The following is a 57,671-nucleotide window of genomic DNA, read 5'->3' as shown; positions in this document are numbered from 1 at the left end:
GCCGGGGCGACCGATCGTCCACCCCGGAGGACCGCCGCCGGCCCGACGACTCCCGAGACCGGCGCTGCGGTGACCGTCCGGGGCGTCCTCCTCGCGGCGACGACCGTGCGCGCGGTGGACGCGCGGACGACCGCGGTCGCTCTTCGCGATGGGGCTCCGACCGGGCCGGCTACCGTGATCAGAACCCCCGTGGGCGCGACGGTGGCGGCCCGCGGGACGACCGGCGCTCCGGTGCCGGGCGTCCCTCCCAGGAGAGTGGTCGTGACCGTCAGCGGGACGACCGTCCACGCGTCGTCCCGAACGCCGGCTCGGACCGTCCCAAGGGAGACCGTGGACGCTCCGGAGGCGGGAGGCCCACGGACGATCGACGAGGCGGTCCGCGCCGCGACGACGATCGCGGTTCGGCCGACCGCGGCGGTCGGTCCGGTGCCGGTCGACCGTGGGAGGACCGTCGGGCGGGCGGCCCGGGCCGCGACCGGGGAGACGATCGACGGAGCGGATCCCGCGAGCGGTCCGAGGACTCCCGGAGCGGCACGCCCCGCGGCCGGGACGAGCGTCGTGGCGGTCCGGCTCCCGACCGGGGCGAGGACCGTCGGGGCGGACCCCGCCGTGACGCCGGTGGGCAGGGCGGTGAGCGCGGCCGCGGACCACGGCGAGACGACGCCGGGAGTTCGGGTCCGCGGCGGTCCGCAGGCTCCGGTGGGTCGCGCGAGGGTGGACCTCGCGGCGACGGAGGTCGCGGAGGCCCCCGGCGGGACGGCGACCGGCGCCAGGGACCACCCCGGGACCGTGACGGTCGGCCGCAGCGCGACCGTCGGGAGAGCGCGCCGCGCGCCGAGGGCCCTCGTCCGCAGCGGGCGGAGGACCGTCCGATCCGGCGGCACCAGGACGCCCAGCCGCGTCCGAGCGAGCCGGCGCTGCCCGACGAGGTGACGCCGGACCTGCTGGACTTCGAGGTCCGGCGGGACCTCCGTGGACTCCCGAAGGACCTGGCCGACAACGTGGCGCGCCACCTCGTGGCGGTCGGGGAGCTGCTCGACGACGACGTCGAGACCGCCCTCGCCCACGCCCGGTTCGCGCGGCACCGCGCGTCGCGGGTGGCGGTGGTGCGCGAGGCCTGCGGGCTGGCCGCGTACCACGCCGGTGAGTGGGCGGAAGCGCTGTCCGAGCTGCGAGCGAGCCGCCGCATGGGCGGGGCGCCGCACGTTCCGGTCATGGCGGACGCGGAGCGAGCCCTGGGCCGGCCGGAGCGCGCGCTCGAGATCGCCCGGAGCCCCGAGTCGGCCGACCTGCCGCGCGACGAGGCGATGGAGCTGCTCATCGTCAGCTCCGGCGCCCGCCGCGACCTCGGTGAGTTCGCCGCCGCCGTCGTCGGACTCCAGGTGCCGGAACTCGACGTGCGCCGTACCGACGACCCGTGGACGTGCCGGCTCTTCTACGCCTACGGCGAGGCGCTGCTCGGGGCCGGGCGTCGTGAGGAGGCCGTCCGCGCCTTCCTCGACGCCGCCCAGACCGACGCCGAGGGCGAGACCGACGCCGAGGAGCGGGCCGCGCTCGTCGCCGCGGGGGTCGACACCCCGCCCGGTGAGCTCGACGCCGAGGTGGCGGAGGAGGTGGCGACGGACGACGACGGCACCGACCAAGACGCCACCGACCACGCCGACGAGGACGCGATCGACTCCCCCGACGACCTGGCCGACGACGTCATCGACGACGCCGAGGCGCCGGCGGACGAGGCCGGCGCCTCGCCGGCCCGGGGCGACGAGGCGTGACCGGTCACCGGCACGACGCCCTGCTGGTCGACCTGGACGGGACGGTCTACGCCGGGCCCGCCGCCATCCCCGGTGCCGTCGAGGCGCTGGAGGCCGCGCGGGGGCGAGGGCTGACGGTCTCCTACGTCACGAACAACGCCTCCCGGGCTCCCGGCGCGGTCTCCGAGCATCTCGCCGAGCTCGGGCTGACCGTCACCGAGGAGGACGTGGTCACCAGCGCCCAGGCGGGCGCGGCGGTGCTGGCCGGACAGGTCGAGCCGGGCGCGCCCGTGCTGGTGCTCGGCACCGAGGCGCTCGCCGACGAGATCCGCGGCGTCGGGCTCACCCCGGTCCGGGCCGATGACGACGGCCCGGTCGCGGTCGTGCAGGGCCACTCCCCGGACACCGGGTGGCGCCAGCTCGCCGAGGCCGCCCTCACGCTGGCCCGCGGGGCGGTCTGGGTGGCGTGCAACGTCGACCCCACCCTGCCCTCCGAGCGCGGGCTGCTGCCCGGGAACGGGTCGATGGTCGCGGCACTGCGCCACGCGAGCCGTCGCGAACCCCAGGTCGCCGGCAAGCCCGCGACCCCGTTGCTGCGGCAGGCGATGGAGCGGGTCGGGTCGACGACGCCGCTGGTGGTCGGCGACCGCCTCGACACCGACATCGCGGGCGGGAACGCGGTCGGCGCCGAGTCCCTCCTCGTGCTGACCGGGGTCTCGACCGCCGCCGACCTGCTCGCCGCACCCTCCGACCAGCGGCCGACGTACGTCGCGGCCGACCTGGTCGCGCTCGCCGACGTCGAGGCCGTCCGGGTCGGTGCCGACGACGGGTGGACCGCGAAGGTCCACGACGACGGGTCGCTGGAGCTGGCGGCGTCGGCCGCCGGCGACGACGACCGGGAGGACCGCGTCGCCGCACTGCGGGCCCTGTGCACGGCGCACTGGGAGGCCGTCGGCGACGAGGGCGGGGCACCCGCGGTGCGCGGCGGCGACGACGCGGCCCGCCGGGTGCTCTCGTCGCTCGGCCTCGGTGCCGACCGGTGAGCTAGCGTGGCGGACGTGGATCACGGTGCGGACGGCGACGGGCTGACGCGGCTGCGCGAGGCCGCGGCCGCCGTCGCGACCCTCGACGCCACGTCGTCGGTGGACCCGATGGTGCACGCCGACCGGTTCGAGGCCCTCCACGAGGCCCTGGCGGCCGCCCTCGCCGACGTCGACACCCCGGACGCGGCGCCGCGGAGCTCGACCGTCGACCCCCACCGAACCTGAGCCCGTGGCCCGCACGACGAGCCGACGCCTGCGCCTGGACGCGGAGCTGGTGCGCCGCGGACTGGCCCGCTCGCGGGAGCAGGCGGCCGCCCTGATCGCGGACGGCCGGGTGACGGTCGGGGGCAGCGTCGCGACGAAGCCGGCGACGGCGGTCGAGACCGCCGCGGCCGTCGTCGTCACCCCGGAGCCGGACGGGACGGTCGACGACTGGGCCAGCCGCGGCGCCCACAAGCTGCTCGGCGCACTCGAGGCGTTCGACGTGGACCCGGACGGGCGGCGCTGTCTGGACGCCGGCGCGTCGACGGGCGGGTTCACCGACGTCCTGCTGCGCCGCGGGGCGCGGGAGATCGTGGCGGCCGACGTCGGGTACGGCCAGCTGGTGTGGTCCCTGCGCACCGACGAGCGGGTGACGGTGCTCGACCGCACCAACGTCCGGGCCCTCACCCCCGAGCAGATCGGGGGACCGGTCGACCTCGTGGTCGCGGACCTCTCGTTCATCTCGCTGCGCCTGGTGCTCGACGCGCTCGCGACGTGCACGGCGCCGGGCGGGGACCTGCTGCCGATGGTGAAGCCGCAGTTCGAGGTCGGGAAGGACCGGCTGGGCGCGGGCGGGGTGGTCCGGGACCCCGAGCTGCGGGTCGACGCGGTGCTGGGTGTGGTTGGCGCCGCACGCGAGCGGGGCCTCACGCTGGCCGGTGTGACGGCGAGCCCCCTGCCCGGACCGTCGGGGAACGTCGAGTACTTCCTGTGGCTGCGGCCCGGAACGGGTACGGGGGAAGAGGACGGCGCGTGGGTGCGCCGGGCGGTCGAGAACGGGCCGCAGTGACGTCATCGACGGGAGAGCGAGTGCGGGACGCGCTGATCGTGGTGCACACCGGGCGCGAGGCGACGCGGAAGGTCGCGTCGACGGTGGCGTCGCGGCTCTGCCGGGCGGGCTTCCAGCTGCGGGTGATGCCCGACGAGTTCTCCAGCGACGCGGGCCTGTTCGACGACCTCGACCCCGACGAACGGCCCCGGCGGATCGATCCCGACGACGACGCCGCCAACGGCGCGGAGATCGTCATCGTCCTCGGCGGCGACGGCACCCTGCTGCGCGCCGCGGAGCTGTGCCGGCAGGCGCGGGTGCCGCTGCTCGGGATCAACCTCGGCCACGTCGGATTCCTCGCCGAGGCCGACCTGGACGACCTGGACGAGGTGCTGGACGCGGTCGTCGCGCGGTCCTACCGCGTCGAGGAGCGGATGACCGTCGACGTGCAGGCCGCCCAGGACGGACAGGTGCTGGGCCGGACGTGGGCCCTGAACGAGGCCATCGTCGAGAAGACGAACTGGGCGAAGCTGCTCGACGTCGTGCTCGAGGTCGACGGCCGTCCGGTCTCCGAGTTCGCCTGCGACGGCGTCCTGTGCGCGACGCCCACCGGGTCCACGGCCTACGCCTACTCCGCGGGCGGGCCGGTGGTGTGGCCGGAGGTGCAGGCGATGCTGCTCGTGCCGTCGAACGCGCACGCCCTGTTCGCCCGCCCGCTGGTGGTGTCCCCGGAGTCGCGGGTGGCGCTCGAGGTCTCGCACCGGGGCGACGCCGGGGTCCTGGTGTGCGACGGGCGGCGGACGCTCGACCTGCCGCCGGGGTCGCGGGTGGAGATCGAACGGGGCGCGACCCCGGTCCTGCTCGCCCGGCTGCGGGTGCAGCCGTTCACCGATCGACTGGTGCGCAAGTTCGAACTGCCGGTCCAGGGCTGGCGCGGGCGCCGGTAGACGGCCCGCCTCCCACCGCGGTTCACCGACCGTTCGACCACCTGTTCGATTCGGATCGGCGTGTTCGGCCGTGGGTGTCGGACCCCGTCGTTACAGTGATCGCGTGCTCTCCGAGCTGAGAATCCAGGGCCTCGGCGTGATCGAGGACGCGACCCTGGAGCTGCATCCGGGGCTCACCGCGGTGACCGGCGAGACGGGCGCCGGCAAGACGATGGTGATCACCGGGCTGCACCTCCTGGGTGGCGGCCGCGCGGACTCCTCCCGCGTGCGGCGTGGGGCGTCGCGCGCGGTGGTGGAGGGTCGCTACGTGCTGCCCGTGGGGCCCGACACCCCCGAGGGGGATGGGGAGGAGGGTCCCGACGACGGGCCGCGGGACGCGGCGGGCATCGCCCGGGACGCCGACGCCGCCCTCGACGACGACGGGTCGCTCATCGCGGCCCGCACCGTCTCCGCCGACGGTCGGTCGCGGGCCCACCTCGGCGGCCGGTCGGTGCCGCTGACGGTGCTCTCCGACGTCGCCGACGCCTCGCTCGCCGTCCACGGCCAGCACGAGGCGCTGCGCCTGCTCCGCCCGGCCGAGCAGCGGGCGGTGCTCGACCGGTTCGCCGGCGCCTCGGCCACCGAGGCGCTGGCGCGCTACCGGTCGACGCGCACCCGGTGGCGCACGGCCGTCGCCGAGCTGGCCGACCGGCGGGAGCGGACCCGGGAGATGGCCCGCGAGGCCGACCTGCTGCGCCACGGGCTCACCGAGATCGAGGCGCTGGACCCGCGGTCCGGGGAGGACGACGAGCTGGTGGCGGAGGCCCGCCGGCTCGCCGACGTCGACGACCTGCGCTCGTCGGCGCTCACGGCGCTGGCCGCGGTCGCGGGCCCCCCGGACGGCACCGGCGACGAGCCGGACGCGACCGCGCTGGTCGCGGAGGCCCGGCGTGCGCTCGCCACCGACGACCCGCGGCTCACCGCGCTCGAGCCGCGCCTGGCCGAGGCGGCGACGCTGCTGACCGACGTCGCGGCCGAGCTCTCCGGCTACCTCGAGGGTCTCGAGGCCGACCCGGAGCGGCTGGCGTGGGTGCTCGAACGACAGGCTGCCCTCAAGGGGCTGACCCGCAAGTACGCGGCCGACGTCGACGGCGTGCTCGCGTGGGCCGACACGGCCCGCGAACGGCTCGAGTCGCTCGACGTGTCCGACGAGGCCATCGCGGCGCTCGCCGCGGAGGCCGAGCGGCTGGGCGCGGAGCTCACCGAGCAGGCCGTCGCGCTCACCGCCGTGCGCGCCGAGGCGGCCACGCGCCTGGCCGAGGCGGTCAGCTCGGAGCTCGACGGGCTCGCGATGGCCGCCGCCACGGTGCAGGTGCAGGTCGGCCACAAGGAGAGCGCCGGCGCGGACTCCCTCGAGATCGACGGCCGCCGGGTCGCCGCGGGCCCGGACGGCGTCGACGAGGTCGAACTGCTGCTCGCGCCGCACGCGGGCGCCCCGCCCCTGCCGATCGCCAAGGGCGCGTCCGGCGGTGAGCTCTCCCGGGTGATGCTGGCCGTCGAGGTGGTGCTGGCCGGCGCGGACACCGTGCCCACGCTCGTGTTCGACGAGGTCGATGCCGGGGTCGGGGGGCGTGCCGCGGTGGAGATCGGGCGGCGCCTCGCGCGGCTGGCCGAGACCCACCAGGTCGTCGTCGTCACCCACCTCGCGCAGGTCGCGGCCTACGCCGACCGCCAGCTCGTGGTCGACAAGGGTTCGGCCACCGAGGGCGTCACCCGCAGCTCGGTGCGCACCCTGGACGACTCGGAGCGGGTGGTCGAGCTGGCCCGGATGCTCGCGGGGACCGAGGAGACCGAGACCGGCCGGGCCCACGCGGAGGAGCTGTTGGCGGCCGCCGCGGAGGACCGGCGCGGCGTGCCCGACCCGACACCGATCACGAAGGGCACGAAGAGCGGGGGTCAGCGCAAGCCGAAGCGCCGGGCGGGCTGAGCGGGACGGGCTGAGCGGGACGGGCTGAGCCGGACGGGCGCCCGGGAGCGCCCGCTCGGCCGGTCTCCGTCCCTCCTGTGGTGTGTGGTGCGCCCGGGACGGGTGAGACGTGCGGGGTTCGTCGGCGTGGCGGCGTGTCCGGATCGTGATCGCGCGTCAGCATCGACGTCATGCGATGGCCTGGACGTGGGACCCGGACCCGGGAGGCGCCCCCCGGTGTGAGCGGCACGGCCCGCGTCGGACGTCGCGGCGCGTCCGGCGGGACGAACGACGCGGCGTACCTGCGCCGCCTCGGCCCCGGGGACGTCGCGGTCATCGACCAGGTCGACCTCGACCGCGCCACGGCGACGGCCCTGCTCGAGGCAGGCGTCGTCGGCGTGGTCAACGCGGCCCCGTCGATCTCCGGCCGGTACCCGAACCTCGGCCCGGAGATCCTGGTCGAGGCCGGGGTGACCCTGGTCGACGACTGCGGCCCGACCGTGTTCTCCGACCTCGCCGACGGCTCCACCGTGCGGCTGCACGACGGCGCCGTCCACGTCGGCGACCGGGAGGTGGTCCGCGGGTTCGCCCAGGACCGCGACACCGTCGCCGACCTGCTCGACGAGGCCCGCGGGGGCATGGCCGCGCAGCTCGAGGCCTTCTCCGCGAACACCAGCGAGTTCCTCGGCCGGGAGCGGTCGCTGCTCGTCGACGGGGTCGGGGTCCCGGCGATCTCGACGTCGATGCGCGACAAGCAGGTGGTCGTGGTCGCGGGCGGTCCCGGCACCGCCGAGGAGGTCCGCGCGCTCACCGGCTTCATCCGCGAGTACAAGCCCGTCCTCGTGGGCGTCGGCGACGGCGCGGACGCCCTGCGCGAGGCCGGGCACACGCCCGCCGTCGTCCTCGGCACGGTCGCGGAGCTCGACCCGTCGCTCGCCCGGAAGGCCCGCGACGTCGTCGTCCCCGCGGACCCGGACGGTTTCGTCGCCGGGTTGGCCCGCATGCAGGACCTCGGCGTCGACCCGATCGCCTTCCCGTCGTCGGCCAACCCCGAGGACATGGCGCTGCTGCTCGCGCACGCCCACGGCGCGGCCCTCGTCGTCGCGGTGGGCTTCGACGCCAGCCTCGGAGGATTCCTGGACCGCGGGCGCTCCGGCTCGATCCCGTCGACGTTCCTGACCCGGCTGCGCCTGGGCCCGACGCTGGTCGACGCGCCGGCCGTGCTCGCCCTGTACCGCAGCCGCGTGTCGATCCTGACCCTGGTGATGCTCGTCGTCGCCGTCCTCGCCGCCGCGGTCGTCGCCGCGCTCGCCCTGGGCGCCGGGCCGTCGCTGGTGCTGCTGCTCGAGACCGGGGGCCGCGCCGTGGCGCAGTGGGCGACGGCGGTCTACCGCGGGGTCGTCGGATGATCTCGTTCCGGTACCACGTCGTCTCGCTGTGCGCGGTCGTGCTGGCGCTCGCGCTCGGGGTCGTCCTGGGAGCCTCGTCGCTGTCCCAGACCATGCTCGGGGCGCTGTCCACGGACCGCGCGGACCTGTCCGGTCAGGTCGGCACGCTGACCGCCGAGCGGGACACCGCCCGTGCGGAGCAGGCCGCCGCCGACCGGGTGCTGGCCGGGGCCGCGCCGTCGCTGGTCGGCGGGACGCTGCCGGGCCGCACCGTCGTCGTGGTCGCCGCGCCCGGAGCCGACCCGGCGGACCTGGAAGCACTCACCGGACTCGTCGGGCAGGCCGGGGGCCGGGTCACCGGCTCTCTCACCCTGACCGACGCCGCGCTCGCCCCCGACCGCGCGGACGCCCTGCGCGGCCTGGTCACCCGCGTGCTGCCGGCGGGAGTCCAGCTCCCGTCGACCACCGACGCCGGCACCCTCACCGGGGCGCTGCTCGGGTCGCTCGTGACCTCCGGACGCGGGCCGACCAGCTCGCCCGCCGAGATCGGGACGGCGTTCACCGCCCTCGCCGACGGCGGATTCCTCGCACCCGGCGCGGCCCCGGCGCCCGCCCAGCTCGCGGTGGTCCTCGCGGGCGACGCGGCGAGCGGGCCCGACGCGGCCGGCCGCGCCACGACCCTCGCCCACCTCGCCGGCGGCGTGCGGGACGGGGGAGCGGGCACGGTGCTCGCGGCGCGCTCGGCGGACGGTGCCGTGGCGACGGCACGCCCCGACCAGGCCCTGCGTGGGCTCTCCACCGTCGACGGCGTCGGCACGACGGCGGGTCGGCTCGCCGTCGTGCTCGCCGCGGCGGAGCAGGCGGGCGGCCGCGCCGGGGCGTACGGCGCCTCGCCCGGCGTGTCGGCGCTCCCGCAGCGCACGCCGCCACCGGCCTGACCGACCGCCCCCGACGGGTGGTCGGCGCTGGTCACCCGGTCAGCGGTGTTAGGGTGAGGTTCCGTGCAGCACCCCCGGACCACCAAGCACGTGTTCGTCACCGGGGGCGTCGCGTCCTCGCTGGGCAAGGGCCTGACGGCATCGAGCCTCGGCCAGCTCCTCACCTCTCGCGGGCTGCGCGTGACGATGCAGAAGCTGGACCCGTACCTCAACGTCGATCCCGGGACGATGAACCCGTTCCAGCACGGCGAGGTCTTCGTGACCGAGGACGGGGCCGAGACCGACCTCGACATCGGGCACTACGAGCGGTTCCTCGACCGGGACCTCTCGGGCCGGGCCAACGTCACGACCGGGCAGGTCTACTCCGACGTCATCGCCAAGGAGCGCCGCGGCGAGTACCTCGGGGACACCGTCCAGGTCATCCCGCACATCACCGACGAGATCAAGTCGCGGGTGCTCGCGATGCGCGACGGCGGGGAGGGGCGGGGAGACGCAGCGCAGCGGAGCTCGACCGCGGCGGACAGCCCCGACGTCGTGATCACCGAGATCGGCGGGACGGTCGGCGACATCGAGTCGCTGCCGTTCCTCGAGGCCGCACGGCAGCTGCGGCACGAGGTCGGCCGCGACAACTGCTTCTTCCTGCACGTCTCGCTCGTGCCCTTCCTCGCGCCGAGCGGTGAGCTGAAGACCAAGCCGACGCAGCACTCGGTCGCGGCGCTGCGCAACATCGGCATCCAGCCCGACGGGCTCGTGCTGCGCGCCGACCGGCACATCCCCGAGGAGATGACCCGCAAGATCTCCCTGATGTGCGACGTGGACGAGGACGGCGTCGTCGCGTGCCCGGACGCGCCGTCGATCTACGACATCCCCCGCGTATTGCACTCCGAGGGCCTGGACGCCTACGTGGTGCGCCGGCTCGGGCTGCCGTTCCGCGACGTGGACTGGACGGTCTGGGGCGACCTGCTCGACCGGGTGCACAAGCCCTCGGAGACGGTGACGATCGCGATCGTCGGCAAGTACGTCGACCTCCCCGACGCCTACCTGTCGGTCACGGAGGCCGTGCGGGCGGGCGGGTTCGCCCACCGCGCGAAGGTCGCGATCCGCTGGGTGCCCAGCGACGACTGCGCGACCCCGTCGGGCGCGGAGAAGGCCCTGGCCGGGGTGCACGGCGTGCTGGTGCCGGGCGGGTTCGGCGTGCGCGGCATCGAGGGGAAGATCGGCGCGCTCGACCACGCCCGCCGCCACCACATCCCGGCGCTGGGGCTCTGCCTGGGCCTGCAGTGCATGGTCATCCACGCCGCCCGGGCCCTCGCCGGCATCGAGGACGCGAACTCCGCGGAGTTCGACCCCGACACGGCCGACCCGGTGATCTCGACGATGGCCGACCAGACCGACGTCGTCGCCGGCGACCGCGACATGGGCGGCACGATGCGCCTCGGCGCCTACCCCGCGGTGCTCGCGGCCGACACCGTCACGCGGGCCGCGTACGGCACCGGCCGGGTCTCCGAGCGCCACCGGCACCGCTACGAGGTCAACAACGCCTACCGGGAGCGGCTCGCCGCGGCCGGCCTGGTGTTCTCCGGGACCTCGCCCGAGGGCACCCTGGTCGAGTTCGTGGAGCTGCCCCGCGCGACGCACCCGTTCTTCGTCGGCACCCAGGCGCACCCCGAGCTGAAGTCCCGGCCGACCCGGGCGCACCCGCTGTTCGCGGCCTTCGTCGCCGCGGCGCTGCGGCACGACGCGTCGTCGCGGCTCTTCGGGGGCCAGGACACCGAGGACACGTCCGACGCCGCGGACCCGGCCGCGAGCGGCGGGGACGCGGTGGGCACCGATCCGTCGTCGGAGCCCGGCGACGTGCGCGTCCCCGAGTCGGCCACCCGGTGAGTGCGGTGGAGCCGCGCCGGCCGGAGACCCCGGACTCGCTGCGCGACCCGCACGGCGGTCACCCGCCGCACACGTTCGACGTCGTCGACTCCGACGTGCTCTACGAGGGTGCGATCTTCGCGCTGCGCGGCGACCGGGTGCGCATGCCCGGTGGGCGGATCGCGACGCGGGAGAAGGTCGAGCACTACGGGGCGGTCGCGATCGCCGCGCTGGACGACGAGGACCGACTCGTCATGATCTACCAGTACCGGCCGGCGATCGGGCGGCGGATCTGGGAGATGCCGGCCGGCCTGCTCGACGGCGGGTCGGAGGAGGCCCCCGTCGAGGCCGCGAAGCGGGAGCTGGTCGAGGAGGTCGGGATCGAGGCCGACGACTGGTCGACGCTGGTCGACGTCGTGGGCTGTCCCGGATTCGCCGACGAGTCCGTCCGCGTGTTCCTCGCCCGCGGGCTCCGCGAGGTCGACCGCCCGGCGAGCGGCGACGACGAGGAGGCCGACCTGGTGGTGCGCCGCGTACCGCTGGACGACCTGGTCACGGGCGCGATGTCCGGCGACGTCGTCAACGGGCCGTGCATCGCCGGGGTGTTCGCGGCGGCCGAGGTCGTCGCGGGACGGTTCACCCCGCGGCCGGTCGACGCACCGTGGCTCGACCGGCCGACGGAGTACGCCCGGCGCCGCGGCTGAGTCCGCGACGAGCGGTCCCGCATCGGGCTCGCAGCCGGGAGCGGAGCCCGATGAGGGACCTCTCGCGGCGCGGCACGGCCCGGGCGTCCGTGCCCGGCCGTACCGTCGGGACCCGTGGAGCCCGGGGACGTCGTGCAGACCTACCTGGACCATCTCGACGTCGAGCGCGGGATGTCCGTGCACACGCTGACGAACTACCGGCGCGACCTCACCCGCTACGTCGAGCACCTCACGGCCCGCGACCGCGGCGACCTCGCCGAGGTGACCGCGACCGACGTCGGGGCCTTCCTGACGGCGCTGCGGACCGGGGAGGACGGGCACCGTCCGCTGGCGACCGCCAGTGCCTCGCGGGCGGTGGTCGCGGTGCGCGGGCTGCACCGGTTCGCGCTCGCCGAGGGTGAGGTGGCGGTCGACGTCGCCGCCGAGGTCCACCCGCCCGCGCCGCCGCGCAAGCTGCCGAAGGCACTCGACGTGGACACGGTGACGCGGCTGCTCGAGGCGCCCCCGGAGGACGACCCGCGCGGCGTGCGGGACCGGGCGCTGCTCGAACTGCTCTACTCCACGGGCGCGCGGATCAGCGAGGTCGTGGGCCTCGACGTCGACGACGTGGACGCCGAGCAGCGCACCGTCGTGCTCTCGGGCAAGGGCGGCAAGCAGCGGCTGGTGCCGATCGGTCGCCCGGCGCTGGCGGCGCTGGAGGCCTACCGGGTGCGCTCGCGGCCGGGGTTCGCGATGCGGGGGCGGGGCACGCCGGCGCTGTTCCTCAACGCCCGGGGGGCACGGCTGTCGCGGCAGAGCGCGTGGAACGTGCTGCGCGAGACCGCCGAGTTCGCCGGGATCACCGCGGAGATCTCGCCGCACACCCTGCGGCACTCGTTCGCGACCCACCTGCTCGACGGCGGGGCCGACCTGCGCGTGGTGCAGGAGCTGCTGGGGCACGCGTCGGTGACCACGACGCAGATCTACACGATGGTCACGGTCGACCGGCTCCGGGAGGTCTACGCGACCTCGCACCCGCGGGCGCGAGCGGGTTAGCGTCCACCGTGGACTTCACCGAATCCGAGGACCACCGGCTGATCCGGGAGGCCGTGCGGGACCTCTGCGCCCGGTTCGACGACGACTACTGGGCGACCTGCGAGCGTGACCACGCCTTCCCCTGGGCGTTCTACGAGGCCATGGCCGCCGGAGGGTGGGTCGGGATCGCGATCCCGGAGGAGTACGGCGGCGGTGGCCAGGGGATCGCGGCCGCCGCGGTGGTCCTGGAGGAGGTCGCGGCCTCCGGGGCGTGCATGAACGGCGCGAGCGCGATCCACATGTCGGTGTTCGGCATGCACCCGGTGGTGCTGTACGGGTCCGAGGCCATGCGGGCCCGCTACCTGCCGCGGGTCGCCACCGGGGACCTGCACGTCGCATTCGGGGTCACCGAACCCGACGCGGGCCTGGACACCACCGCGATCACGACACGGGCGCAGCGCGACGGCGACGTCTACCGCGTCCACGGGCGCAAGGTGTGGACGTCGAAGGCGCTGGAGTCGGAGAAGGTGCTGCTGCTGGTGCGCACCACGCCCGACGGGAAGTGCGCCCGCCGGACGGACGGGATGTCGCTGCTGCTCGCCGACCTGCGCGATCCCGCCGTCACGATCACCCCGATCCCCAAGATGGGCCGCAACGCCGTCGCCTCGTGCGAGGTGGCCTACGACGGCCTCGAGGTGGCGGCCGAGGACCTCGTCGGCGAGGAGGGCCAGGGCTTCCGATACCTGCTCGACGGGCTCAACGCCGAGCGGGTGCTGATCGCCGCCGAGGCCCTCGGGACCGGGCGGGCGGCGCTGCGCCGGGCCGTGGCCTACGCGCAGGAGCGCCGGGTGTTCGGACGCTCGATCGGGGCCAACCAGGCCGTCGCGCACCCCCTGGCGGAGGCCCACGCCCGGCTGCACGCCGCGTCCCTGGTGGTGCGGGAGGCGGCGTGGACGGTCGACCGGGGCGAGCCTGCGGGGGAGGCGGCGAACACCGCGAAGTTCGTGGCCGCGGATGCCGGCTTCTTCGCCGCGGACACGGCGGTGCAGACCCACGGCGGGTTCGGCTACGCCGAGGAGTACCACGTCGAGCGCTACTTCCGGGAGGCGCGGCTGCAGCGCCTGGCCCCGCTGCCGCAGGCCATGGTGCTGAACTACCTGGCCCAGAGCGTGCTCGGGCTGGAGCGGTCGTACTAGCGCAGCGAGCAGACCACCACGAGCGGCTCCCGGCGCCCCGGCAGCCCGGGCACCACGTCGTCGAGGAGCGCGCCGAGCTCGGCGACGGTGCCCACCCGCCGGGCCTCGCAGCCGAGCCCGGTCGCGAGCGTCGCCACGTCCACCTCGCCGAAGCCCGGCCACGGCGCCTTGCCCCCGGCCTCCGTGGCCAGGCGGTCCATGATCGCGTAGCGGCCGTTGTCCATGACGAGGACGAGCACGCCGATCCGATAGTGGGCCGCGGTCCAGAGCGCCTGGACGCCGTAGAGGGTCGAGCCGTCCCCGACGACGGCCACCACCGGCCGGTCGGGCGCCCCGAGCTTCACCCCGATCGAGGCCGGCACCCCGAAGCCGAGCCCACCCTGCGCCGCGGAGAGGAACCCGAGCGGGGCGCGGGCCGGGACGAGCCGGTGCAGGTCCGGGCGCGAGGACGGCGTCTCCTCGACGACGACCGCGTCCGCCGGCAGGCGCCGGGCGAGCTCGACGAACACGGTCGGGGCGTCGAGCGGGCCGGATCCCGCCGCGTGAGGGGAACCCTCGGTCGCTCCAGTGGCCCGAGGGTTCCCCTCACGCGGGGTGGGGAGGGACGGCAGCGCGGCCGTCAGCGCGGAGACCGTCGCGGCCGGGTCGGCGAGCACGGCCAGGTCGGCGCGGCTGTGGTGGACGTCCTCGGCGTCGTCGGAGACCAGCGCGATCGTCGTGCCCGGTTCCACGAGCTCGCCGGGGGAGAACTGGTACTGCCGGAAGACCGGGGCGCCGACGACGAGCAGCAGGTCGTGGCCGGCGAGGGCCGACCGCAGCGCGGCGCGTTCCGGCGGCAGGTGCCCGGCGAAGAGCGGGTGGTCCTGCGGGAAGCCGGCGCGGGCGGCGAACGCCTCCTGCCGGACCGGAACCCCGAGCCGCTCGGCCAGCTCCACGAGCGCGGCCCAGGCGGCGGGGGTGTCGGCGTCGGCGCCGACGACGAGCGCCGGTGACCGGGCGCCGGCGACCAGGGCCGCCAGCTCCCGCACCGACCCCTCGTCGGGAAGGGATCCGCGGCGGACGAGGGCGGGGGAGGGCAGCGCGCGGGGGTCGGCCTCGGCGCCCCAGTCGTCGCTCGGGACCATCACGACGGCGGGTCCGCGGGCGGTCAGCGCCTCGTGGACGGCGCGGTCGATCGCGCCGGGGACGTCCTGCGGGCGCACCGGGGCCGACGTCCAGACCGGGTAGGAGCCGGCGAGCCCCTCGAGGTCGCCGGTGAGGAACGGCCGCGACGCGAGGTGGCGGCGGTCCTGCTGCCCGACCACGACGACGAGCGGGGTCCGGTTGACGCGGGCGGTCGCGAGCGCGCCGACCGCGTTGCCCAGCCCGGCAGTGGTGTGCAGGACGACGAGCGCGGGCCGGTCGGTGGCCGTCGCGTAGCCCGTGGCCAGCCCGACCACCGAGCCCTCGTGCAGGGCGAGCACGAAGTCGAGGTCGTCCGGGAGGTCGGTGAGGAGCGTGATCTCCGTGGAGCCCGGGTTGGCGAAGATCCGGTCGAGGCCGCGGCGGCGCAGGACGTCGAACGCGGCCTCGCGGACCGTGCTCAGGACGCCGCCCGGTCGGGCGCTGTGGCGGCGGCGGACGGGCCCTCGAGGTCACCGGCCGGCTCGGTGCGGCGGACGAACACCACCGCGACGGCGCCCAGGGCGGCGACCAGCGCGAAGAAGTAGAAGCCCCACGGGTAGGCGACGCCACCGGCGACGAGCGCCCCGGTGAACGCCGGCCCGGAGATCGCGCCGAGGCGGCCGACGCCACTGGCGGAGCCGAGCGCGGTCCCGCGGACGGCGGCGGGGTAGATGCGCCCGACCCAGGCGTAGACCAGCACCTGCGAGGAGAACACGAAGACGCCCGCGAGCAGGATCGCGACGTAGACCGTGGCGCCGGGCAGCGGGATCGAGAGCAGCGCGAGGAACACCGCGGCCACCGCGAACCAGGCGATCGTCGCGGGCCGGACCCCGACCCGGTCGGCGACACGGCCGCCGATCAGCAGGCCGATGACGGCGCCGACGTTGAGGGCGAGCAGCTGGAACAGTGCCTGCGTCAGCTCGTAGCCGGCCAGCCGCATGATCTCCGGCAGCCAGGTGTTGAGCCCGTAGACCAGCAGCAGGCCCATGAAGGACGCGACCCAGAAGGCGACCGTGGCCACCCCGAAGCCGCCGCGGAACAGGTCGCCGACCGGGTTCCGGCGGGCGGTGGGCCCGGACTCGCGGGCGACCGGGGCGGTGTCCGCGGGCAGTCGGCGCAGCATCAGCGGCACGAGCACGAGGGCGGGGACGGCGCCGACCACGAACATGAACTGCCAGCCCAGCGAGGTCACCAGCAGGGCGCCGAGCAGCGACGCGGCGACCGCGCCGACGTGATAGCCGGTCATGAGGACCGTGGTCGCGCTGTTCCCGCGCCGTGGCGGGGCGTGCTCGGCGGTCATGGCGAGCGCGACCGGGAGCACCCCGCCGAGCGGGACCCCGGCGAGGAAGCGCAGCACGCCCAGGCTGACCGGGCCGGTGGCCAGGGCGCACGCGGCCCCGAGGATCGAGAAGGCGAGGACGCAGACGACGACGGTGCGGCGCCGGCCCCACACGTCGGACACCGGCCCGACGGCGAGCGCGCCCACCATCACGCCGAGGAGCCCGACCGTGGTCACGGTGGTGAGGGCGGCCGCGCTCGCCCCGAACGACGGGTCGCGGCGCAGGACCGGGATGACGACGCCGAGGACGACCAGGTCGTAGCCCTCGAGCGCGACGGCCGACCAGGCGAGCCAGCGCACCCAGGTCGAGGACGGATTCGTCATCACGGTCACCTTCCTGGCCCGACACCCCTGTCGCGCCGTCGGCGGAGTATGGGTGGGGTCACGCGGCGTGGTCACCGGTCGCTCTCACTGAGCGGAAACGCACCGGGTCGTGCTCACGGGCGTCCGACGGAAACGGACATATCGTCCTGGTCGTGCGGTGGCTGCCGGTCGTGCTCGGTGCCGTCCTGCTCCTCGCGGTGTCGGCGTGCGGGAGCGCGCCGCCGTCCCGCGGCGAGGTCGAACACCGGGTGGCGACGGCCGTGGCCGACGCCGAGGGCGGGCCGGCGGTGACGGCGGTGACGGCGACGTGCGACGACCCGGTCGTCGACGAGCAGGTCTCCTGCCGGCTGGTCACGGCCGACGGGCGCCGCGGCTGGGCGGGCGTGACCGTGTCGGAGGCGTCCCGGGACCCGCTGACCGCCCGCGAACGCGCCGACCCGCTGTCCCTGCCCGACTCCCCGGGACACGTCCTGCGCTACCGGGGCGCGCTCGTGCTCGACGCCACGGGTGGATACGACCGCACCTTCCCCGCCCCGTTCGGGACCGACGCCCTCGCCGTGGGCCGGACGCTCACCCTGGAGGTCGGCCTGGCGCTGCGGTCGCTCGGGCGCGCGGGGGTGGTGCCGTTCTCCTGCCCGCAACCGGTGGTCGGGGGCACCGTGACCTGCACCGGACGCGACCCGGTCCGGTCCGCGGAGGTCGACCTCGTCGACGCCGGGACCCTGCGGGTGCGCTTCGCGGTGGTGTGAGCGCGCGTCAGGCGCGGTCCTGCGGGCGCACCCCGAGGCGCCGCGAGGCGGTCGCCGCGGCCACCTGGACGGCGGGGACGTACGGGGGCAGCGGGTCGGTCGCGGGCACCACGACGGCAAGGGCGGCGACCACGCGCCCGTCGGCGGCGGTGACCGGTGCCGCCACGGACGACACCCCGGCCGTCATCTCCTCGTGCGAGAGGCAGTGGCCGGTCCGCCGGATGTCGGCCAGCGCGGCCCGCAGGGTGGCCGGGTCGGTGATGGTGCCCGGCGCGAGGCGTGGCAGCCCGCGGCCGAGGATCTCCTCGACGAACGCGGCGGGCGAGTGCGCCAGCAGCACCTTCCCGGGCCCGCTCGCGTGCAGCGGCATGTCGCGTCCGACCCGCGAGCGCACCGTGTGGTCCTCCCGCCCGGCGAGCCGCTCGACGAACAGCGCCCGGTACCCGTCGAGGACCACGAGGTGCACGACGTGCCCGGTGACCGCCGCGAGGTCCTGCATCGGGGCGAGGGCCGCCTCGCGCAGGGTGCGGGCCGTCGGGGCGAGGGCCCCGATCCGCCACAGGCGCAGGCCGATCCGGTAGCGGCCGCGGCCGACGCGCTCCAGGGCGCCCCACGCCACGAGCTCGGCCACGATCCGGTGCGCCGTGGCCGGCGGCAGACCGGTGAGCGTGACGATGTCGGCGAGCGCGAGCTCCGGGGAGGCGTCGGTGAAGGCGGCGAGCACGGCCAGGGCACGACCGAGCACGGAGCGTGGCGCTTCGTCCGCTCCGCCGTCGTCCACCTCCGCCGACGTCATGACGCCGAGCATCCCCCTCGCACGCGTCCGCCACACCCCGGCGCGTCATGATGGCCCCGCTCGGGCCCCCCTCCTAGCCTGGGTGGCGGACGGGGGCCGTGTCCTTCCCCGCGTCACCCGGAGGGAGGATGATCGCGACCATGTCGGCACCTCTCTTCGATGCCGAGTCGCTCCGGATGGGGGAGCCGCCCCGTCCCGACGTCCCCGCCGTCACGCCCGCCGCCGAGCCGCCCGACCCGACGTCGCGACCCCGCCGGGAGATCCCCGAGCCCACGGCGCTGTCCGGACACGGTCCCGCGACCGTCCTCGCGATGTGCAACCAGAAGGGCGGGGTCGGCAAGACCACCTCGACGATCAACCTCGGTGCCGCGCTGGCCGAGTACGGACGCCGGGTGCTGCTGGTCGACTTCGACCCGCAGGGGGCGCTGTCGGTGGGGCTCGGGGTGCAGCCCCACGAGCTCGACACCACGATCTACAACCTGATCATGGAGCGGCGGGTGACGCTGGACGACGTCGTCCTGAAGACCGCTGTGGACGGCCTGGACCTGTTGCCGTCGAACATCGACCTCTCCGCGGCCGAGGTGCAGCTGGTCAGCGAGGTCGGTCGGGAGCAGACCCTGGGCCGGGTGCTGGCCCCCGCGCTGCCCCACTACGACTACGTGCTCGTCGACTGCCAGCCCTCGCTCGGCCTGCTGACGGTCAACGCGCTGGCCTGCGCGCACGGGGTGCTGATCCCGCTGGAGTGCGAGTACTTCTCGCTGCGCGGGGTGGCGCTGCTGATGGACACGATCGAGAAGGTGCAGGACCGCCTGAACCCGGATCTCGAGATCACCGGCATCCTGGCCACCATGTACGACCCGCGCACCCTGCACACCCGGGAGGTGATGGCCCGCGTGGTGGAGGCGTTCGGCGACCTCGTGTTCGACACCGTCATCAACCGGACGGTCCGCTTCCCGGAGACCACCGTGGCCGGCGAGCCGATCACGCGGTGGGCCTCCCGGTCGCAGGGGGCGGAGGCCTACCGGGCCCTGGCGCGCGAGGTCATCGCCCGGTGACCCTCACCCCGGAACGGACCGAGGAGCGGACCGGCTTCCAGGTCACCCTCGACAACTTCACCGGCCCGTTCGACCTGCTCCTGCAGCTCATCGGCCGCCACGAGCTCGACGTCACCGAGGTCGCGCTCTCCCGCGTGACCGACGACTTCATCGCCTACACCGCGGCGCTCGGCGGGTCGGCGGACCTGGAGGAGACGACGGGGTTCCTCGTCGTCGCGGCGACCCTGCTCGACCTCAAGGCGGCCCGCCTGCTGCCGGCCGCCGAGGTGGAGGACGAGGACGACCTTGCGCTGCTCGAGGCGCGGGACGTGCTCTTCGCCCGGCTGCTGCAGTACCGCGCCTACCAGCAGGTGGCGGCGCTGTTCCGGGAGCTGGAGGCGTCGGCGCGGCTGCGCTACCCGCGGGCGGTGTCCTTGTCCCCGGAACTCGCGGCGCTGCTGCCCCCGGTCGAGCTCGGGGTGGACGCGGCCGGGTTCGCCGAGGTCGCCGCGGCGGTGTTCCGGCCCTCCCCGCCGCCGACGGTCGGCCTGGACCACCTGCACGCGCCGAGCGTGTCGGTGCCCGAGCAGGTCACGATCATGAGCGGGCGGCTCGAGGAGGCGGGAGAGCTGACGTTCGCGCAGCTGTGCGCGGACTGCGAGCACGGGGCGGAGGTCGTCGGGCGGTTCCTGGGCGTCCTGGAGCTGTACCGCTCACGGCAGGTCGCGCTCGACCAGTCCGAGGCGTTCGCCGAACTGGCCGTCCGCTGGGCGCCGGACTCCGACGACCGCGGGACGGCGGCCCTGGACCCCGAGGCATGAGTCTTCCCGACGACGAGCTCCCCGGGCTCGGGACGGATGCTGACCTGGGTGCCGCGCTCGAGGCCGTGCTCATGGTCGTCGACGCGCCGGTGCCGGCCACGCAGCTCGCCGAGGTGCTCGAGGAGCCGGTCGCACGGGTGACGGCGGCGCTGGAGCGGTTGGCGGAGTCCTATCAGCAGCACGGGTTCGAGCTGCGCCGCACCGACGAGGGCTGGCGGTTCGCCTCCCGCGCCCGGTTCGCGCCGTACGTGGAGCGCTTCGTGCTCGACGGCCAGCGTGCCCGGCTGACCCGCGCCGCCCTGGAGACGCTCGCCGTCGTCGCCTACCGCCAGCCGGTGACCCGGGCGCGGGTGTCCGCGGTCCGCGGGGTCAACGTCGACGGCGTGATGCGCACGCTCAGCGCCCGCGGGCTGATCGTCGAGGCGGGCATGGACGGCGCGACGGGCGGGACGCTGTACCGGACGACGGAGCTGTTCCTGGAACGCCTCGGCCTGGGCTCGCTCGAAGAGCTGCCGCCGATCGCGCCGCTGCTGCCCGAGGTCGACGACATCGACGAACTGTGACCCGACCCGGGGCCATCGATGACGCAGGGTGACGCGCGTCCCGGACCATGTCGCAGAACCGGTGCCGGTGGAAGCGGTTCTGTGGTGCACATCCGCCAGGGACGAGCGTGGTCAGATGCCGGCCTTGCGGCGGGTCACCTCGAGTGGTTCGTCGTCAGGGGACGCAGCGCCGGTCGCCAGCTCGGCGGCGTAGCGGACCACGTGGCGGAAGCCGGCGGGGTCGCTCTGCAGGAGGGCCACCCGCCGCCATCGCTCGATGACCTCGTGGACGCCGGAGATGTCGAGTTCCCGGCGGGCACGCTCGAGGGCGTCGTCGTACTCGGCGACGAAGCCCGCGCGGTCCTCGGCGGTGGCCAGCCAGGTGTGGATGGTCGCCGGGGTCGCGCCGGGCAGCAGAGGGTGCGGGTGGGCCCGATCATCAGGGGCCCCGGGCGTCATGGTCCCGCACGGTAGTACTCCCTGGCGTCCTCGTGTGCTCACCCAGGAGATCCGGCACGGCTGCGGAGCAGTGCGGCCGGCACCGCGACGAGCGTCGCCGCCACCACGAGCGCGCCGCCCAGCGCGAGGGCGGGCCGCGCGTCGTCACCGCCGACCAGCAGCACGGCGAACGGCCCGACGACCTGGCCGAGCCCGTACAGCGCGGAGAACACGGCGACGACGGGGCCGGCGCTCCGGCCCGCGAGGGTCCGGGCCAGCGGCAGGGTCAGCATGACGATCGCGACGAACGTGCCGCCGAAGACGACCGCGGAGACGACCACGGCGACTGGGGACACGACGAACGCGGGGAGAGCCAGGCCCACGGCCTGCACGCCGAGGGCCGCGAGCAGCGCCGGGCCGCGCCCGCGCCGAGCGGCGACCCGGGCCCACAGCACGCACGACGGCACCGCGGCCAGGCCGGCGACCGTCCAGCTGCTCGCCGCGACCCACCCCGGCCCGATGTCGGTCGCGACGTCGACCAGGAACGTGCCGGTGATGATGTACCCGGCGCCCTCCAGGAAGTACGCCACGCCCAGCGCCACGAGCAGCTGCGTCCGGGGCGGGGGACCGTCCGGGCCGCCGTCGTCGTCCGGGGCCTCCGGCACGCGCGCGAGCCGCAGCGCGGGGATCGTCAGGACCAGCGCGAGCCCCGCGGCGACCCACCAGGTCGCGGTCCAGCCGCCGATCGCCGCGGCCGCCGGCGTCACGAGCCCGGAGAGCGCGATCCCGGCGCCCACGCCGCCGAACACCCAGCCAGAGAGGTCGTCGCGCGCGTGGCGACGCAGCAGCGTCAGGACGAGGTCGGCCGCCGTCACGAAGGCGAAGGCGCTCGCGACCCCGGAGACGCCGCGGGCGGCGGACCAGAGCGCGAACGATGCCGACAGCGGCATCGCGGCGAGCGTGAGGACCGTCAGCACCAGACCCGCCGTCAGGAACCCGCCGCGGTGCCGGCGGACGACGGGCGCCACGGCGAGGAGGCACCCGACCAGGTAGCCGACGTAGTTCACCGAGGCCAGCAGCCCGGCGTCGGTGGTCGAGAGACCGGCGCCGTCGCCCATCACCGGGATGATCGGGGTGAACACGAACCGGCCCACGCCCATCGCCGCGGCGAGGGCGGCCGCCCCCGCGGCGACCGCGACCCGGAGGCGCGGACGGGAGGCGACCGTCGTCGTCGACACGACCGCCGAGACTAGTGCGGCCACCGACTACCCTGGAGCCCCGTGACCGAGGGTGAGCAGGGAGTCCGCCTGCAGAAGGTGCTCGCGGAGGCCGGAGTGGCCTCGCGGCGGCAGGCCGAGATCCTGATGCGCCAGGGTCGGGTGGAGGTCGACGGCCAGGTCGTCAAGGAGATGGGCCGCCGGGTCGACCCGGAGACCAACGTGATCCACGTCGACGGCAGCCGGATCGTCACCGACGTCGAGACCGTGCACCTCGCGCTGAACAAGCCCGAGGGGATGCTGTCGACGATGTGGGACGAGCACGGCCGCCGCTGCGTCGGCGACGTCGTGCTGGAGAAGGCCGGGTCGACGAAGGGCCTGTTCCATGTCGGGCGCCTCGACGCCGCCACCGAGGGCCTGCTGCTGCTGACGAACGACGGCGAGCTGGCCAACCGACTGATGCACCCGTCCTACGAGGTGCCCAAGACCTACCTGGCGGAGATCCGCACGCCGGTCGCGAAGGACCTCGGGAAGGTCCTGCGCGCGGGCGTCGAGCTCGACGACGGGCCGGCGGCGGTGGACAGCTTCAAGGTGGTCGACCGGTCGGGCTCGCGGGTGATGGTCGAGGTCGTGCTGCACGAGGGGCGCAACCGGATCGTGCGCCGCATCTTCGAGGCGATCGACAAGCCCGTCGAGCGGCTGGTGCGCACCGCGGTCGGCGACGTGCGCCTCGGTGACCAGCGGCCGGGCACGCTGCGCAAGCTCGGCCGGGACGAGGTCGGAGCGTTGTACCACGCGGTGGGCCTGTAACTGCCGTCATCAGGCACAATGGACTCCCGGACGCACGTGTGGTCGACGTTCGGGAGGCGCTGGTCGTGGAGAAGGTCCTGCAGGGGGTCGTGGCGGTCGACGGACCGTCGGGCACCGGCAAGTCGACGACCGCCCGCGGCCTCGCGATGCGCCTCGGGGCGCGCTACCTCGACACCGGCGCGATGTACCGGGCGGCGACGCTCGCGGTGATGCGCTCCGGGGTGCCGCTGGACGCGACCGTCACCGACGCCGACGGGCACGACGACGCCGTCGCGGTGGCACTCGGCGCCGACCTCGGGATGTCCACCGACCCGGCCGAGCCGCGGGTGCGCCTCGGCGGCGAGGACGTCGGCGCGGAGATCCGCGGGGCCGACGTCACCCGCAACGTCTCGGCGATCTCGGCGCTGACCGAGGTCCGCCGACACCTGGTCGACGAGCAGCGGCGGATCATCGCGGCCGCGCACGACGACGGGTCGGGCATCGTCGTGGAGGGCCGGGACATCGGCACCGTCGTCGCCCCCGACGCCGACCTGAAGATCTACCTCGTGGCCTCGGACACCGTCCGGGCCGGCCGTCGCAGTGCCGAGGACACGTCCGCCGGGCGCGCCACCGACGCCACCGCGACCGGGGCCGACCTGGTCCGCCGTGACCGTCTCGACTCGTCCCGCGCGGCCTCCCCGCTGCGTGCCGCGGACGACGCGGTCGAGGTGGACACCTCGACGCTGGACATCGACGGCGTCCTGGACCGACTCGAGGAACTCGCCGCGGACCGCGGCATGCTGGTCCCCGCGCTGGCCGAGTCCAGCGCCAACGGAAGGTAAGACGTGACGCAGGAACTACCTGCGGATTTTGACCTGCCCGAGCACGACTCCGAGCGCCCGGCCCAGCCGGTGCTCGCGGTCGTCGGGCGTCCGAACGTCGGGAAGTCGACGCTGGTCAACCGCATCATCGGCCGCCGGGAGGCGGTCGTGCAGGACATCCCGGGCGTGACGCGCGACCGGGTCGCCTACGACGCCCTGTGGAACGGGCGCCGCTTCACCCTGGTCGACACCGGCGGCTGGACCCCTGACGCGAAGGGCATGCAGGCCGCGATCTCCGCGCAGGCCGAGACGGCGATGGCCACGGCCGACGCGATCCTGCTCGTGGTCGACGGGCAGGTCGGCGCCACCTCGGTGGACGAGGCCGTCGCCCGGACGCTGCGCCGCTCGGACCGGCCGGTGCTGCTGTGCGCGACGAAGGTCGACGACGAGCGCGCGCTCGGCGAGATCGCCGCGCTGTGGCGGCTCGGGCTCGGGGAGCCGCACCCGGTGTCGGGGCTGCACGGGCGCGGGTCGGGCGACCTGCTCGATGCCGTGCTGGAGGCGCTGCCGGAGTCCCCGCGCGACGACGTCGACCTCGAGGGCGGGCCGCGCCGGGTGGCCCTCGTCGGGAAGCCGAACGTCGGCAAGTCCTCGCTGCTCAACCAGTTGACCGGGGAGACCCGGTCGGTGGTCGACGCGACGGCCGGGACGACGACGGACCCGGTCGACTCGCTCGTCGAGATCGACGGCGAGACGTGGCAGCTCGTCGACACCGCCGGTCTGCGGCGTAAGGTCCACCAGGCCTCCGGCATGGAGTACTACGCGTCGCTGCGGACCAAGGCCGCGATCGAGGCCGCCGAGGTGACGGTGCTGCTCCTCGACGCGAGCGAGCCGATCAGCGAGCAGGACCTCCGCGTCGCCACGCAGGTCGCCGAGGCGGGCCGGGCGCTGGTGCTCGCGATGAACAAGTGGGACCTCGTCGACGACGACCGCCGCGACGCCATGAAGCGCGAGCTCGAGCGGGCGCTCGTCCGGTTCCCGTGGGTCGACCGGGTCAACATCTCGGCGCGGACCGGCCGAGCGGTGCAGAAGCTCGCCCCGGCGATGCGGACGGCCCTGGAGAACTGGGACCGCCGCATCCCGACCGGCCAGCTCAACCAGTGGCTCGCCGACATCGTCGCCGCCACCCCGCCGCCGGTGCGTGGCGGCAAGCAGCCGAAGATCCTCTACGCCACCCAGGCGCAGAACCGCCCACCGACGTTCGTGCTGTTCACCTCGGGGTTCCTCGAGGCCGGCTACCGGCGGTTCCTGGAGCGCAGGCTCCGCGAGACCTTCGACCTGCGCGGGACGCCGATCCAGATCAACGTGCGGGTGCGGGAGAAGCGCAAGAAGTCCTGAGTCCTACCCGCTCGCGGTGCTCGGGCGTCGGCGACGGCCGATCGACCCGTGGTCGACGAGCAGCCTCGGGACCGCGACGGGCGCGCGGTACGTCGGGGTCGGCTCGTCCTCGGGCGCCGGCCGGGGAGCCGGGACGGGCTCCGGGGCCGCGACGACCCGCCGTCGGGACAGGGCCTGGTCTACGAGGGCGCGGAGTCGTCCGAGTGCGTCGGCCACGACACCGACCCTCGTCGAGAGCGGATCTCCTGTCTGCCGTAGTGGACTACTGCACTACGGCGCGCGTCGGGACGTCGCGACGGCGACGAGGGCCGCCCGGTCGGGGAGGCCGAGCCGGGTGCAGGCCCGGTAGACGTGCGATTCCACGGTGCGCACCGAGACGTGCAGGCGCTCGGCGATCTGGCGGTTGGTGAGGCCCTCCCCGGCGAGCAGGGCGATCTCGCGCTCCCGTGCGGACAGCGGCACGGGTGCCTCGGCCTCGATCAGGGCGGGCGTCCGGGCACCCTCACCGACCGCCGCCAGCGCGTGGGCCCGCCCCTCGGCCTCGGCGGCCAGCACGAGCCGGCGGTCCGCCCGGGCCACCGCGGCGGCCTGCGCGGCGGCGTCCGCGGCCTCGAGGACCATCCCGGCCTCCTCGAGCTCCGCGGCGACCCCGAGGAGCCGATCGGGGTCCGCGGCGGTGAGGGCGGCGGCGTGGGCGTGGGCGAGCCGGGACCGGGCGGACCCGAGGGTGCGGTGCAGCTCGTCGAGCCGTTCGGCCTGGTCCCGGTCGCCGAGCCGGACGGCCGTCTGCCGGAGCAGGGCCTCGGCCGCGAGCGCGCCCTGCCCCCGGCAGGTCCGGGCCCCGCGACGGCAGGTCTCGATCGCCTCCCGCGGAGTGCCGGCGGCCGCGGCGGTCCAGGCGCGGGCGAGGTCGTACTCGAACCCCACCACCCCGATGTGCGGGTGACGACGGCGCTCGGCCTCCTCCAGCGCGAGGCGCGCCGCCCGGCCGTCGCCGAGCACCCCGTGGGACTGGGCGATCAGGGCCATGCCCCAGCCACCCCAGCCGCCCCCGTGCCCGGGGAACGACGGCAGGGCGGATTCCAGGGTGCGGATCGTGGCCCGGGGGCGACCGGTGCCGCGCGCGTACCGGGCCTCGTACTGAGCCGCGAACATCGGAGCCTGCGGGCCCGTGAGGCCACGCACCCAGTCGAGCCGGGCCCGGGCGCGCGGCGGCTCGCCGCGCAGGTCGGCGTCGAGCAGCTCCATGTAGCCGATGTTGGTGGCCACGGCGGCGCTGATCGCCGCGCTCGCGGCGTCGATGCCGCGGTCGATCACGGGGCCGAGCGCGTCGTGGTGACCGGACACGGCGCTCGTCAGACCGAGGACGAACACCGCGAGCGCCACGGTCTCCGCGGTCTGCGCATCGTCGGCGAGGAGCCGCTCCGCCGTCGCGATCGCGTCGTCCACGTACCCGGCCGACCCGGCGATCATCGCCCGGATCCCGTCGTAGGCGGGATCGCGGTGGCCGTCGGCGTGCCGGGCCTCGTCCTCGGCGAGCACGTCCTCGCCGGACCGCGGCGGGTCGAGCTGGAAGTGGTGCGACAGCGCGCGCAGGACGACGGCCTGGTGCCGCTCCTCGTCGGTCGCCTCGTCGGTCGCCTCCGCGAGCAGCGCGTCGGCCTCCTCCACCCGCATCCCGTAGTCGAGCAGGTGCGCCAGGCCGAGCTTCGCGGAGAAGCCGCCACCGGCGCCGATCGCGGCGCGCAGCAGGCGCTCCGCGAGCGCGAAGTCGCGCAGGCCCGAGGCCTGGATCGAGGCGCGGACGAGCTCGTCCGGGTCGAGCGGGCGGTCGCTGCCCAGGTCGAGGACCGCGCGCCGCAGCCCGTCGCCGGCCCGTCGTCCGCCGGTGCGCGACAGCGCCTGGGAGATCTCGCCGCGCATCCGGCGGGCCCGGGGCACGCTCAGGGTGGCGCGCACCGACTCGCCGTACAGCGGGTGCGCGAGCCGGACCTCCCAGCGCGCACCGTCCGGCAGGACCGTCACCAGGCCCCGCTCGGCGACGTCCTCGACGGCGGCCTCGCCGACCAGCGTCCCGAGCATCCCGAGGCCCAGCGGTTCGGCGACGGCGAGGAGCTCGAGCACCCGGCGCTGCGGCTCGGTCAGCGTGCCGATGCGCGCGTCGAGCAGGTCACGCAGGGCGGGGGAGAGGGCGACCTCGCCGGTCCACTTCCAGGTGGTGCCGTGGCGGGCGAGCCGTCCCGCGTCGCGCTCGCCCTCGACGAGGTGGCGCAGCCACAGGACGTTCCCGCCCGCGGTCCGGTGCAGCGAGCGGGCGGCGCGGGCCTCCGCCGGTCCGCCGAGGACCGCCGCCAGGACGGCCGTCGTCTGGTCGGGGGTGAACGGCTCGAGGTCGATCCGCGGGGCGTCCTCGTCCTTCCACAGCGCGGTGACGGCGTCCGAGGTCGGTTCGCCCGACCGGAGGGTCACCACCAGGCGGACGCGCCGCGACCGCGCCAGCTGGTGGATCACCGTCGCCGACACGTCGTCGAGCAGGTGGGCATCGTCGACGACGAGCACGCCGTCCGGGTCGGAGCCGAGCGCGTCGAGGGCGGCGCGCACGTGGTCGACGTCGGGGGACGCGGACTCGACCGCGGCCCGGGGGAGCACGTCGAGGAGCGCGCCCAGGGGGATCTCGTGGGCGGACGCCGTCGCCCGCACCGTCCCGACGACGGGTCCGGGGACCCGGGCGGCCAGCTCCCGGGCGACCCGGCTCTTCCCGACCCCGGCAGGTCCGCCCAGGATGACGGCGCCGTGCGCGCGCAGCGCGGCGGCCGCGACGGCGAGGACGTCGTCGCGCTCGGTGAACGGCCACGTGTCCATGGTTGCCGTGCTTCCCCTCGGAGCCTTTCCCCTCGCTGCCTTCCGTTCGGGCCAGAGTGTTCACCATTCGTGGGGAGCGTGGTGAAGGGCCTGTGAACTGTTCCGCGACCGGTCGCGGCGGTACGGTTCGCGGGCCCGAACAGCCGTGACTGGGGGTTCTGCGTGCACGATCTCGGACCGGCCACCGCCGCCACGGCCCGCGTGGTCGCCCTGGTGACCGACGAGGATCTCGACCGCCCGACGCCCTGCTCGGCGTGGCCGGTGCGCGATCTCGTCGAGCACCTCGCCGGCCTCGCCTGGCACTTCGCGGGGGTCGCGCGGGCGACGCCGCCCACGTCGCCGCCGCCCGCGTCGGATCTGCCGGAGGGGTGGCGGGAGCTGCTGGCCGAGGAGCTGGCCGAGCTCGCCGCCGCCTGGCGTGCGGACGAGGCCTGGGAGGGCTCCGACGAGGCCGGGGGCGTGACGATGCCGCGCGCGGCCCTGGGAGTCGTCGCGCTCGACGAGGTGGTCCTGCACGGATGGGACCTCGCCGCCGCGCTGGAGGTGCCGTACGCGGTCGCCGAGTCCGACGTCGAGGTGTGCCTGCCGTTCGTCGAGCAGGTCGCGGGGATGGAGGGCGGGCCCTTCGGCCACCCGCTGCCGGGCGCGGGGGAGTCGGCGGGGTTGGAGCGTCTGCTGCGACTGTCCGGGCGCGACCCGGCGGCGGGCCCGCCGTCGTTGTGAGAGCTCGACTCGTGACGCCTCGTGGTGGTTCGTTTCACGGAGCGTGACGCGCGGGCGCGCACTGTTCCGCGGATCCGCTTCCGCCGGACTCGGTTCTGCGGCAGGGGTGCCGGGCCCCGTGCGCCCGTTCATGATCACGAGTACATGAGGCACGTCGTCGGGTCCTGCTGCGTGCCCCATGTGCTTCTCGCGGAGCGCGGTCGTCACCCGCCCCGTCGACGGGGTGCATGAGGGCGGTGGGGTAGTGTTCACGACGCTGCAGCGGTCGGGCAGCGGTTCGGGACGTGGCGCAGCTTGGTAGCGCACTTGACTGGGGGTCAAGGGGTCGCAGGTTCAAATCCTGTCGTCCCGACAGAACCACGGAGCCCCGTTGACCACCGGTCGACGGGGCTCTCGTCCGTCCGGGGCCCTTGCCCCGCGCGGGTCCGAGGCCGACGATGACGCACCGTGAGCGGCGCCACGGAGGTGTCCGGCGTCGGCCGGTCGCTCCGCCCTGCCGTGATGCTCGCACCGGCGGCCGTCGCCGCCCTCGTGGTCGTGGCGGGCTGGGCGGCCCTGCGGGGAGCCGAACCGGGCGTCGGGTTCGGGATGCCCGACCCGCCGTCGTCGTGGATGGTCGTGGCCGCCCCGGTCCTGCGCCTCGTCGTGACGGAGGTCGGAGGAACGTGTCTCGGTCTGCTGGTCAGCGGAAGGCACGCGACCGACCGCGCCCTGAGCTGGACCGGCGTGCTCGCCGCGGCGTGGGCGGGGGCGGCGTTCCTGGGGTCGGTCCTGCTGGTCGTGCTCCAGCTCGGTCGGGGCGGGCTCGAGGTCCTGGGCCGGCCGACGGTCCTGCTGCACGCGATGGTCACCTTCGGCGAGCCCGCGGCGATGCTGCTGGCGGCGGCGATCGGCGCGGTCGTGACGGTCGTGGTCGGGTTGCGCGAGTCGGCGCCACCGGTGGGCGTCGCGGCCCTCGCGGCGGTGGGCGTGCTCGCCCCGGCGGTCACGGGCCCGACCACCCGCACCGGCACCGGGCACGACCTCGTCACCGACGCCGCCGTGTTCGCCACGCTGGCGGGGGCGGTCTGGCTCGGCGTCACGGTGCACGGGCTGATCGACGGCGCCGGATTCCCTGGCGCCGGGTGCACGCAGCGAGCCGTCACGGCGGGAGCCGTGACCCTCGCGGCCACGCTGCTGGGCGCCGCCGTCCTCGTGCAGGGAGAGTGGCTCGCGAGCCTGCACGGGAGATGGGCCGGGCTGCAGGTCGTCCTGCTCGGGTGCGCCCTGGTCCTCACCCTGCGCCGCGCCGGGCCCGCACCCGTCGTCGCGACCCTGCTCGCGGCGGCCGCTGCCGGTGCCGCTGCCGTGATCGAGCCCCCGCCCGCGCTGCTCCTGCCCGCGACGATGCAGCAGATGATGGTCGGTTTCGACGTCCCGGAGCGCCCGTCGGCCCTCGGCCTGGCGGCCCCGGGGCGGCTCGACCTGCTCTGGGCGGTCGTCGGCGTGACGCTCGCGGTGGGCTACGTGCTCCGGTGGCGTCGGGCGGGCGACCGGCGCCGGTCCCGGCTGGTCTGCTGGCTCGCCGGCTGCGCCCTGCTCGTCGTCACGACCAGCTCGACCCTCGGCGCGCTGTCGATGGCCGTCTTCAGCGCCCACATGGCCGTGCACATGGTGCTGGCGGTCCTGGTGCCGCTGTTCCTGGTCCTGGGCGGACCGCTCACGCTGGTCGACCGCGCGCCGCTCGACACCCCGGCGGTCCGGGTCCTCACCCATCCCGCGGTGTCCCTGACGGTGTTCGTCGGGTCGATGTTGGTCCTCTACAACACTCCACTGTTCGCGGCGATCCTGCCGTCACACTGGGCGCACCAGGTGCTCGCGGCCGTCGTCCTGGTGTCCGGGTACGCGTTCCTCTGGCCGATCGTCGGCGTCGACCCCGCCCCGCGCCCCCTGCCGCACGTGGCCCGGCTCGCCCTCCTGCTGGCCTCGATGCCGTTCCACGCGTTCTTCGGCGTCGCGCTGCTCGGCGCGACCGAGGTCATCGGCGCGACGTACTACGAGCGGCTCGAGGTGAGCTGGGTCGGCGACCTCCTGGCCGACCAGCGGCTCGGCGCGATGATCGCCTGGGGCGCGGCCGAGGCGTCGCTGCTGGGCGTGCTGGCGATCGTCCTCGTGCGGTGGGGCCGGGAGGACCGCCGTCCCGGGCACGCCGGGCCGTCGCCGTGGGACGCGATGGTCGCCGATCTCGCTCGTCGGCGCTGACCGCAACCGATCTTCATGAGGTCTTCACCCGAATGGCGGTCTCCGGAGGTACGCTGCGCAACGATTATGACCCGAGCCACAGGCGTCTCAGGACATTCGGGGGGCCAGGAGGTATGGAGCGGATCGGCCAGTACGAGCTCCTGTCGCTCATCGGGGAGGGCGGCATGGGCGAGGTCTGGCGTGCCCGCGATCTCCGGCACGACCGCGACGTCGCCCTCAAGCTGCTGCCGACCTCGCTGAGCGAGAGCACCGAGTACCAGCGCCGGTTCCGCCGCGAGTCGCACCTGCACGCGCGGCTCCGCGAGCCCCACCTGATCCCGATCCACGACTACGGCGAGATCGACGGCCGCCTCTTCATCGACATGCGGCTGGTCGAGGGCCGGAGCCTCCAGGACGTCCTGCGTGACGAGGGACCGCTCCCCGCCGGACGCACGGTCGCCCTCCTCGGACAGATCGCCGACGCCCTGGACGCCGCCCACGCCGACGACCTCGTCCACCGGGACGTCAAGCCGTCGAACGTCCTGGTCACCCGCAGCGACTTCGTCTACGTCGTCGACTTCGGCCTCGCCTTCAGCCTCGGCACGCCGCAGACGCAGCTGACCGGCACCGGCGTGGCGCTCGGGACGCTCGAGTACATGGCACCGGAGCGCTTCTCGCGGAGCCCCGTCGACGGTCGGACCGACGTCTACTCGCTGGCCTGCGTGCTCTTCGAGTGCCTGACGAAGGAGAAGCCCTTCCCCGGCGACCTCCCGACGCAGATGTTCGGCCACATCAACGTCGACCCCCCGCGCGCCAGTGAGCGGTACCCCGGTGCCCCGGCCGCCCTCGACGCCGTCATCGCGCGCGGCATGGCCAAGGACCCGGACGACCGCTTCCCGACGGCGGGTGCGCTCGTCACGGCCGCCCGCGCCGCCCTGCGCGCCGCGCCGACGAGCCCCGCCGCCCCGAAGCCGACGGCCGCCCCGACCCCGGTCGCCGCGGGCGCCCGGAGCGCGCCCCCGGCCGGGTCCGCCGGGCCGGGCGGGGTCACGACGGTGATCTCGCGGCCGCCGTCCGGACCTCCCCGCGACCCGCACCCGTCCGGTCCGATGCCCGGCGCACCGGAGCCCCCGCCGACCCCGCCGCGCCGACGCCGTGGACTCCTCTGGGGCGCGGTGGCCGTGGTCGTCGTCCTCGTCGCGGCCCTCGCGGTGTTCCTGACGACGGGTCTCGGCGGCGGGGCGCCCACGCGGCCCGCACCCGTGGCCAGCAGCCCCCGGCCGACGGTCGTCGGCACCGTCCCGGTCGGGGCGGCACCGGTCGACGTCCAGGTCGCACCGGACGGCCGCACCGCCTACGTCGCGAACCGCGACGCGGCCACGATCACCGTCCTCGACACCGCCCGCGGAGCCGCGGTCGGGACGATCCCGCTGCCCGGCGCACCCCAGGCGCTCGCGTTCGCCCCGGACGGTGCCCGTGCCTACGTCGGGCTGCTCGGCGACACCGCCGGGGAGGTCGCGGTCGTCGACACCGCGGACGGCTCCCTGGTCGGCCGCATCCCCACCGGCCCGCGTCCGCTGGCGCTCGCGGTGAGCGCCGACGGCGGGCGGGTGTTCGTGTCCGACCCGGACGCCGGGTCGGTGACCGTGATCGACACCGGCTCGGACACCGTCGTGGACCGGGTCGCCCTGCCCACCCCGCACGGGCTCGCTGTCTCGCCCGACGGCGCCCGCCTCGCCGTCGCGAACTACGACGCGAACACGATCAGCCTCGTCGGGACGGACGGCAGCGGCCCGGTCGCGACGACGCCGGTGGGTCGCAACCCGCACGCGGTCGCCTGGCACCCGACCCAGCCGTGGGTGTTCGACACCGACTTCGCGGGCAACAGCGTCTCGGTCACCGACGTCCGCACCGGCCGGGTGGTCGCGACGGTGCCCACCGCGGTCCACCCGCAGGCGGTCACGTCGAGCGCCGACGGCCGACACGTCTACGTCGCCGCCATCGACGCCAACGTCGTGCAGGTCGTGGACACGACGACGTTCGCGGTCACCGCGACGATCCCGACGGGCCGCGGACCCAGCAGCGTCGCCGTCACCCCCGACGGCCGGACCGCCTACGTCACCGACCTGCTCGACGGGACGCTGACCGTGCTGGCGATGGGAGCCTGATGGGGGTCTCGGAGGCCGTCGACCGCACCCGGACGATCCTGCTGGGCCCGACCCAGGACACGCTGCCGACCGACACCCACGACGGTCGCCTCGACCGGCTCGTGGAGCGCCGGTGCGACGCGTTCCGCCGGGTCGGACGAGCCCACCACGTCGCGGTGGAGATCGGGGGGTCGACGGTCGGGTCGCTGTCCTACGTCGACCTCGACACGGCGGCCACGCGCCTGGCCCGCTACCTCCTCCGCCGCCGCTTCGGCGCCGGGGACCGGGTCGCGGTGCTGCTCGAGCGCCCCGCGGACGCCCTCGCGGCGCAGCTCGCGGTCGCGAAGATCGGGGCGGCCTGGGTGCCGCTCGACCACGGCCTGCCCGACGCGGCCCTGGCGGCGGTCGTGCACGCCTCGGGCGCCGGCATCGTCCTCACCACCGCCGACCAGTCCGCGCGGCTCCGCGCCACCGACGTCGACGCGGTCTACCTCGACCGCGTCACCACCCACGTGGACGCCGAGGCCACCCACCGCCTGACCGCGACGGAGCGCGGGGAGGTCGGCGACACACCGGCGTACGTCACCGTGCACGCCGAGGGGACGGACGGCGGCCGGTCCGCGGACCGGGCGCCGGCGTTGCGGGCGCCGGCCGTCGACCACGCCGCCGCGACCCACCTGGTCGGTGTGCTCTCCGACCTGCTCGGCGTGACCACCACCGACCGCGTGTTCCACGACCCGCTCGCCGGGTCGGACCGCGCGCTCCTCGAGACCTGGGTCCCCTGGTCGCGGGGTGCCACCGTGGTCACGCCCGCCCCGGGCGAGAACCTCGCCGGCGCCGCCCTCGGCACCTTCCTGCGGACCACGCGGACCACGGTCCTGCTCGCCGAGCCCGCGACCCTGGCCGGGATCGACGGCGACCTTCCCGACCTGCGGCTGCTGGTGCTCCTCGGCCCCGACCGGCCGGCGGAGACCGTCGCCCGGTGGCAGGCGCCGAACCGGCGGCTGCTCGGGCTGCACGGTGCCCCGGAGGCGGGCGTCGTGTCGCTGTGGACCGAGCTCTCGCCCGGACGCGGCCCCACCCTCGGGCGGCCGCTGCCCGGGCACGACGTCGTCCTGCTCGACCCCGCCGACCCGCGCCGCGCGCTGCCGCCCGGGAAGGTCGGCGAGATCGGGATCACCGGCCCCGGGGTCGCCGGCGGCTACGTCGGGCGCACCGACCTCACCGACGAGGCGTTCGTCCCGATCCCGGGCCAGCCCGCGCGGCGGACGTTCCGCACCGGGGACCTCGGGCGGCTCACCGCCGACCGCGAGGTGGAGTGGGTCGGCCGGGTCGACGGGGCCGGCGGCCGCGGGCTGCGGGTGCGCCCGGTGCACGCGAGCGCGCCCCAGCTGGCGCGGCGGACGGGGATCCCGGGGCGCACGGCGGTCCTCCCGCTGCCCCCGGAACCGGAGCGGCCGCCCGCCGCGAAACCGGCGGCGCACCGCGCGGAGGACCGCCTCGACGCCCCGACCGTGGCGCAGCGCGGACCGGCCACGGCGGACCCGGACACCACGCAGGCGACCGACGCGTCCACCGTGGCGATGCCGCCGACCCCGGCCCGCGGGCGCCCCGCCGCACCACCGACCACACCACCGACCCGCGACCGCCGCGCGCCCCGGACCTTCCCGCCGCCCGTCCCGCCGGTCCCGCCGGTCCCGCCGGTCCGCCCCCGGCCCGACGGCGGCCGTCGTCCCTCCCAGCCGCTGCCGGCGCAGCCTCCCGGTCCGCCCCGCCCCGTCGGGCCGCCGACCCCGGCCCCCACGCCGACCCCGGTGCCGTCCCGGACCCCCGCCCCGGTCGGGCGTCCGTCCGCGCCGGTCCCGGCCGTGCCGGCACCGGTCGCGGCCGGCACCGCCGACGTCCGCGCGGGGCTCGCCGCCGTGCTGGCGGAGGTCCTCGGGCGGGACGACGTGCCGCCCGACGCCGACTTCTTCGCCGACCTCGGCGCGGACAGCCTGCTGATGGCGCGCTTCTGCGCCCGGGTCCGGAAGGACCCGGACCTGCCGTCGGCGGCGATGCAGGACATCTACCAGCACACCACCCTCGCCGGGCTCGCGGACGCGCTCGCCCCGGCCCCGAAGGCCCCCGACGTCGCCGGGGCGGCCCGCGTGCGCGACGGGCTCGCCGCGGTCCTGGCCGAGGTCCTGGGACGCTCCGACGTCCCCGCCGACGCGGACTTCTTCCGCGACCTCGGGGCGGACTCGCTGCTGATGGCGCGCTTCTGTGCCCGGCTCCGCAAGCACCCGGACCTGCCCTCGGTGGGCATGCCCGACATCTACCGGAACCCGACCCTCGTGGCCCTCGCCGCCTCCCTCGGCGCGACGGGTGCCTCCGCGGCCGAGGAGGCCGACCCGGGCGAGGCGGACACGGGCACCGACACCGGGGGCGCCGACCCGTCCCGGCCCCGCGCGAGCACCCCCGCCTTCGTCCTGTGCGGCGCGGCCCAGCTGCTCTGCTTCCTCGCCTACAGCTACCTCGCCGCGGTCTTCCTGACGTGGGCCGCGACCTGGGTGACCACCCCCGGCGTCGGGGTCCTCGCGACCTACGGGCGGGCCGTCCTCGCCTCCGCGGTCGGCCTGGCCGGCCTCGTCGCCCTGCCGATCGTGGCCAAGTGGGTGCTCGTCGGACGCTGGAAGCCGGGCTCGGTGGCGGTGTGGAGCCCGGCCTACCTGCGCTTCTGGGTGGTCAAGACCCTGGTGCGGACGAGCCCGGTGCAGCTGTTCGCCGGCACCCCGCTGCAGACCCTGTACCTGCGGGCGCTCGGGGCGCGGATCGGCAGGGGGGTCGTGTTCCTGACCCCGCAGATCCCCGCCTGCACCGACCTGTTCAGCGCCGGCGACGGAGCGCTGATCCGCAAGGACGCCGTCGTCGCCTGCTACCGGGCCCACGACGGGCGGGTCGAGATCGGCGGCGTCAGCCTCGGCGCGAACGTCGTCGTCGGGGAGTCGACCGTCCTCGACGTCCGCACCGCGATGGGCGACGGGGCGTCGCTCGCGCACAGCTCGTCGCTGCACGCCGGCCAGTCCGTCCCGGCGGGGGAGAACTGGCACGGCTCGCCCGCGCGCCGGGCCGACGCCGCGATGCCGCCGGTGCCGCCGGCGGCCACGGCCGCGCCCCGACGGACGCTGTACTCGCTCGTCTCCCTGGTGATCGCGCTCGGGCTGGTGCTCCCGGCGGGCCTCCTGGCGTTCGCCGTCCTGCGCGCGTGGGTGCCGCACTTCGCGGCCCTGTTCGAGCCGCCCGCCGGCGCCCTCGCCGACCCGTCGTTCTACCTCCGGACGTTCGTGCTCTCCGGGGTGCTGTACGTCGGCGCGATCGTGCTGGGCCTCGCGTTCGTCGCGACGGTGCCGCGCCTGCTCGCCCTCGGGCTGCGCCCGGACACGGTCCACCCGCTCTACGGCGTGCGCTACTGGCTGCACCGCGCCATCGGCACCCTGACCAACGTCAAGCCGTTCGTGGAGCTCTTCGGCGACGCCTCCGCGATCGCCCACTACCTCGCCGCGATCGGGTACCAGCTGCGACCCATCAGCCAGACCGGGTCGAACTTCGGGATGGCCGTCAAGCACGAGAACCCGTTCCTGACGGTGGTCGGCCCGGGCACCGTCGTGGCGGACGGACTGTCGGTGATGAACGCGGAGTACTCCGCCACGTCCTTCCGCGTCTCCGCGACCCGGATCGGGGCGAACAACTTCCTGGGCAACCGCATCGCGTACCCGCCGCAGGGCCGCACCGGGGACGACTGCCTGCTCGCGACGAAGGTCCAGGTCCCGCAGCACGGGCCGATCCGCCAGGGGGTCGGGCTCCTCGGGTCGCCCAGCTTCGAGATCCCGCGGACGGTCGCGCGCGACAGCGAGCTGGACGTGACCGACCCCGCCGAGCTCGCCGTCCTGCTGCGGCGCAAGAACCGGCACAACGCCGTCTCGATGGCGCTGCACGTGCTCGTGCGGTGGCTCTACACGTTCCTGCTCCTGGTCTCCGTCGCGGCGGTCGGGTCGCTGCCGATCGCGGCGGGCGCGGCGGAGGTCGTCGTCGTCGAGGTGGTCGGCCTCGTCCTCCTGGCCCTGTGGTGGGCACTCGTCGAGCGGTGCGTGCGGCCGCTGATGGCCCGCGCCCCCCAGGGGTGCTCGATCTACGACCGGACGTTCTCGCGGCACGAGCGCTACTGGAAGGTCCCCGCCCCGGACTGGGTGCAGATCGCCAACGGCACCCCGTTCAAGCCGTGGATCTGGCGCCTCCTCGGCGTCCACGTGGGTGCCCGGGTGTTCGACGACGGCGCCAACCTCACCGAGAAGTCGTTCACGACCATCGGGGACGACGCCACCCTCGGCGAGGGCACGGTGATCCAGTGCCACTCGCAGGAGGACGGCGGGTTCAAGTCCGACCACGTGGTCGTCGGTGCCCGCGTGACGCTCGGGGTCGGCTCGTTCGTGCACTACGGCACGGTCATCGGCGACGACGCGATCCTCGGCCCGGACACCTTCCTCATGAAGGGCGAGGAGGTGCCGGCGGGGGAGCACTGGAGCGGGAACCCCGCCCGGGCCACCCGCCGGACCCCCGCCCGCCGCGCGGAGGCCGCACCCGCCCCCCAGCACCCCGGCCCGGCCCCGCAACACCCCGTCCCCGGCCCCGTCGCGCCGAGCCGCCCGGCTCTCGACGGTCCCCGCGGGCCCATCCCCTCCGGCGCGGGTCGCGGACTCGTCGACGCCGCCGGAGCACGACCCCGAGAGGACCGACGGCAGCGATGACCACCGTTCAGGAGACCGACCCCACCCCGCAGGTCGACTGGCGCGCCGTGCTCGCGAGCGGCGCGACCGCCCTGGCGCGGTGGGCCGGAGGGTCCGCCGCGGCGGGCAGCGGCAGCCACGTCGAGCCGGTGCCCGCCGACCTCGCCGCCGTGGTGCGGCGGGTCGCCCACGACCACGGCGTCGGGGTCGGCGCCGTCGTCCTCGCCGCCCACGCCCGCGTCCTCGCGGCGCTCACCGGCGAGGCGGAGACCCTCACGGCCCTCGCCGCCGGCCCGGGCCACGAGCCGCGCCCGTGCCGCGTCGACACCGGGGTGGACACCGGCTCTGCGCTCGTCGCGGCCGCCCACGCCGCGCTGGTCCGGGCGGCCGCCGCGCCCGACCCCGAGGCGACCGACCGCGCCCTCGCCGACCTGCGGTCCGATCCGGCCGCCGGCCTGTGGCCGCCGACGGTGCTGAACACGACCGGCACCGAGGACCCCGGCCCGGACCCGGTCGACGACGCGGCGACCGTCCTGCGGGTGGTCTGGACCGGCACCGTCCTGCGGGTCGACCACCGCACCGACGTGCTCGACGAGGGCGCCGCCGCCCGGATCGCCGGGTACCACCTGACCGCGCTGCGGCAGCTGACCGCGGACCCGGCCGCGGCCCCGTCACGGGGGTGCCTGCTCGGGCCCGAGGAGCTCGCGTTCCAGGTCGACGGCCTCGCCGGCCCCGCCCGCGAGCTGCCGGACCGCCGACCGCACGACCTCGTCCGCGACCGCGCCGCCACCCACCCGGACGACGTCGCCGTCGTCCGCGGGGAGGAGGCCTGGACCTACCGCGACCTCGACGAGCGCTCCGACGCGATCGCCCGTGCCCTGCTCGCCCGGGGGCTCGGGGCCGAGGACGTCGTCGCCGTCGTCGCCGAGCGCACCCTCGGCTGGGCCTCCTGCGTCCTGGGCATCCTCAAGTCCGGCGGGGCCTACCTGCCGCTCGAGCCGCACTTCCCGGCCGACCGCATCGCCACCGTGCTCACCCGGGCGGGTGCCCGCTTCGTGCTCACCGAGCCCGGCGCGGCGACGACCCTCGACGAGGCCCTCGCCGGGCTCGGCACGGCGGCGCCGACCCGGCTGCTGGTCGCCGACGCCTGGGCCGAGGACCACGCGGGGGTCGACCCGCGGGTCGAGGTCGGCCCGGAGCGCCTGGCCTACCTGTACTTCACCTCGGGCTCCACCGGCGAGCCGAAGGGCGCCATGTGCGAGCAGGCCGGGATGCTCAACCACCTGCTCGCGAAGATCGAGGACATGGGGATCGACGAGCACTCCGTCGTCGCCCAGACCGCGCCGCAGTGCTTCGACATCTCGCTGTGGCAGCTCGTCGCGGGCTGGCTGGTCGGGGCGACGACGGTGCTGGTCGAGCAGGAGGTGGTGCTCGACGTCCCGCGCTTCGTCGACCTGCTCGCGCGCCGCCGGGTGAGCGTCGCGCAGCTCGTGCCGTCCTACCTCGACGTCGTCGTGTCCTACCTCGAGCAGACGCCGGTGGCCCTGCCCGACCTGCGCCGCGTGGCCGTGACCGGCGAGGCGGTGAAGAAGGAACTGGTCGTGCGCTGGTTCGCGGTGCGGCCCGACGTCCCGCTGGTCAACGCCTACGGGCTCACCGAGACCAGCGACGACACCAACCACGAGATCCTGTTCGCGGTCCCGGACCACGAGCGGATCCCGCTCGGACCGGCCGTGCGCAACGTCCGGGTCTACGTCGTCGACCCGGAACTGGCGCCGGTACCGCTCGGCGCGCCGGGCGAGATCGTGTTCTCCGGGGTCTGCGTGGGGCGCGGCTACGTCAACGACCCCGAGCGCACCCGCGCCGCGTTCGTCCCCGACCCGCTGCGCCCGGGGGAGCGGCTCTACCGCAGCGGCGACCACGGGCGCTGGCTGCCCGACGGGAAGCTGGACTTCCTCGGCCGCCGCGACCACCAGGTGAAGATCTCCGGCTTCCGCATCGAGATCGGCGAGATCGAGAACACCATGCTCCGCGGCCCCGGCGTGCGCGACGCCGCCGTCGTGGTCAGCGAGCGGCCGGGACGGGGCAAGCAGCTGGTCGGCTTCTACGGCGCGCCCGCGCCGATCGCCGACGACGAGCTCCGCGGGCTGCTGGCCGCGTCCCTCCCGCACTACATGGTCCCGCCCGTCCTCCACCACCGCGACGTCCTGCCGGTCACGGCGAACGGCAAGATCGACCGGAAGACGCTGACCGCCCTGGCGCTCGAGCTCGACGAGCCGACCGGCCCCGCCGGGTCCGGCGGCGGCGCCCCGCTGACGTCGACCGAGCGCCGGCTGGCCGGGGTGTGGGCGCCGCTGCTCGGGGTCGACGAGGACGCCCTCACCCCGGACACCCACTTCTTCGAGCGCGGCGGCTCGTCGCTGCTCGCGGTCAAGATGGCGGTGCGGCTGAAGAAGGCGGTCACGCTCCAGGAGATCGCCGCGCACCCCGTCCTCGCCGACCTCGCGGCCCTGCTCGACGAGCGGGCCGCCGCGTCCGACCCCGACCCCACCGCCGCCCCGTGACCGCCCAGGAGACGCCCACCATGTCCACAGCCGCCGACCTCGACGCGGTCCCCTCCTCGACCGGCGCGCCGACGTTCGCCGTCATCCCCGGCGCCCAGGTCGCCGCGGCCCTGGAGGGCCGCGAGCGCGAGATCGTCGACGTGATCGCGCGGACCTACCGGATGCACGGGGCGGGCGAGACCGGCAACCCGCCGTCGTACTTCCTGCGCTTCCCCGACAAGCCGAACTCCCGGATCATCGCGCTGCCGGCCTCGGTCGGCGGGGGCGTCGGGGTCGACGGGATCAAGTGGGTGTCCAGCTTCCCGGACAACGTGGCCGCGGGGATGCCGCGGGCCTCGGCGGTGCTGATCCTCAACGACCACCAGACGGGCTATCCCTTCGCCTGCCTCGAGGCCTCGATCATCAACGCGGTGCGCACCTCGGCGTCGGCCGCGCTGGCCGCGGACCAGCTCACCGCCGGGCGGACGCGGCCCCGCCGCGTCGGCTTCTTCGGGGTCGGCCTGATCGCGCGCTACCTGCACACCTACCTCGCGGCCACCGGGTGGGAGTTCGACGAGATCGGCGTGCACGACCTGAACCCGGAGAGCGCCGAGGGGTTCCGCGGCTACCTGCAGCGGGCCGACCCCGACGCCTCCGTGGTGATCCACGACGACGCGGAGTCGCTCATCCGCTCCTGCGACCTGATCGTGTTCGCGACGGTCGCGGGCGTGCCGCACGTCCACGACCCGGCGTGGTTCGACCACCACCCGCTGGTCCTGCACGTCTCGCTGCGCGACCTCGCGCCGGAGATCGTGCTCGGGGCGACCAACGTCGTCGACGACGTCGACCACTGCCTGCGCGCGAACACCTCGCTGCACCTGGCCGAGCAGCAGGTCGGGAACCGCGACTTCGTCCACGGCACGCTCGACGACGTCATGGCCGGGCGCGTGACCGCGACGCCGGACCGGACGACGGTGTTCTCGCCGTTCGGGCTCGGAATCCTGGACATCGCCGTGGGCAAGGAGGTCTACGACCAGGTCGGCCGCACGGGGGGCCTGCAGGTCGTCGACGGGTTCTTCCACGAGATGAGCCGTTACGGACGTGGTGCCGGTGGGGGCAACTGAGACCGAGATCCGAATTGTCGGTCACGGAGCGTGATTGTTCGTGGCGAAAGGCGCCAACCAGTTACCGCTCGGGCCCCGGGTAGGTCATGATGTCGCTCACAGAGGGTCCGTGTGAGGGGGGCGGGATCGTGAGCGAGGTCGATCGGGACGACAGCGGGGTGACGACGCGCATCCAGCTGCACGGCCTGGACGCGCAGACCGTGGCCGTGGCGCCGGGGACGACGGTGCGCGTGTCCTACGTCGGGGACGGGCGCGCGACGCTCGTCGCCCCCGACGGCCGCGCGGGTCGGCACGCGGCGCCCCCGGTGCGCGACGGTCGGCGCCCGGGGCCGCCGTCCGCGCCGCCCGCGCCGGCGCCGACCATCGTCTCGTCGCCGCAGCAGTTCAACACGCACGACCTGTTCGTCGACATGCGCTCGATCGTCGACCAGAAGCTGTTCTGCAAGGTCGAGGGCATGAACTTCGCCGGGTCGGTGAAGCTCAAGGCCGCCGCCGCGATGGTGGAGGCCGCCGAGACCGCGGGGCAGCTGAACCCGTGGTCGATCATCGTCGAGTCCTCCTCGGGGAACCTCGGCGTGGCCCTCGCGATGGTCAGCGCCAACCGCGGGTACCGGTTCATCTGCGTCACGGACGACCGCTGCAACCCGCAGACCCGCCGGCTCATGGAGACCTACGGCGCCGAGGTGCACGTGATCTCGGTGCCGAACCCGAAGACCGGCCTGCTCGGCGCCCGGCTCGACCACCTCAAGGCCCTCTGCGACCGCGACCCGGACACCGTCTGGCTCAACCAGTACGAGAACCCCGCGAACGCCGGCGCCCACTACGCGCAGACCGCTCCGTCGATCGCGCGGGCGATCCCCGGCATCGAGGTGCTCTTCGTCGGCGCCGGGACGACCGGCACGCTCATGGGCAACGCCCGCTGGTTCAAGCAGCACCGCCCGGACGTCAAGGTCGTCGCGATCGACGTCGAGGGCTCGGTGAGCTTCGGCGGCCCGGCGGCGCCGCGGCACATCCCGGGGCTCGGCATGGGCATGGTCCCCCCGGCCCTCGACCGGACGCTGGTCGACGACGTGGTGATCGTCCCGGAGACCGAGACCGTGCGGATGTGCCAGCGCCTGGCGATGCGCGGCTTCCTGTTCGGCGGGTCCACGGGCACCGTCGTGGCCGGGGCGGCGCGGTGGCTCGCCCGGCACGCCCACCCGACCACCACCGCCGTGACGCTCGCCCCCGACCAGGGGGAGCGCTACCTCGACACCGTGTACTCGCCGGGGTGGCGCGAGGAGCACTTCGGCACCGCCGGGAACCTGACCCGGCCGCACCCGTTGTCCGACCCGGCCCCCGCGGTCGACCCCTCGACCACGAAGGAGTGACCATGTCCGCGCCCGTCGGGCCGGCCGCCAACCTGGACCTGCGGGCCGGCCACCCCCCGATCCTCCACTCCGACGGCGGCGCCGACCCCGTCGGCTGGACCGCCCACCACCGCAACGAGGTGCGCCAGATCCTGGCGCGCTACGGCTCGGTGCTCGTGCGGGGCCTGGGCCTGCGCGACCACGCGCAGACCGCGGCGGTGATGAGCCGGCTGACGTCGAGCGGCCTGCTGCCCGAGCGGGAGCCGTTCGCCCCGCGCACCCAACTCGGCCAGGGGCTCCAGTCGGCCACGCCGTGGCCCGCGAGCCAGCAGATGTGCCTGCACAACGAGCTCAGCTACGTACCCGACCCGCCCGCGTTCATCATGTTCGCGTGCCTGACCCCGCCCGCGGGCGGCGGCGTGACCCCGGTCGGCGACGGATCGGCGGTCCTGCAGGCCCTGCCCCCGGCGCTGGTGTCCCGGTTCGAGCAGGAGGGCTGGCTGCTCGTCCGGCACTACAACGACGACATCGGAGCCTCCTGGGCGGAGGCGTTCGGCACCGGTGACCGGGGCGCCGTCGAGCACTACTGCCGCGGCGCGGGCATCGAGTTCACCTGGGACGCCGACGGCGGGCTGCGCACGCGGCAGCGGCGGCGCGCGGTCGTCCGGCACCCCGTCGACGGGCGCCCGTGCTGGTTCAACCAGGTGGCGTTCCTCAGCGAGTGGGCCCTCGACCCCGACGTGCGCGAGTACCTCGTCGAGATGAACGGGCCCGACGGGCTGCCCTTCACCACGCGCTTCGGCAACGGGGAACCCATTCCCGAGGACGTGGTGGCCGTCATCAACCAGGCCTACGACGCGCACACGCTCCGCGAGCCGTGGCAGGCGGGCGACCTCCTCGTCGTCGACAACGTCCGCACCGCCCACGGCCGCGACGCCTACGAGGGAGACCGCACGGTCGTCGTCGGCATGGGCGACCCGATCCGCCTGTAGGCACCCGGGCATGGCGGACGAGGCGACCGGGCAGGACCGCCGGTCGGTCCTGCTGGCCGGGGCCGTGTTCGCGTGCGGCGTCGCGGGCTGCGCCCCGGCGCCCGCCCCGCCCTCCTCCGCGGACGGTGACGGCGGGTTCGCCCCGGGCGCGCCGCCCGCCGGCGCCGGGGTGGCCGGGGGACCGGGCACCGTGCTCGGCCCCGCCGCGGTCGTCCCGGTGGGCGGCGGCGTGGTCTACCCGGCCTTCGCGGTCGTCGTCGTCCGGGCGACGGCGGAGGACTACCGCGGCTTCTCGGCGGTCTGCCCGCACGACGGCTGCCTGGTGAACGAGGTCGCCGACGGCTCGATCGTCTGCCCCTGCCACGGGAGCCGGTTCGCCCTCGACGGCGCCGTCACCCGTGGTCCGGCCGAAGATCCACTGTCCGTACGACCCGTCCGCGTCGACCGTGGCCAGGTTGTACTCGAATAGCGTAACGACGTGACCGTGAGTATCGACTAGGAAGGCGTCACACGTTGCGCCGAAGGGCGCCTTGGGGGAGAGATGAAGCTCTTCGGGCAGTACGAGATCGGCGAGCTGATCGGTCAGGGCGGGATGGGCGAGGTCCACCGGGCCTACGACACCCGCCGCAACCGGGACGTGGCCCTGAAGCTGCTGCCCGAGTCGACGAGCAAGGACCCGGCCTACCAGCGGCGGTTCCGGCAGGAGTCGTACGCGGTCGCGAAGCTGCGGGAGCCGCACGTCGTCCCGATCCACGACTACGGCGAGATCGACGGGCGCCTCTTCATCGACATGCGCCTCGTCGACGGCCAGCCCCTCGCCCAGCTCATCGCCGACACCGGCCCGCTCGGGGCGGAGCGGTCGGTCGCGCTCGTCAACCAGGTCGCCGACGCCCTCGACGCGGCGCACGGCGAGGGCCTGGTGCACCGGGACATCAAGCCGTCCAACATCCTGGTCACGCCGACCGACTTCGCGTACGTCGTCGACTTCGGGCTCGCGCACGCGGCCGGGAACACGCGCTCGTGGGCGACCGTCTCCGGTGCGACCCTCGGCACCCTCGACTACATGGCGCCGGAGCGCTTCGAGAACAAGGAGGTCGACGCCCGGACCGACGTCTACGCCCTCGCCTGCGTGCTCTTCGAGTGCCTGACGGCGGCCAAGCCGTTCCCCGGGTCGGACCTCCCGTCCCAGATGTACGCGCACGTCTACCTGAGCCCGCGCCGCCCGAGCGAGATCGTGCCCGGCATCGGTGCCCGGCTCGACGACGTCGTGGTCCGCGGCATGGCGAAGGACCCCGACCAGCGCTTCGCGACCGCCGGCGACCTCGCCGCGGCCGCCCGGGCGGCGCTCGCCGCGCAGCCGCCGGTCTCGACCGGGGCACTCCCGGTGGGCTCCGGCCCCGTCGAGGTGCCCGACTCCCCGGCCGCGCTGCTGGAGACGAGCGCGCCGACCACCACGGTGTCGCCCGTCGAGGCCCCGACGACGACCGTCGCGGCCGCGCAGGCCCCGACCACGACCGTGCTGGCGGGCGGTGTGCCGACCCAGACCGGGCCGTCGACGCCGCACCGCTTCGTCCCGCCGCCGTCGTCACCCACCCCGTCCACTCCACCCACTCCACCGACCCCGCCCACCGGTCCTCCGGCCGCCGGTCCGCCGTCGACGCCGCCCCCGTCCGCTCCCGCCGCAGCCGTCGGTGCGACGCCGCCGTCGCGCGGACGGCGCCGGACCGTGCTGATCGCCGCCCTCGTCATGGTGGTCGCGGTGGTCGCGGCCGTGACCGTGGGCGTCGTGGTCGGCCGGGAGAGCAGCGGCTCCGGTGACGGGTCCTTCGCCGGCGGCGCGGCCGCGGGCGGACCGGCCTCGCCGAGCAAACCCGTCGTCGCGAACAGCGTGGCGAAGCCGACCGTGGCGCAGACCGTGCCCGTCGGCCCGACACCGGGCTACATGGAGATCGCCCCCAGCGGCAAGTTCGGCTACATCGCGAACCGGCAGGCCGGGATGGTCACGGTCTTCGACACCACGAAGAACGTCGCGACCGGCACGATCCCGATCCCCGAGGGCGGACCGCAGTTCGTCAGCTTCTCCCCGGACGGGACGCGGGCCTGGGTCAGCGTGACCAACGCGGACTACTCCGTCAGCGAGGTCGTCGCGATCGACACCCGCACCGCGGCCGTCACCGCCCGCATCCCCACCGGCAAGCGGCCGTTCGCGCTGCGCGTGTCGCCCGACGGCTCCCGGGTCTACGTGCCGAACCACGACTCCAGCTCGATCACGGTGATCGACACCGCGACCGACGCCGTCATCAACACGATCATCGTCGCGCCGAACCCGCACTGGGTCGACATCTCGCCCGACGGCACCCGGCTCTACGCGGCCAACCACGAGTCGAACCTGCTGACCACGATCGACACGGCCACGGACGCCGTCCTGGGGACGACCCCGGTCGGCAAGAGCCCGCACTCGATCGTCCGCATGCCGAACAAGCCGCTGCTGCTCAACGCGAACTACGACGACGACACCCTCTCGGTGACCGACACCGACACCGGGCGCGTCGTCGCCACGATCCCGACCCAGGACCACCCGCAGGACATCACGCTCAGCGCGGACAACAAGCACGCCTACATCGCGCCCGTCGACGCCAACTCGATCCAGGTGCTCGACACGTCGACCATGCAGATCACCGCGACCGTCCCGACCGGCCGCGGCCCGACGAGCGTGGCCGTGGGTCCCGAGGGACGCCAGGCCTACGTCACCAACCTGCTGGACGGCACGGTCACGATCATGAACATCGCGAGCACGGCGTAGGGCCGCGCTCGCCCTGTCGCGGGGAACATCCCGCCGTCGGTCAGCTTGTCGCTGTGAATCCCAGCGACAAGCTGAGCGCAGGGGCGCGGGAGCCCGCGACAGGGTCACACCTCCGTCTTGAGGATGCAGATCGCGAGGTGTGCGTCCTCGACGGCCTGGCGGGCGGCGCCCGTCAGGCCGGTGTCCGCGAGGGCGGCCGCCCGGGCGCTGTCCGCGGCCTGCTCGAGCTCGATGACGGCGTCCCGCGCGGCGTCCCCGGACGCCGTCGTCGCCTTGGTGGCCTTGTCGTCGAACTCGCGCACCACCGCGACGAGCACGGTGGAGGCGCCGGCGTCGTCCGTCACGGCGGCGAGCGCCGAGGTGGTCCCGCGCTTGACCTCGTCGAGGCGGGCCGGGATGTCGATCACGGCCGCACCTCGTAGACGTCGTTGAAGGGGGTGGACGTGGCGCGGCGGAAGCGGGTGAAGCCGGCCAGCCGGACGACCTCCCCGAGGGCCGTCTCGCCGGCCTGGGCACCCAGGCTCCACTCACCGCTCTGGGCCAGGGCGTTCGGGACGCACAGCAGCGTCGAGAACCCGTAGTAGAGCCGGCCGACCGGGTTGTGGTTGTCCGCGGGGGTGTTGCCGGCGGCCGGTTCGACGAGCAGCCACGTCCCGTCCGGAACGAGGGCCTCGCGGACCCGCCGGGCGGCGCTGACCGGGTCGCCCATGTCGTGCAGGCAGTCGAACGTGGTCACGAGGTCGTAGTCGGTCCCGGAGAAGGTCTGCGCGGAGGCGACCTCGAAGCTCACGCGGTCCGCGACCCCCGCCACGGTCGCGCGCTCGCGGGCGAGGGCGATCGACCCGTCGTGGTAGTCCGAGCCCTGCACCGTGATCGCCGGGTAGGCCTGCGCCATGATCGTGCTGGAGGCGCCGAGCCCGCAGCCGACGTCGGCCACCCGCCCTCCCGCGGCCAGGCGGTCGGCCACGCCGTCCAGGGCCGGGATCCAGCTGGTGGTCAGGTTGGCGGCGTATCCGGGTCGGAAGAAGGCCTCGCAGCCGAGGAACACGTTCTCGTCGTGCTCGTGCCACCCCATGCCGGTCCCGGTACGGAAGGCGTCCGCGATGCGCTGCTCGGCGCGCAGGGCTCCCAGGGCGAGCTGGAAGGCGGCCGGGAGGTAGACCGGCCCGTCGGGGTCCGTGAGGCACATGGCCTGCGCCGGCTCCAGGTGGTGGCGCCCGGTCGCCGGGTCGTAGGTCGCGTACCCGCCCGCCGCCTGGGTGTTGAGCCACTCGGCGACGGGGCGGGCGTGCGTGTTCGTGCGGGCGGCCAGCTCGTCCGCGGTGGCCGGGCCCTCGCCGAGGGCGCGGTACAGGCCGAGACGATGGCCGATCACGACGCCGGCGGCCGCGGCCGTCGCGCCGAGGTCGGAGACGAACTGCCCCAGGAACGCGTCGAGCGCCTCCTGGTCCGGCATCGGTGGCGGTGTCGTCGGCGGGTCGACGGTGGTGGACATCGGGCCTCCCGGAGGTCGGTGGACGAGGGCCTCCGACGCTAGGAACCGCGCCCCCCTCCGGGCATCGGGCGATCGCGCCGACCGGGTGTCCCGAACACCCCATGCTCTCCGACCTACAGCCAGCCCCGCTCCGCGGCGAGGCGCGCCGCCTGGGCCCGGGTGTGCACCTCGAGCTTGGTGAAGATGTTCGACACGTGGCGGCCGGCGGTCTTCTCGCTGACGTACAGGCGGGCACCGATGTCGCGGTTGGACAGCCCGTCGGCGAGCAGCGCGAGCACCTCGCGCTCCCGGGGGCTGAGCGAGCAGTCGTCGGTCGCGTCGCACCCGTCGTCGGGAGGGGCGACGTCGAGGTCGGTGTCGACGAGCCGTGCGAGCCACCCGTCGACGCTCTGCGGTCCGAAGTCCAGCCAGACCGGCTGGTAGGTCGTCCCCTCGATCCCGACGCCGGGTCCGGCCGGCGCGAATCCGAGCGGCAGGAAGATCGGCCCGAGCCGCGGGAGGTCGACGACGGTCGAGTACAGCCGCCGCAGCCGGGGCCGCCACTGCATGTAGGTGCGCTTGACGTCGAGCCAGCACGCGGACACCGCGGGGGAGCGCAGCTCGCCGCTCTCGCGCCCGAGCCAGCGTCGCATCAGCAGCACCCGCTCCTCGGGGGCCGGCGGGTTCTCGCGCAGGTGCTCGAGCCAGGGCCGCGCGACGGGGTCGGACCCCAGGAGGTCCGGGTCGACCGTGCCCAGCTCGGCGATCTGCACGAACGCGGCCACCGCCCCGTCCGGGTCCCGGGCGACGGCGAAGGTCTCCGGGTGGCTCGCCCACCAGCGGGCGAGCGCCTCGGCGACCGGGGCCGGTTCGTGGGCGAGCGCGATCTCCGCGATCGCGGTCGCGTCCTCGCGCCGGGCCGGCTCGACGACGTGGGTGGGTCGGGCGCTGGGGAAGCAGGCGTCGCGGACGACCGGGTTCTCGATGAGGAACATGAGGTCCGCGGTGCGCTGCCACAGGTCGTCGCGCGACGGCGGCCGGCCGGCGAGGAAGCTCGCGGCGCGTCGCCGGTACCGGCGCCGGCGCTCGGGGTCGCGGACGGCGAGGTCGTGCCCGACCGTGTCCCGCACGACGTCGTGGAGCACCAGCCCGTCGGTCGTCGCGTCGACGAACGGCAGGCGACGGAGCCCGTCGTACGCGGCCCGGGCCTCGTGGTCCCCCCGGTCGAGCACCGCGGCCAGCAGCGGCTCGGTGACCCACCGCGTCGTCGACGCCGCCTCGAGCGCGGTCGTGGCCTCGGGGGAGAGGCCGTCGACGAAGCAGTCCAGGAGTCCCCCGGGAACGGGGCCGCCCGCGGTGGCCGGCGACGTCGCCGCGCCCGGGCGCCCGCGGCTCGTGGCTGCGGCCAGCTCCAGCGCGAGGGGGTGCCCGTGGGCGAAGTCGTCCGCCCGCCGGGCCTCGGCCTCGTCGAGACCCCGGGCCCGCAGCAGCTCCCGGGCGGGGCCGGGCGGGAGCGGGCCGACGCACAGTTCGACCACCGAGCCCGCCCACCCGGGAGCGGTGTGCCAGGCGCTCGCGGGTCGGTCGCGGCCGACCAGCACGGTGAAGACCGACGTCGGCAGCATCGGGAGGAACGTCGTCCGCGTCCAGGTGTCGGCGAGCCCGAGCACCTCGTAGGTGTCGATGGCGAGCACGTGCCGGGGCGCGGTACCGAGGGCGGTCACGACGTCCGGGGTGCCGAGCGCCCGTTCCAGGGCCCGCAGCACGCCCTCGGGGGTCGGCTCGACGTCCCGGCCGTCCAGGACCGTGACGGCGGTGTCGACCGGCAGCTCACCGAGGACCGCCCGGAGCAGCCGCGTCTTGCCGATCCCGCCCGGGCCGTGCACCAGGGCGACCACCCGGTCCGGGTCGAGGACGGCCGAGCGCAGCACCGCGAGCTCCGCCTCGCGGCCGACGAACGTCCGGGCAGCGTTCTCGCTGATCCGGTCGGAGATCGTGCGGGTCATCCGCGCCCCCCGCGGTGGTCACGACGTGTTTGTCCGTTGCGTGCCATGGTGGCGCGGGTCGTCGGCGTACGGCGGGGTAACACCCGGACGGAGCAGTGGTGCGAGCACGCACCGTGCTAGTGGGATCACTGCCTATCCTGGGCGACCGTGACCACGCGCCGTTGTCCGTGCGGACTGCCCGAGACGTTCGACGCCTGCTGCGGCCGCTACCTCGGTCCGGACGGCGCTGCACCGCCGACCGCGGAGGCACTCATGCGGTCGCGCTACACCGCGTTCGTGCACCACGACGTCGAGCACCTGCTGCGGACATGGCACCCGCGCACGCGACCGTCGACGCTGGACCTCGACCCGACGACGCGGTGGCGCGGACTGGAGGTCGTCGACCGGGTCGGTGGCGGGCTGCTCGACACCGAGGGCGTCGTGGAGTTCCGCGCCCACCACCGCGACGGGGTGCAGCACGAGCGCAGCCGGTTCGCCCGCGAGGCCGGACGGTGGGTCTACGTGGACGGTGCGCTCGGACCGGCCTGATCGGCCCGCACCGACCCGGCGTCAGGACAGGGTCGGTGTGCGCGACTCCAGCGCACTGGTGAGCAGCGCGACCAGGGTGGCGTGCTGGGCGTCGGCGGAGGCGATCTCCTCCTCGGACCCGTCCAGCGCGACCGCGGCCAGCCCGGCCTTGTCGTCGATCAGCTCGGCGATCCGGGCGTCGATCGTCTGCGCGGCGAGGATGCGCCACGCGGTGACCGGCATCGACTGGCCGATGCGGTGGCACCGGTCGATCGCCTGGGTCTGCTCGGCGGCGGTCCACGGCAGCTCGGCGAGCACGATGTTCGACGCGACCTGCAGGTTGATCCCGACGCCCGCTGCGGTGAGCGAGCAGACGATGACCTGGACCTCCGGGTCCTCGACGAAGGCGTCGATGTTCTTCTGCCGGGCGGTGCGCGACTGGTCGCCCCGGATCGCGGACCACCGCACGCCCTGCTTGTCGAACGTCGCCTGCGCGGCGTCCATGACGTCGACGTGCTTGGCGAAGAAGACGACCTTGCCGGCGCTGCGTGCGAGCTGCGCGGCGTAGTCCGCGGCCAGTTCGGCCTTCGCCTGCCCGATCCGGCGCATCATGGTGAACACGTTGTCGCCGTTGGGGGAGTTCTCGGCGTCCTTCTGCTCCCACGTCGCGACCAGGCGCACCAGGTCGTGGTCGATGCCCTCGACCTCCCGTTCCTGACGGCGGGTCGCGAGCGCCTCGTCGTAGCGCGCGACCATCCGCGCAGCGAGGTCGCGCTCCGCGGCGCGGATCGAGCGGCCGGTGGGGCCGTCGAGCTCCACCGGGAGGTCGGCGATGCGCCGCTCCGGGATGTCGGCGGCGACGTCGACCTTGCGGCGCCGCACGATCCCCATGTCGACCACGGCCTGCCGCGCGTCCCGGTAGAAGCCGGGGTCGGCGGGCGTCAGGCCGGTCTCGGTCAGGAGGTCCATGAGGTCGCCGAGCGGCTTCTTGTCGTCGATCCAGCCGAGGAACTCCCAGATGGCGAGGAAGTCCTCGATGTCGTTGATCAGCGGCGTTCCGGTCAGCGCCATGAGCAGTGGCCGCCCGGCGAACGACCGGACCTTCTCCGAGAGCGCCAGCACGTGCTGGGAGCGCTGCGAGCCCTTGTTCTTGATGAAGTGCGCCTCGTCGACGACCATCCCGCGGAACCCGAAGTCGCCCAGCCAGCCGACGTGCCGGTCGAGGACGTCGTAGTTGACGACGACGATGTCGGCGAACCCGTCCACGGAGTCCCCGTTGCCGTGCACCGCGGTGACGCGGCGACGCGGGCACCACAGCCCGGCCTCGCGGACCCAGTTCGTCTTCACGACGTTCGGGACGACGACGAGCAGCGGATAGGCCTGCGCGGCCTCCGCGGCGAGCAGCGCCTGCGCGGTCTTGCCCAGACCCGGCTCGTCGGCGAGCAGGAAGGTCCGGTGGCCCTCGGCGACCGCCTCGACCACCTCGCCCTGGTGCGGCATGAGGTCCTGCCCGCCCCGGGTGTGCAGGGAGCCGGGCTCGGGGAGGTCCATGCAGGCCGGCGCCCCGGCGCCCGCGCGCTCGAAGGAGCGCAGCAGCGGCTCCAGGAGCTCCCAGCTCGCGAGGCGGGAGGGCCGGGGCGCGGTCGGGCGCTGGATCGAGTAGTCCGGCTCCATGAACGGGTTCGCGAGCTGGCGCGAGATCACCGACTGCGGGACGACGCCGCTGCGCACCGGCGCGACCGGCTCCTCCTCGGGCTCGGGTTCCGGCTCCTCGGCGACCTCGACGCCGGCCTTGCGCAGCATGTCGCGCTCGAGCGAGCGGGCCTCGTCGGAGACCACGGCGTCGTCGGACAGGAGGGCCATGAGGCGGGAGTCGCGCACGGCGCTCATCGCGAGCGAGGTCGCCACGTCGTCGAGGCGTTTGAGCTGCTCGGACCGCTTGGTCTCGCCGATCGACTCGTCGGCCCGGACCCGGGTGCGTTCGTCGCGCAGCATCAGCGCGACCGCCTGGAACTTGGTGCGCACCGACGGGGTCACCCGGCCGTTGCCCAGCGCGGTCTTGACCTCCCGGACGGCGCGCTGCAGCACCGACATCACGTCGTCGCCGCCCCGACGACCACGTCGCCGGTCGTTGGCGGCGCCACGGCGAGCCCGTGTGGGCTGGCCTCCTCGAGCCACGTACTCCTCCTCCGTGCACGGCCAGGGTGCGCCGTGCTGGCCTGTCGCGCGACAGTGCGGCCGGTGGAGCGTCATCCGTACCGACGTCGGGAGGGACCCCGATCCACCGCTGCCCCCGAGGACCACCGCCGCAGGACAGGACCGTCCTGCGAAGAACCGGCGCATCACGCGAGAGCCGTCGCAGCAACGCTCGTGTCGCGCTCCTGCTTCCCTCACCATACGCCGACGACCCGCCGTCGGCGGAAGGGGACACGCCGCGTGAGCGGCTCAGGACGCGGCGACGGCCTTCGACTGCTCGACGGCGAGGCGGTCGACGAGGTCGTTCATCTCGTCACCGGAGTGCCCCTTGGTCCAGCGGAAGGAGATGTCGCCGCGCTCGTTGACGGTCGTGATCAACGGCTCCCACAGGTCCCGGCTGACGACGGGCTTCTTCGCGCTGGTGACCCACCCGCGCGCGATCCAGCCCTTCCACCAGCCGTCGCGGAAGCAGTTCACGACGTAGGTGGAGTCGCTGACGACCACCAGCGGGCCGTCGAGCGCTCGGACCGCCTCGAGCGCGGCCCGGATCTCCATGCGCTGGTTCGTGGTCGCGGCCTCGCCGCCGCTGCCCTGCCGACCGTCCTTCGTCGCCCACGCCCAGCCCCCCGGGCCGGGGTTGCCGGAGCACGCGCCGTCGGTCCACACCTCGAGCGCACCCTCGGCGGCGGGCATGTCCGGACGCTTCGGCTTCGCGGCCTTCGTCGCGGCCTTCGTCGGCTTCGCCGACGCCGTGGTGCCCGCGTCGGCGCACGCCACGTGCGCCCAGCGTTGTCCGGCCTTCGCGATCTCCTCGCCCGGCGAGACGGGGGAGGCGCAGACCCCGCAGGTGGTCGCGTACTTGGCGGTCATCGGCACCGGGCCAGGGTAGGTCGCGCCGGCCGGTGATCACGCCCGGGCGCGCCCGTGACGGAGCGCGACGCCCGGGTCCGGACCACGTCGTAGAACCGCTTCCGCGGGCAGCGGTTCCCGGGCACGGTGCGGGCTCGGACATCACCGCCTGCAGGCGCTCGGTGACGGAGCGCGACGTCCGGGTCCGGACCGTGCCGCAGAACCGCTTCCGCGGGCAGCGGTTCCCGGGCACGGGGCGGGGCCCGACGTCACCGGCCGTGCACGACCCGGTGACCCGGCGTGCACGGCCGATCCGGTCGCTCGTCGAGAAGCACACCACGCACCGTCGGGCGCCCGACGAGGTGCCTCACGTGCTTCTCGCGATCGGGTCGGCGCCGCCGGCCTACGACGAGCGCCGCCCCGCACTCCAGGCGTAGGGCAGCTCGGATCCGTTGAGCACGTGGTCGCCGACCGTCTGCAGCTTGTAGATCAACGGGTTGTGCACCGAGATCGTGCGGGCGTTGCGCCAGTGCCGGTCGAGGCGCAGCGACTCCGAGGTGATCGACGCCCCGCCGACCTCGAACAGCTGCGTCGTCGCGTCCAGGACCGACGGGATGACGGTGGCCTGGGCCCGGGCGACGTCGAACTCGACGCCGTCGAGCAGGTCGGCGTCCTCGCTGTCGCCGGCCAGGATGCGGTCGAGCTGGTCGGCGACGTCGAGCACGATGGTCCGGGCGGCGTACGCGGCGGAGGACAGCCGGCCGATGACCTGCTGCACCAGCGGGTCGTGGCGCGGGAGGTCGGCGGCGGCGTGGGTGTAGCTGCGGGTGCGGTCGCGCACCCAGCCGGACACGTCGTCCGTGGCCCGCTGGGCGATGCCCGCCAGCACGGCGAGCTGGACGAGCTGCAGGTAGGAGGTGCCGTAGGTACGACCGGGCACCCCGTAGCCCGGCCCGAGGATCCGGTCGGCGGGCACGAACACGTCGTGGAACTCGGTGGTGCCGCTCGCCGTGAGGCGCTGGCCGAAGCCGTCCCAGTCGTCGTGCTGGGTGACGCCCGCCGCGTCGGCGTCCACCAGCACCGCCACGCGCTCGCCTTCCCGGTCGGCCGCGACGATGATGTGGTCGGCGTAGAGGCTGCCGGTGCTGTAGTACTTCGTCCCGTTCAACCGCAGGCCGCCGGGCGTCGAGCCGTCGGGCATCAGGCGGGTCTGGTAGCGGTCGATCGCCCCGACGCCGGGCTCGGAGATCGCGTTCCCGACGAGCGTCCCGTCGGCCGCCGCGCGGAGCCAGCGGTCCCGTTCGGGCCCGGGCGCGGCGAGCAGCTGCTCCTCGACGAACCACCAGTGCACGCGCAGTGCCTGGGGCAGGTTCGACTCGGCGGCGCCCAGGAGGATCAGCTGCCGGAACAGCTGACGCACCGAGGCGCCGTAGCCGCCGAGCTCGACGGGGACCCGCAGCGCGCCGAACCGCGCCTCCTGCAGGGCCCGGACCTCATCGTGGGCCAGCGTGCGGTCGTGCTCGTGCTGCAGGGACGCCTCGGCGATGCGGGCGTGGATCGGGGTGAAGATCGCGTCGAGCTCGGCGTCGGTGGTCGTGGCGGTGGAGACGGTCGCGGTCATGAAAAACCTCCGGGAGGCGTGGGGACACGCGGGTCCGGGCCACGGCGGCACGTCCGGCCGCCGGGCACGACGGGACCCGGTGAGGGAAGGAGAGGAGCGGCGACGAGAGGTCAGCCGCGACACAGCGCGGAGGCGACACGCGCGAGGTCGATGTGCCCCCGCGTGGTCAGCAGCACCGCCGCGATCATGGAGCGACCCTAACCCGTCGTCGGGAAGGATCCGAGGAGCTGTGACGAGGCCGGGCAGGATGGGGCCATGCCCGCCGTGCACGTGTCCGACGAGGTCCACGAGGCGGTCGCCGCCGGGCGGCCGGTCGTCGCGCTGGAGACGACGATCATCACCCATGGCCTGCCGCGGCCGCGCAACTCCGAGGCCGCGCACGAGGCCGAGCGGCAGCTGCGGGGCGCCGGGATCACCCCGGCCACGGTGGGCGTCGTCGACGGCCGTCCGACCGTCGGCCTGAGCGGCGTGGAGATCGACCGCCTCGGCACCACCGACGACGTGTCCAAGATCGGGAGCCGGGATCTGCCCGTCGCGGTCGCGCAGGGGTGGTCGGGCGGGACGACCGTCTCGGCGACCGCCTGGCTCGCGCACCGGGCCGGGGTCCGCGTCTTCGCCACGGGCGGGCTCGGCGGGGTGCACCGCGGGGCCTCGGCCACCTTCGACGAGTCGGCCGACCTCGTCGCCCTGGCCGGCGTCCCGATCCTCGTCGTCTCGGCCGGGGTGAAGTCGATCCTCGACGTCGGGGCGACCCTCGAGCGGCTGGAGACCCTGCAGGTCACCGTGCTCGGCTACCGGACGACCGCCTTCCCCGGCTTCTACGTCCGGGACTCCGGCTTCACGCTGACCGACCGGGTCGAGACGGCGTCCGAGGTCGCCGCGGTGGTGCGCGCCCGCGACGACCTCGGGCTCCGGTCTGCGGTGCTGCTCGCGAACCCGGTGGCCGAGGCCGAGGAACTCGACGACGCCCTGCACCACGCGGTGCTCGAGGGGGCGCTCGCCGACGCCGAGGCCCACGGGGTCCGCGGCAAGGACACGACGCCGCACCTGCTCGACCACCTCCACCGCGCGAGCGAGGGCCGCAGCCTGGAGGTGAACCTCGCGCTGTACCGGGCCAACGTCGCACTCGGCGGGGAGGTCGCCGCCGCGCTGTCAGCCCTCGACGACGGCCGCGAGGTGCTCCAGTGACGAGGCGATCCCGCCCTCGTGGTCCTGCTGGTCGATGCCGGGCGGCACGTCGTCCGCGGTGACCGTGACCTGCGTGCCCGCCCCGGTGGGGGTGAGCTGCCACGTCATGGTCATGGTCCCCGCGAACGAGGGGTCGTCCGCGACGAAGTCCGCCCGCTGCACCACCCGCTGGTCGGGGACGAGCTCGGCGAACCCGACCTCGACGACGTCGGTGGCGTCGCCCGACTTGCCCGGCGACCCCGTCGGGTCGAGGTAGGTCAGGACCATCCGGAACCCGCCCCCCGGGCGCGGGTCCCAGTGCTCGATCCGCCCGCGCATCCCTTCGGGCGGCAGCCAGGACTCGACCGCGGCCCGGTCGACGAGTGCCGCGTACACGGCGGCGGGCGAGGCGGCGATCGCCCGGGCGGCACGGTCGGTTCTCCCCATGCCGCCCATCCTGGTGGGCCGGTCAGAGGCCGGCCAACCCCTGCGGCGCCGGCAGCGCCGCCAGCCGGAAGCGTGGCGGCTCCGTGCCGTGCAGGTGGCGCACGAAGTAGTCCCACGTCCGACGCACGACGTGGTGTGACCGCCCGACCAGCGAGTGGTCGACGCCGGGGACGATGAACATGTCGACGTCGACGTCCGCCTCGACGAACGAATCGACCAGACGCAACGTCTGGTACGGGTGCACGTTGTCGTCGAGCTCGCCGTGGATCAGCAGCAGCTTCCCGCGCAGGTTCCCGGCCAGCTCGGACGTCGCGAGGTCGAGCGGGTCGCCGTCACCGTGGTACTGCTCGGCCCACATCGTCACGTAGACCCGGGCGTCGTGGCTGCCCGACGTCGCCACCCCGACGGAGTAGAACTCCGGGTGCGAGACCAGCGCCCGGGCCGTCGCGAACCCGCCGCCGGAGTGGCCGGTGATCCCGACCCGCTCGGTGTCCAGCCACGGGTACCGCAGCCCGAGCTCGCGGATCGCGGCCACGTGGTCGTCGAGCGCCCCGGCGTCCCCGAGGTGCCGGTAGGAATGGTCGTGGAAGGCCTTGCTGCGCCCCGCGGTGCCGCGGCCGTCGA

47 protein-coding genes and 1 tRNA gene (1 of these 48 only partly in view) are annotated in these 57,671 nt (G+C 75.1%); 32 read left to right on the top strand and 16 right to left on the bottom strand.

Going from position 1 to position 57,671, the window contains the following annotated elements; genetic code table 11:
- Nucleotides 1–929: 929 nt before the first annotated feature.
- From QRT03_RS20655 to QRT03_RS20600, 12 genes are all read left to right on the top strand, one after another.
- Nucleotides 930–1,772 (top strand): hypothetical protein, encoded by an 843-nt coding sequence (locus QRT03_RS20655; protein ID WP_286054912.1) that lies wholly within the window; start codon nt 930–932, stop codon nt 1,770–1,772.
- Nucleotides 1,769–2,794: an HAD-IIA family hydrolase gene (locus QRT03_RS20650; RefSeq protein ID WP_286054911.1), complete on the top strand. Its 1,026-nt coding sequence runs from the start codon at nt 1,769–1,771 to the stop codon at nt 2,792–2,794. The genes QRT03_RS20655 and QRT03_RS20650 overlap by 4 nt, the downstream gene beginning before the upstream one ends.
- A gap of 15 nt (nt 2,795–2,809) precedes the next feature.
- On the top strand, nt 2,810–3,019 hold the full coding sequence (locus QRT03_RS20645) for a hypothetical protein (protein ID WP_286054910.1): 210 nt from the start codon (nt 2,810–2,812) through the stop codon (nt 3,017–3,019).
- A 4-nt stretch (nt 3,020–3,023) separates the two neighbouring features.
- Complete coding sequence (locus QRT03_RS20640) at nt 3,024–3,845, top strand: TlyA family RNA methyltransferase (protein ID WP_286054908.1); 822 nt, start codon at nt 3,024–3,026, stop codon at nt 3,843–3,845.
- A gap of 20 nt (nt 3,846–3,865) precedes the next feature.
- Nucleotides 3,866–4,771 (top strand): NAD kinase, encoded by a 906-nt coding sequence (locus QRT03_RS20635; RefSeq protein ID WP_286054907.1) that lies wholly within the window; start codon nt 3,866–3,868, stop codon nt 4,769–4,771.
- 103 nt (nt 4,772–4,874) lie between these two features.
- Nucleotides 4,875–6,737, top strand: coding sequence for a DNA repair protein RecN (recN, locus tag QRT03_RS20630; protein WP_286054906.1), 1,863 nt, complete (start codon nt 4,875–4,877; stop codon nt 6,735–6,737).
- Between the two features lie 170 nt (nt 6,738–6,907).
- Complete coding sequence (steA, locus tag QRT03_RS20625) at nt 6,908–8,125, top strand: putative cytokinetic ring protein SteA (RefSeq protein WP_425604871.1); 1,218 nt, start codon at nt 6,908–6,910, stop codon at nt 8,123–8,125.
- Nucleotides 8,122–9,042, top strand: a complete 921-nt coding sequence (locus tag QRT03_RS20620) for a copper transporter (protein ID WP_286054904.1) — start codon at nt 8,122–8,124, stop codon at nt 9,040–9,042. The genes steA and QRT03_RS20620 overlap by 4 nt, the downstream gene beginning before the upstream one ends.
- 63 nt (nt 9,043–9,105) lie before the next feature.
- Nucleotides 9,106–10,926, top strand: coding sequence for a CTP synthase (gene pyrG, locus QRT03_RS20615; RefSeq protein ID WP_286054903.1), 1,821 nt, complete (start codon nt 9,106–9,108; stop codon nt 10,924–10,926).
- 5 nt (nt 10,927–10,931) lie between these two features.
- The gene (locus tag QRT03_RS20610) at nt 10,932–11,609 is read left to right on the top strand and encodes an NUDIX domain-containing protein (protein ID WP_286054902.1); all 678 of its coding nucleotides are present in this window, start codon (nt 10,932–10,934) and stop codon (nt 11,607–11,609) included.
- 171 nt (nt 11,610–11,780) lie between these two features.
- Complete coding sequence (locus QRT03_RS20605) at nt 11,781–12,644, top strand: site-specific tyrosine recombinase XerD (protein ID WP_425604876.1); 864 nt, start codon at nt 11,781–11,783, stop codon at nt 12,642–12,644.
- An 8-nt stretch (nt 12,645–12,652) separates the two neighbouring features.
- Complete coding sequence (locus QRT03_RS20600) at nt 12,653–13,819, top strand: acyl-CoA dehydrogenase family protein (RefSeq protein ID WP_286054900.1); 1,167 nt, start codon at nt 12,653–12,655, stop codon at nt 13,817–13,819.
- Here QRT03_RS20600 and QRT03_RS20595 read toward each other — a convergent pair.
- Both QRT03_RS20595 and QRT03_RS20590 read right to left on the bottom strand, forming a co-directional pair.
- Nucleotides 13,816–15,405, bottom strand: a complete 1,590-nt coding sequence (locus QRT03_RS20595; protein WP_286054940.1) for a thiamine pyrophosphate-dependent enzyme — start codon at nt 15,403–15,405, stop codon at nt 13,816–13,818. The genes QRT03_RS20600 and QRT03_RS20595 overlap by 4 nt on opposite strands.
- Nucleotides 15,402–16,646, bottom strand: a complete 1,245-nt coding sequence (locus QRT03_RS20590) for an MFS transporter (RefSeq protein ID WP_286054899.1) — start codon at nt 16,644–16,646, stop codon at nt 15,402–15,404. The genes QRT03_RS20595 and QRT03_RS20590 overlap by 4 nt, the downstream gene beginning before the upstream one ends.
- A 152-nt stretch (nt 16,647–16,798) precedes the next feature.
- Between QRT03_RS20590 and QRT03_RS20585 the strand changes: the two genes are divergently transcribed.
- Nucleotides 16,799–17,395, top strand: coding sequence for a hypothetical protein (locus QRT03_RS20585; protein WP_286054898.1), 597 nt, complete (start codon nt 16,799–16,801; stop codon nt 17,393–17,395).
- 7 nt (nt 17,396–17,402) lie between these two features.
- On the opposite strand, the gene QRT03_RS20580 is transcribed toward QRT03_RS20585, so the two are convergent.
- A complete protein-coding gene (locus QRT03_RS20580) occupies nt 17,403–18,191 on the bottom strand; it encodes an IclR family transcriptional regulator (RefSeq protein WP_286054897.1) in 789 nt (262 codons plus the stop codon).
- A gap of 176 nt (nt 18,192–18,367) precedes the next feature.
- Between QRT03_RS20580 and QRT03_RS20575 the strand changes: the two genes are divergently transcribed.
- From QRT03_RS20575 to scpB, 3 genes are read left to right on the top strand one after another with little or no spacing between them, the layout of a single operon-like run.
- Nucleotides 18,368–19,246, top strand: a complete 879-nt coding sequence (locus tag QRT03_RS20575; protein WP_286054939.1) for a ParA family protein — start codon at nt 18,368–18,370, stop codon at nt 19,244–19,246.
- Nucleotides 19,243–20,046 (top strand): segregation and condensation protein A, encoded by an 804-nt coding sequence (locus tag QRT03_RS20570; protein ID WP_286054896.1) that lies wholly within the window; start codon nt 19,243–19,245, stop codon nt 20,044–20,046. Before QRT03_RS20575 ends, QRT03_RS20570 begins: the two co-directional genes overlap by 4 nt.
- Nucleotides 19,992–20,609, top strand: a complete 618-nt coding sequence (scpB, locus tag QRT03_RS20565; RefSeq protein ID WP_286054938.1) for an SMC-Scp complex subunit ScpB — start codon at nt 19,992–19,994, stop codon at nt 20,607–20,609. Before QRT03_RS20570 ends, scpB begins: the two co-directional genes overlap by 55 nt.
- Nucleotides 20,610–20,720: 111 nt before the next feature.
- On the opposite strand, the gene QRT03_RS20560 is transcribed toward scpB, so the two are convergent.
- Complete coding sequence (locus tag QRT03_RS20560; protein ID WP_286054895.1) at nt 20,721–21,047, bottom strand: DUF6247 family protein; 327 nt, start codon at nt 21,045–21,047, stop codon at nt 20,721–20,723.
- 38 nt (nt 21,048–21,085) lie between these two features.
- On the bottom strand, nt 21,086–22,264 hold the full coding sequence (locus QRT03_RS20555) for a YbfB/YjiJ family MFS transporter (protein ID WP_286054894.1): 1,179 nt from the start codon (nt 22,262–22,264) through the stop codon (nt 21,086–21,088).
- Between the two features lie 42 nt (nt 22,265–22,306).
- On the opposite strand from QRT03_RS20555, the gene QRT03_RS20550 reads away from it, so the two are divergent.
- From QRT03_RS20550 to der, 3 genes are read left to right on the top strand one after another with little or no spacing between them, the layout of a single operon-like run.
- Nucleotides 22,307–23,053 carry a pseudouridine synthase gene (locus QRT03_RS20550; protein WP_286054893.1) on the top strand — a complete coding sequence of 249 codons (747 nt, stop codon included), beginning with the start codon at nt 22,307–22,309 and terminating at the stop codon, nt 23,051–23,053.
- Nucleotides 23,054–23,091: 38 nt separating this feature from the next.
- The gene (gene cmk, locus QRT03_RS20545; protein ID WP_286054892.1) at nt 23,092–23,874 is read left to right on the top strand and encodes a (d)CMP kinase; all 783 of its coding nucleotides are present in this window, start codon (nt 23,092–23,094) and stop codon (nt 23,872–23,874) included.
- Between the two features lie 3 nt (nt 23,875–23,877).
- On the top strand, nt 23,878–25,251 hold the full coding sequence (gene der / locus QRT03_RS20540; RefSeq protein WP_286054891.1) for a ribosome biogenesis GTPase Der: 1,374 nt from the start codon (nt 23,878–23,880) through the stop codon (nt 25,249–25,251).
- A 3-nt stretch (nt 25,252–25,254) separates the two neighbouring features.
- Here the strand turns inward: der and QRT03_RS20535 are convergent, their stop codons facing one another.
- Both QRT03_RS20535 and QRT03_RS20530 read right to left on the bottom strand, forming a co-directional pair.
- Nucleotides 25,255–25,467 (bottom strand): hypothetical protein, encoded by a 213-nt coding sequence (locus QRT03_RS20535; RefSeq protein WP_286054890.1) that lies wholly within the window; start codon nt 25,465–25,467, stop codon nt 25,255–25,257.
- Nucleotides 25,468–25,521: 54 nt separating this feature from the next.
- Nucleotides 25,522–28,113, bottom strand: coding sequence for a helix-turn-helix transcriptional regulator (locus tag QRT03_RS20530; protein WP_286054888.1), 2,592 nt, complete (start codon nt 28,111–28,113; stop codon nt 25,522–25,524).
- Between the two features lie 162 nt (nt 28,114–28,275).
- Between QRT03_RS20530 and QRT03_RS20525 the strand changes: the two genes are divergently transcribed.
- From QRT03_RS20525 to QRT03_RS20475, 11 genes are all read left to right on the top strand, one after another.
- Nucleotides 28,276–28,836 (top strand): TIGR03086 family metal-binding protein, encoded by a 561-nt coding sequence (locus tag QRT03_RS20525; protein WP_286054887.1) that lies wholly within the window; start codon nt 28,276–28,278, stop codon nt 28,834–28,836.
- Nucleotides 28,837–29,114: 278 nt separating this feature from the next.
- A tRNA-Pro gene (locus QRT03_RS20520) sits at nt 29,115–29,188 on the top strand.
- Between the two features lie 95 nt (nt 29,189–29,283).
- Entirely contained in the window at nt 29,284–31,077 is a 1,794-nt protein-coding gene (locus QRT03_RS20515; RefSeq protein ID WP_286054886.1) for a cytochrome c oxidase assembly protein, read from the top strand.
- Nucleotides 31,078–31,190: 113 nt separating this feature from the next.
- Nucleotides 31,191–33,224 (top strand): serine/threonine-protein kinase, encoded by a 2,034-nt coding sequence (locus QRT03_RS20510; protein ID WP_286054885.1) that lies wholly within the window; start codon nt 31,191–31,193, stop codon nt 33,222–33,224.
- Nucleotides 33,224–37,990 (top strand): Pls/PosA family non-ribosomal peptide synthetase, encoded by a 4,767-nt coding sequence (locus QRT03_RS20505; RefSeq protein ID WP_286054884.1) that lies wholly within the window; start codon nt 33,224–33,226, stop codon nt 37,988–37,990. Before QRT03_RS20510 ends, QRT03_RS20505 begins: the two co-directional genes overlap by 1 nt.
- Nucleotides 37,987–40,533 (top strand): non-ribosomal peptide synthetase, encoded by a 2,547-nt coding sequence (locus QRT03_RS20500; RefSeq protein ID WP_286054883.1) that lies wholly within the window; start codon nt 37,987–37,989, stop codon nt 40,531–40,533. The genes QRT03_RS20505 and QRT03_RS20500 overlap by 4 nt, the downstream gene beginning before the upstream one ends.
- A gap of 20 nt (nt 40,534–40,553) precedes the next feature.
- Entirely contained in the window at nt 40,554–41,636 is a 1,083-nt protein-coding gene (sbnB, locus tag QRT03_RS20495; protein WP_286054882.1) for a 2,3-diaminopropionate biosynthesis protein SbnB, read from the top strand.
- 362 nt (nt 41,637–41,998) lie between these two features.
- Nucleotides 41,999–43,006: a 2,3-diaminopropionate biosynthesis protein SbnA gene (gene sbnA, locus QRT03_RS20490; RefSeq protein ID WP_286054937.1), complete on the top strand. Its 1,008-nt coding sequence runs from the start codon at nt 41,999–42,001 to the stop codon at nt 43,004–43,006.
- A 2-nt stretch (nt 43,007–43,008) separates the two neighbouring features.
- On the top strand, nt 43,009–43,977 hold the full coding sequence (locus QRT03_RS20485; RefSeq protein ID WP_286054881.1) for a TauD/TfdA family dioxygenase: 969 nt from the start codon (nt 43,009–43,011) through the stop codon (nt 43,975–43,977).
- Between the two features lie 10 nt (nt 43,978–43,987).
- The gene (locus QRT03_RS20480; RefSeq protein ID WP_286054880.1) at nt 43,988–44,446 is read left to right on the top strand and encodes a QcrA and Rieske domain-containing protein; all 459 of its coding nucleotides are present in this window, start codon (nt 43,988–43,990) and stop codon (nt 44,444–44,446) included.
- A 72-nt stretch (nt 44,447–44,518) separates the two neighbouring features.
- A complete protein-coding gene (locus QRT03_RS20475; protein WP_286054879.1) occupies nt 44,519–46,780 on the top strand; it encodes a serine/threonine-protein kinase in 2,262 nt (753 codons plus the stop codon).
- Nucleotides 46,781–46,884: 104 nt separating this feature from the next.
- Here the strand turns inward: QRT03_RS20475 and QRT03_RS20470 are convergent, their stop codons facing one another.
- The 3 genes from QRT03_RS20470 to QRT03_RS20460 all read right to left on the bottom strand — a co-directional run bounded on the left by QRT03_RS20470 (nt 46,885) and on the right by QRT03_RS20460 (nt 50,260).
- Nucleotides 46,885–47,187 carry a hypothetical protein gene (locus tag QRT03_RS20470; protein WP_286054878.1) on the bottom strand — a complete coding sequence of 101 codons (303 nt, stop codon included), beginning with the start codon at nt 47,185–47,187 and terminating at the stop codon, nt 46,885–46,887.
- Nucleotides 47,184–48,275 (bottom strand): class I SAM-dependent methyltransferase, encoded by a 1,092-nt coding sequence (locus tag QRT03_RS20465; RefSeq protein ID WP_286054877.1) that lies wholly within the window; start codon nt 48,273–48,275, stop codon nt 47,184–47,186. The genes QRT03_RS20470 and QRT03_RS20465 overlap by 4 nt, the downstream gene beginning before the upstream one ends.
- Before the next feature lie 113 nt (nt 48,276–48,388).
- Nucleotides 48,389–50,260, bottom strand: coding sequence for a LuxR family transcriptional regulator (locus QRT03_RS20460; protein ID WP_286054876.1), 1,872 nt, complete (start codon nt 50,258–50,260; stop codon nt 48,389–48,391).
- A 147-nt stretch (nt 50,261–50,407) separates the two neighbouring features.
- Here QRT03_RS20460 and QRT03_RS20455 point away from each other — a divergent pair, with 147 nt between their 5' ends.
- Nucleotides 50,408–50,788: a YchJ family protein gene (locus QRT03_RS20455; RefSeq protein ID WP_286054874.1), complete on the top strand. Its 381-nt coding sequence runs from the start codon at nt 50,408–50,410 to the stop codon at nt 50,786–50,788.
- Nucleotides 50,789–50,809: 21 nt separating this feature from the next.
- Here the strand turns inward: QRT03_RS20455 and QRT03_RS20450 are convergent, their stop codons facing one another.
- The 4 genes from QRT03_RS20450 to QRT03_RS32210 all read right to left on the bottom strand — a co-directional run bounded on the left by QRT03_RS20450 (nt 50,810) and on the right by QRT03_RS32210 (nt 55,621).
- The gene (locus QRT03_RS20450) at nt 50,810–52,861 is read right to left on the bottom strand and encodes a DEAD/DEAH box helicase (protein WP_286054873.1); all 2,052 of its coding nucleotides are present in this window, start codon (nt 52,859–52,861) and stop codon (nt 50,810–50,812) included.
- A gap of 351 nt (nt 52,862–53,212) precedes the next feature.
- On the bottom strand, nt 53,213–53,833 hold the full coding sequence (locus tag QRT03_RS20445; protein ID WP_286054936.1) for a ribonuclease H family protein: 621 nt from the start codon (nt 53,831–53,833) through the stop codon (nt 53,213–53,215).
- 382 nt (nt 53,834–54,215) lie between these two features.
- A complete protein-coding gene (locus QRT03_RS20440; RefSeq protein ID WP_286054872.1) occupies nt 54,216–55,433 on the bottom strand; it encodes an acyl-CoA dehydrogenase family protein in 1,218 nt (405 codons plus the stop codon).
- A gap of 110 nt (nt 55,434–55,543) precedes the next feature.
- Complete coding sequence (locus QRT03_RS32210; RefSeq protein WP_352231126.1) at nt 55,544–55,621, bottom strand: putative leader peptide; 78 nt, start codon at nt 55,619–55,621, stop codon at nt 55,544–55,546.
- A 67-nt stretch (nt 55,622–55,688) separates the two neighbouring features.
- Between QRT03_RS32210 and QRT03_RS20435 the strand changes: the two genes are divergently transcribed.
- Nucleotides 55,689–56,621: a pseudouridine-5'-phosphate glycosidase gene (locus QRT03_RS20435; protein ID WP_286054871.1), complete on the top strand. Its 933-nt coding sequence runs from the start codon at nt 55,689–55,691 to the stop codon at nt 56,619–56,621.
- On the opposite strand, the gene QRT03_RS20430 is transcribed toward QRT03_RS20435, so the two are convergent.
- The gene (locus QRT03_RS20430) at nt 56,586–57,047 is read right to left on the bottom strand and encodes an SRPBCC domain-containing protein (protein WP_286054870.1); all 462 of its coding nucleotides are present in this window, start codon (nt 57,045–57,047) and stop codon (nt 56,586–56,588) included. The genes QRT03_RS20435 and QRT03_RS20430 overlap by 36 nt on opposite strands.
- 22 nt (nt 57,048–57,069) lie before the next feature.
- A protein-coding gene (locus QRT03_RS20425) for a S9 family peptidase (protein WP_286054869.1) crosses the window boundary here: on the bottom strand, nt 57,070–57,671 show its end. It continues 1,630 nt past the right edge of the window; the window shows 602 of its 2,232 coding nt (coding positions 1,631–2,232); the start codon falls outside the window, past its right edge — the gene reads right to left on this strand; it ends in the stop codon at nt 57,070–57,072.

Origin of the sequence: Actinomycetospora termitidis (assembly GCF_030286555.1) — a bacterium.
Classification (GTDB): domain Bacteria; phylum Actinomycetota; class Actinomycetes; order Mycobacteriales; family Pseudonocardiaceae; genus Actinomycetospora; species Actinomycetospora termitidis.
Note: the sequence above shows the minus strand (reverse complement) of the source record. Positions and strands in the feature narration are given on the sequence as shown.

Bases quoted from the DNA above. Each gene is read 5' to 3' on its own strand.
- steA (WP_425604871.1), top strand. From the start codon at position 6,908: ATGCGATGGCCTGGACGTGGGACCCGGACCCGGGAGGCGCCCCCCGGT.
- QRT03_RS20620 (WP_286054904.1), top strand. From the start codon at position 8,122: ATGATCTCGTTCCGGTACCACGTCGTCTCGCTGTGCGCGGTCGTGCTG.
- QRT03_RS20605 (WP_425604876.1), top strand. From the start codon at position 11,781: ATGTCCGTGCACACGCTGACGAACTACCGGCGCGACCTCACCCGCTAC.
- QRT03_RS20590 (WP_286054899.1), bottom strand. From the start codon at position 16,646: ATGACGAATCCGTCCTCGACCTGGGTGCGCTGGCTCGCCTGGTCGGCC.
- QRT03_RS20580 (WP_286054897.1), bottom strand. From the start codon at position 18,191: ATGACGTCGGCGGAGGTGGACGACGGCGGAGCGGACGAAGCGCCACGC.
- QRT03_RS20575 (WP_286054939.1), top strand. From the start codon at position 18,368: ATGGGGGAGCCGCCCCGTCCCGACGTCCCCGCCGTCACGCCCGCCGCC.
- QRT03_RS20560 (WP_286054895.1), bottom strand. From the start codon at position 21,047: ATGACGCCCGGGGCCCCTGATGATCGGGCCCACCCGCACCCTCTGCTG.
- QRT03_RS20530 (WP_286054888.1), bottom strand. From the start codon at position 28,113: ATGGACACGTGGCCGTTCACCGAGCGCGACGACGTCCTCGCCGTCGCG.
- QRT03_RS20510 (WP_286054885.1), top strand. From the start codon at position 31,191: ATGGAGCGGATCGGCCAGTACGAGCTCCTGTCGCTCATCGGGGAGGGC.
- QRT03_RS20505 (WP_286054884.1), top strand. From the start codon at position 33,224: ATGGGGGTCTCGGAGGCCGTCGACCGCACCCGGACGATCCTGCTGGGC.
- QRT03_RS20500 (WP_286054883.1), top strand. From the start codon at position 37,987: ATGACCACCGTTCAGGAGACCGACCCCACCCCGCAGGTCGACTGGCGC.
- sbnB (WP_286054882.1), top strand. From the start codon at position 40,554: ATGTCCACAGCCGCCGACCTCGACGCGGTCCCCTCCTCGACCGGCGCG.
- QRT03_RS20485 (WP_286054881.1), top strand. From the start codon at position 43,009: ATGTCCGCGCCCGTCGGGCCGGCCGCCAACCTGGACCTGCGGGCCGGC.
- QRT03_RS20480 (WP_286054880.1), top strand. From the start codon at position 43,988: ATGGCGGACGAGGCGACCGGGCAGGACCGCCGGTCGGTCCTGCTGGCC.
- QRT03_RS20475 (WP_286054879.1), top strand. From the start codon at position 44,519: ATGAAGCTCTTCGGGCAGTACGAGATCGGCGAGCTGATCGGTCAGGGC.
- QRT03_RS20465 (WP_286054877.1), bottom strand. From the start codon at position 48,275: ATGTCCACCACCGTCGACCCGCCGACGACACCGCCACCGATGCCGGAC.
- QRT03_RS20460 (WP_286054876.1), bottom strand. From the start codon at position 50,260: ATGACCCGCACGATCTCCGACCGGATCAGCGAGAACGCTGCCCGGACG.
- QRT03_RS20450 (WP_286054873.1), bottom strand. From the start codon at position 52,861: ATGTCGGTGCTGCAGCGCGCCGTCCGGGAGGTCAAGACCGCGCTGGGC.
- QRT03_RS20445 (WP_286054936.1), bottom strand. From the start codon at position 53,833: ATGACCGCCAAGTACGCGACCACCTGCGGGGTCTGCGCCTCCCCCGTC.
- QRT03_RS20440 (WP_286054872.1), bottom strand. From the start codon at position 55,433: ATGACCGCGACCGTCTCCACCGCCACGACCACCGACGCCGAGCTCGAC.
- QRT03_RS32210 (WP_352231126.1), bottom strand. From the start codon at position 55,621: ATGATCGCGGCGGTGCTGCTGACCACGCGGGGGCACATCGACCTCGCG.
- QRT03_RS20435 (WP_286054871.1), top strand. From the start codon at position 55,689: ATGCCCGCCGTGCACGTGTCCGACGAGGTCCACGAGGCGGTCGCCGCC.
- QRT03_RS20430 (WP_286054870.1), bottom strand. From the start codon at position 57,047: ATGGGGAGAACCGACCGTGCCGCCCGGGCGATCGCCGCCTCGCCCGCC.